This window comes from Snodgrassella sp. W8158 (assembly GCF_016100435.1).
Taxonomy (GTDB): domain Bacteria; phylum Pseudomonadota; class Gammaproteobacteria; order Burkholderiales; family Neisseriaceae; genus Snodgrassella; species Snodgrassella alvi.
In genome coordinates this window covers 115159-155988 of record NZ_JACFSM010000004.1, presented here as the reverse complement: position 1 = coordinate 155988, position 40830 = coordinate 115159, and the positions used below count along the sequence as shown (strand labels likewise).

Sequence of the window (40830 nt, the reverse complement as noted above, 5' to 3'; positions counted from 1 at the left end):
CCCATCCCGAACAGGACCGTGAAACGACCTAGCGCCGATGATAGTATGGATTGCCCATGTGAAAGTAGGACACCGCCAGACTCCCTATAGAAGAACCCGGTTGATTAGTCAGCCGGGTTTCTTACTTTAAGTACTGAGAAGAGAACAATACCGCAGCAGCCTAATGGCTGCTGTTGCTGTATCTAGGCCAGAGATGGGAAGGACTGCTGACGCAGCGCTTCGTAGAGAACGATGGCGGCGGCATTGGACAGGTTCAGTGAGCGGATGTGCTCTGACTGCGGGATTCGCAGACACTGCTCGGCGCGTGCCTGTGCGAATGCCTGGGGCAGTCCGGTAGTTTCGCGACCGAAGAGGAAGTAGATTTGCTGATTGCGATCGCTGTAGTCGAACTGAGTGTAGTTGCGAGTGCCGTAGGTTTCTATCAGGTAGACTTGTGCATTAATTTGAGTTTCGGTTATGCATGATGAATGCTTTAGGTAACTGTATTGATGATGAGTAAACATCTATGTAAAATTATTGCATTATTTTATCGATATGCAGGGGAAAATAGTGACAGAATCAAGTCTTCCGTTAGTTGTGGATTTAGATGGAACATTAATTCTGACTGATTCATTACATGAAACCCTGATCAGTATGCTTAAATTATATCCGTTTAAGCTTTTCAAATTAATAAAAATATATTTCCAAGGTAAAGCAGAATTTAAAAAATTTGTCTATGAACATAGTAATTTTAATGCTGATAAAATACCTTATCGTCATGAATTAGTTAACTACATACAAAAGCAACGACAACAAGGAAGAAAAGTCATACTTGCTACTGCTGCCTATAAAGATATTGCATATAAAGTAGCGGATTTTTTGAATTGCTTTGATGATGTTATTGCTACGGATTCACAAAAAAATTTAAAAGGAATAAACAAATTTAATGCGATAGAACAGAAAATCGGACGAAAATTTATATATGCAGGAGATGATAGTGCTGATTTGCCAATTTGGAAAGAGGCTAGCGGAGCTATTGTTACAGGAAATAAAACTGATAAACTTATAAAAATAATAAAGCAAAGCGGAACGCCGGTATTAAAACAGTTCAGCAATAAAGATGAAAAAATGGTGTCATGGCTGAAAGCCATACGTTTACATCAATGTTTGAAAAATCTACTTCTCTTTGTTCCACTCCTTACTTCTTTTCAGTTTTATGATTTCCAAAAATTTTTAATAGTATCTACTGCTTTTATCGCTTTTTCTTTAGGTGCATCAGCAACATATATTTTAAATGATTTATGGGATCTGGAAAATGACCGTCAGCATTTGAATAAAAGACATCGACCGTTTGCTTCTGGAAATTTATCGATTGCTCAGGGTCTCAGGGTAAGTTTATTGCTTTTAATGAGTGCAGGATTAATTTCTATTTTGATATCAAGATATTTTTTTGGTATATTTTTATTATATTTATTAATAACAACATTATATAGTTTAAGATTAAAACAGATTATATTATTAGATATAATAGTTTTATCCGTTTTATATACCGTCAGAATATTAGCAGGCGGAGTAGTTGCTAATATAGAATTAAGTTACTCTTTACTGGCATTTTCTGTCTTAATATTTTTAAGTTTGGCTACTGTGAAAAGGTGTGCCGAGTTAGTTTCAAAGTCTGATGAGAATAATTCGATTGCCGGTAGAGGGTATATAAAATCCGATTTAGATATTCTCTGGCCATTAGGTATCAGTACATATATTGGTGCCATTATTGTTTTTGGTCTTTATATTAATGCTCCGGAAACCATTGTTTATTATAGAACTCCTGCTTTATTATGGTTGGCACAATTATTGATGGTCTATCTGATTGGTAATTTATGGATGATGACTAAAAGAGGTTTAATGCACGATGATCCAATCGTATTTTTTATTCAAGATAAAAAAAGTCTGATTTTACTGACTTTAATAATATATATTATATTGTTAGCCAGATATATTTAGTTTTCTGATTTGGAAGAGTTAGAGTGAATCTATTAACATTTATGCTTGCAGTTATCAGCGTTACACTAAATGCTATGGCGCAAATTGCATTACGTAAAACTATGCAGACACTTGGGACGTTTCCCCAAAGTGCTTCTGATTATTTTTACTTTGGATATCACCTAATATTGAATGCATGGTTTATTACTGGTATGTGCCTTTATGCAATTAGTATTGGCTTATGGATGGCTGTATTGGGCAAAACTGAAGTGAGTCTGGCTTATCCGCTTTTATCAATTGGTTATATCATTACTGCTTTTATCGGGTATTTCTTCTTACATGAAAATGTTAATCTGCTTCGTATTATAGGTTTGATTACTATTTGTATAGGAATCATAATTATTTCCAGGAGTGCGTAAATTGCGTCATATTATTACCGGAGGTAGTGGGTTCACAGGACAGATTCTCATAAGAAAATTATTACAGAATGGCAATGAAGTAGTTAATTTTGACATAAAAAACTATACTGATTGCACTCTGGAAAAACAGAGTCAGTTTGTTTATGGTGATATACGTTCAGTTCAGGATATAAGAAAATTAAATCTTCAACCGGATGATATTGTTTATCATTTGGCTGCACGACAGTTTGCTGATAATGTACCCAGATCAAATCGTCAGGCTTGGTTTTTTGAGGTGAATGTTGTTGGTACTCAAAATATTTTGCAGGTAATGTCAGCAGCAGGTACAACCAGAATGGTATTCTTTTCTACTGATATGACCTATGGTATGGTGAATTCATGTCCGGTATCAGAGGATCATCCCCAAAATCCTTTGGGGCCATATGGAAGCAGTAAAGTTGAAGCAGAAAAATTAATTCGAAGTTATGAAAAATTAAATGCTACTATTTTTCGTCCAAGACTGATTACTGGTGCCGGGCGTTTAGGTATATTAGGTAAATTATTCAGGCTGATATCTTTAAATTTACCTGTGCCGATGATAGGAAATGGTACTAATCGTTATCAAATGGTAAGTGTTGATGATTGTGTTACTGCCGCTTTGCAGGCCTGTAAAAATAACTTTCCCAGAGAAAATTTTAATTTGGGTTCATTAAATCCTCCGACAACCAGAGAGCTGTTAGAGGCAATCATCAAACACGCTAATTCAAAATCTTTTTTAATACCGGTTCCTGCAAGATTGATTAAACCGGTACTGTCCGGACTGGATAAAATAGGTATGACATTATTATATCCTGAGCAGTATGCCATTGCTGATCAGAATACTTTGCTTGATATTACAAAAGTTAATCAGTTGCTAGACTGGTCACCTTCATGTTCAGATATAACTGCTATGTGTGCTGCATATGATAATTATATTAATATAAAGAAAACCCAATAATGAGTAATGAAAACGTAAATGTTAAAGAGGCATTGTTATTCTCAATATTTTATGCAATTTCAATAATTATTATATGTAGTCTGTTTCAGAGTGATTTTTTTTGTATTGATGATGCTTCTTATGAAATGCTTGGTTTTTTCAGACAGATTGGCCATATTTGGTCAGAAGGGAGAATACCTTTTATAGTTGACTCTATGTATATCGGTGGTAATGAGATGATTGATTTAGGTAAAGGTATATTTTTACCTCAGAATATTCTGGTTTCTCTTATTACTTCTCGTTTTCATCATATTCTGTTATCTGGCTGGATACTGGCCTTTATTAATATCGTATTGGTTTCGCTATCTTCATTGGTTATTGCCAGATTATTCAGATTATATAGATGTTATGCTTATACACTGGCCGCATTTACAGTTATTCAGCCGGTCTTTCTTTATCAGTATCTGGGTGCCTGGTGGAATGCGGCAAACGGACAGGCTTGGGCAATGGTGTCTATTGCCACATTTTTATTACTTAAAAAAAATTACTCTAAAATCAATATTATTCTAAACTTTATATCAGTTATTTTTTTGCTTTCTTCCGGCTGGCCACATGGAGTAATAGGTTATGCTGTGTTTGTCGGAATAACTCTGGTTTTTGAATTTAAACAATCAGGTAAATTAAATAAAGTTGTTTACTTGAGTATTCCGGCTATTCTGGCACTTATTTTTTCTTTCCCAATTTATTCCGAATATATTTTTTCGCATGATTTAACTAATCGCGTAAATGGATTTGATAGTTCACTCAGAACTTTTATTCCTTCATGGTCTACTATTATTCTGGGGTTTTTTCCCACTTTTTATGATTATATGACTTATATCAGCTATAGGCTGGTGTTAGTACCTTTGGGTTTTTCTACTTTATTTTTACCTATGGTATTTTTTTACCGCAATATCAAAGAACTTTGGCAACGAGATAATATTCTGAAATGGTTTTCCACATTAATTATAATATTTTTTCTTTTATCACAAATGCCATCCCAGTTTGGCCCTTTGCGCTGGCCATTTCGATTTTTACCCTTTATTTCTTTTTTTATCTGTCTGGCTGTATTCTATATTTTACAGTATGCACATATTATCCAAGGTAAAAAGATAATATTAAATAAAAAAATTTATATTTCTTTATATATTATCTTAGGTGGATTTTTTTTATTTTTACCAGCTTATGCGGGCTTTGATACATTAACATTGATTCTGAGTTTAGTGTTGATGCTGTTTTTACTTGAACATGATTTATTTAATTTTAAAAAAAGTATATTAGTTAATTTTAATAAAAAATATTTTTTAGTTATTCTATTTGTATTTTGTCTGGTGTTTTTTAATTCTTGGAATCTTCATCCGTTTTATATTGTATTGCAAATTTTTTCTGTCTGGCTGCTTATATTGAGCCCGAAAATAATAGAGAGAAAAAGTTCATACGGGATGATAGGCTTAACTTTATTAATTTTATTATTGTTCCTTAACGGATTACCTACATTAGGCGGTTCTTATCAGCGTCAGACTGAATTAGCTGAACGTATTCAGTTACCAGATAATGTTAATTTACAAGGTTATGTTTTGTCTCTTCCATTAAATATTTATTTAAAACAAACCCGGCAATTAAATGATATTGCTTCAGCTCAGTTCGGTTTTTATGATATTAAATCAATAAATGGTTATTCTCCTGTAGGTAGTAAAAGACTCGAGAAAATATTACCGGTTAATCAGTCTGCACATGGTATTTTTACATCTAAACAGGCATTGGAGAATATTTTACAGAGTGCAAAAGGATTCAATGTTTGTCAGGCAGTGTTGATGCGGATTAGCACTATTATCGTTAATAAGGATGATTATGCTGCCTTTAGTCATCAGTTTAAGCAGTGCGGATATAGTGAAGTTCAATCAGCAGATAGCCGTAGTGATTTGTATGTATCGTTACCATTTACTCTGACAAAAGGGTGGGAAAATAATTCTCCCTTTGTATATCCTGATATAGCTGGTGTCAGAATTGTGAAACACGAAAATAATACAGATTGGGTTCAGATTCCAGAGCATAAAGATAATATTACTCTGATATTCCCGCGTTTATGGTGGTATGGTTATTCTGCTAATATTAATGATCATATATTATCTGTTACTGCAGATAGTTCAGGTTCATTGGTACAGGTTTCCGTACCGTCTGATTTTAATGGAGTGTTACGTCTGAGTTATTTTCCGGTAACTTGGCGATATTTATGGTTTTTGCCCATATTGGCAATGGTAGGATTGATAACTGTATTGTTTTTTAATGTAAAAATTAAAGAATGATTAAAACTTGTGTTAAAAATATTTTAAATCACGGTTTAATTTAAATATCTTTTCTCAATATAAAAATGCACTTTAAATTTTAAAAAGTGCATTTTTTGTTCTGTCATCAGACGGGTATTTAGATTTTTTAATGTAAAAGAGACAAAACAGATTAATATTGAAAACTATTCTTTTGGGTTATATAAATAACTGGTTTTTATTATTCATATTTTGTTTTAAATATACTTAAAAAATTAATCTTATAAGACAATGTATTAAATTATTTTGTTTTGTCAATAATAATTTTGTTTGTTAAGCTATAGTCTTCTTAATTCATTAAAAATGTAAAGGTATGTTTATGAAAGAAATTCATGAGCTGATTGAAGCTGAGTTAAGTACTTTTGTTCAGCTGCGTCATGATATTCATCAACACCCTGAATTGGCTTTTGCAGAAAATCGAACCAGCGATAAAGTTGCCGGTTTGCTGGAGCAATGGGGATATAAAGTTGAACGGTGTATTGGTGGTACAGGTCTGGTAGCGCAACTTCAAGCTGGAAATGGTGACAGACGGATTGGTATTCGGGCTGATATGGATGCATTGCCGATTACTGAAGAAAGCGGTGTTGCGCATACAAGCCAGCATACAGGCAAAATGCATGCATGTGGTCATGATGGACATACTGTAATGCTACTGGCTGCGGCTAAGGTATTAGCCAGCAGAAAATCGTTTAATGGTACATTGAATCTGATTTTTCAGCCGGCGGAGGAATATGGCAAATCTGGTAGTGGTGCTATGCGGATGATTGCTGATGGTCTGTTTGAAAAATATCCGTGTGATGCCGTATATGGTATGCATAATATGCCGGGTTATCCGCAGGGACAGTTACATTTTTATGATGGCTGGATGATGGCTTCATCTGATGTGGCCACTATTACAGTAAAAGGTGTGGGCGGGCATGGCGCGAAACCGCACAATACGCATGATCCGATTGTGGCTGCTTCTTCTATCGTAATGGCTTTACAGACAATTGTGTCACGTAATGTCAGTCCGCTGGATTCGGCTGTGGTTACAGTGGGTATGTTTCATGCCGGTGTGGCGAATAATGTAATTCCTGAACAGGCTGAACTAAAGCTGACTGTGCGTTGCTTCAAGCCTGAAGTACGTAAGCTGTTACAGCAACGTATTGTGGCCATCGCTCAGGCTCAGGCACAAAGCTTTAATGTTGTGGCTGAAGTGGATTATCAGCATGGATATGCTCCTGTATTTAATACCAGTAAAGAAACTCAGTTTGCGCGTCAAGTAGCACGTGAAGTGGTAGCGGAAGAAAATATTGTCGATCAGACTGAACCAATGGCCGGAAGTGAAGATTTTGCATTTATGCTGGAAAAATGTCCGGGAAGTTATTTGTTTATTGGTAATGGTCTGAAAGAAGTGGATGCTGCTTCGGGTTTTGATTTGCATAATCCTTATTATGATTTCAATGATAAAAATATAGCTATTGGTGCGACATACTGGGTAGCACTGGCTGAGCGCTTTTTAAAATAAATCAGATTTGAATATTTAATAAAATAATTGGAGTAATGATATGAATACAGGACAAGTAGCTATAGAGCATAATAAGCCACCGGCGAAAGCGATTGCGGCGGCGGTGGCAGGGAATGCACTGGAATTTTATGATTTTATTATTTATTCATTTTTTGCAGTGTATATTGCGCAATCATTTTTTCCCTCAACCAATAATGATAAATACACCAGTTTGCTTGCTGCAGTAGCTGTATATGGTGTCGGTTTTTTTACGCGACCGTTGGGTGGTTTACTTATTGGTGCCTATGCAGACAAGAAAGGTCGTCGGGCAGCGATGATGCTGACTGTGGCATTAATCACGCTGGGAACACTGGGACTGGCTGTTACACCCAGCTATGAGGTGATCGGGATTGCAGCTCCTGTTATTGTGGTTATTGCACGTATGGTTCAGGGGCTGGCTTTAGGTGGAGAAGTAGGTCCGGCTTCAGCAATGCTGATTGAATCTGCTCCGCCAGATAAACGTGCTTTTTATGCCAGCTGGCAAATGGCCAGTCAGGGAATTGCGGTAGTGGTTGGTGGTTTGGTTGGTTTTACTGTTTCCAGTATTCTGACTCTGGAACAGTTGAATGCATGGGGCTGGCGCATCCCTTTTCTGATAAGTCTGGTATTAATTCCGATTGCTCTGTATATTCGCCGAGCCTTACCGGAAACACTGGAAGAACCGACTCATCACAGTGGTACTCAGATGATAAAAATCATATTTTCCCGTTATAGGAACGAGGTGATACTGGGAGTTATGGTGCTGATGTCGACGGCTATTACCGCTCAGGTAGGTAATTATATGACTACTTTTGCTATCGATACATTTAAACTTAAGCCAAATATTGCGCAAATCTGCACTACTTCGGGTGGGTTAATGATGTTTGTGTTTTCATTACTGGCAGGTATGCTGGCTGATAAATATGGTCGTAAAAGTATTATATTATGGCCACGGGTGGCTTTAATGTTGCTGATTGTGCCGATGTTTTATCTGTTGGTAAAAACTGAAAGTGTGGCGATGCTGTTGCTGGTAACAATGATGGTAACGTTGTTAACAGGGATGAGCGGTGCCAGTAGTTTAGTGGCTATTCCGGAAATGATACCGTTTAAACTACGCGCAACCGCTGTATCACTAATTTATGCTATTAGTATAACTTTGTTTGGTGGTACGGCACAATTTGTGATTACCTGGCTGATCAAGCATTTTGGTGCAGTATCGCCGGCTTATTATGTAGCAGGTACCAGTTTATTATCTGTAATAGCTATTCTGATGATGCCGGAAACACGTCATATAAATGTAAAAGATTAAATCTATCATAATGATATAAAAAATGCCGGCAAACAATGCCGGCGTTTTTTTATATGCTCATTTAAATGATATTTTTCACTACTTCAACAACCTGTTCGATAGTGAAACCAAATTCCTGAAAGAGTTTCTCAGCTGGTGCGGATTCACCAAAACGATTAATACCAATAATGGCACCATTCGTACCCACGTATTTGTACCATGAATCACTGACACCGGCTTCAATGGCAATACGAGGCAGATGAGCAGGTAAGACGCTGTCACGGTAGGCTTGATCCTGCTGATCAAAGATATGGGTATTAGGCATAGATACAACTGTTGTGGCAATACCTTGTTCAGCTAATTTGCTCTGAGCATTGATAGCCAGCTCCACTTCAGATCCTGTGGCAATAAGTACTGCCTGTGCAGCCTTTGTATCGGGTGCTTTCAGTACATAGCCGCCACGACGGATATTGGCTAGCTGCTGGTTATCTCGGGGCATAAATGGTAACCCCTGACGGCTGAATATCAGGCAACTGGGGTGATTGGTTGCAGCGGCGGCATCTGCCCACGCTATCAGTGATTCGGCACTGTCACACGGTCGCCATACACTCATGTTCGGAATCAGACGCAGGGTGGCAATTTGTTCAACCGGCTGGTGTGTCGGACCATCTTCTCCCAAGCCGATAGAATCGTGTGTGAATACAAATATTGGGTTGATTTTCATTAGTGCAGCCATGCGCAAAGCATTACGGGCGTATTCACTGAACATCAGGAAAGTAGCTCCGAATGGTTTGATACCACCGTGCAGGCTCAAACCATTCATAATGGCTGCCATACCAAATTCTCGCACGCCATAATGGATGTAATTGCCGCCACTGGTGGCTGTCACGGCAGTACTGCCAGACCAGTTAGTCAGGTTTGAGGGGGTAAGATCTGCAGATCCGCCTACAAATTCAGGTAGAATTTGTGCCAGAATTTCGATGCTATTCTGACTGGCTTTGCGGGTGGCCACTTTTTCAGCTTTGCTGCATATTTCATTTAATGCATTTTGAACGTGTTCTGCAAAATTTTCCGGCAGTTTACCGTCCATGCGGCGAATAAATTCAGCTGCTTCAGCAGGGTATTGTTGCTGATACCGGTTAAATAGATTTTGCCACTGCTGTTCCAGTTGAGTACCGGCTTTAACCGCACTCCAGTCGTCATAGATTTCCTGCGGAATGGTAAATGGTCCATGTGTCCAGTTCAGAGCAGCGCGGGTAGCGGCAATTTCTTCGGCACCTAATGGTGCGCCATGGGTTTTATGGCTGCCTTCTTTGTTAGCGGCACCTTTGCCGATTCTGGTTTTGCAGCAGATAATTGATGGTTTCTCGGTTTCGGCTTTTGCTGCGGTAATGGCTGCACGGATAGCAGCTTCATCATGGCCGTCTACATTGGCAACTGTGTGCCAGCCGTAAGAGGTAAAGCGTTCAGGAATGTTTTCGCTGAACCAATTGTCTACTTTGCCATCAATTGAGATGTTGTTGTCATCATACAGAACAATGAGTTTGCCCAGTTTAAGCGTGCCGGCCAGTGAACATACTTCATGGGATATTCCTTCCATCAGACAGCCATCGCCGACAAATACGTAAGTATGGTGATCAACAATATTCAAGCCCGGTTTATTAAATCGGGCAGCCAGAATTTTTTCTGCTAGTGCCATACCAACGGCATTACCAATTCCTTGTCCAAGTGGTCCGGTTGTGGTTTCTACACCATCAGTGTAGCCATATTCCGGATGTCCCGGGGTCTTACTGTGCAGCTGGCGAAAGTTTTTCAGATCTTCAATACTGAGATTGTAACCGCTCAGATGCAGCAGACTATACAGCAGCATGGATGCGTGTCCGTTCGAAAGGATGAAACGGTCGCGGTTGTAAAACTTGGGGTTAGCTGGATTGTGTTGCAGGAATTCGCGCCACACTACAGTAGCCATTTCGGCCATACCCATTGGTGCGCCCGGATGCCCTGAGTTAGCCTGTTCAATTGCGTCCATTGCCAGGAAGCGAATAGCATTAGCGAGATGTGAAGCCATGAAGTTGCCTTTTGATGAGGGAATTGCTGGTTGCGATAGCGATGTGAGTTAATGGACTGTACTCCGCCGCAAGAGACAAAGGTTATCCAGTGCGAATTATCCTGAATCTGCACAAACCTTTCAAGGAAAGACTGTTTTTATCTGATTTTGATGGTTTGAAAAAGGGATAGTTAAGTTGGGATATTCATAATAGTATCGTACTTTTATTAATTAAAATAATGATTGCATAATTTGAGTCTATATTTTATGCTATTGTCAATTTATAAGTATGATTTGATCAGCACATCTTATCAATCAAAGGAGAATACAGAGTGCAAAAGATTTGTATGATTCTGGTACTGTTGTTTGCTATGGTTTCAGTGTGGGCTGCTGTTAATATTAATACTGCTTCTTCACAGCAGTTACAATCTTTACCGAATATTGGTGCAGTTAAAGCGCAGGCAATTATTGATTATCGTAATGCGCATGGTCCTTTTCATTCCACGGAAGATATTATGCGAGTAAAAGGCATTGGTAAGGCAACTTATGAAAAATTGCAAAATGATATTAGTGTCAGTGGTGTAACGATTAATTCGAACCCAGCTTCTAAATATCGTCGTGCTGTACCGGCTACCGCTGCATCCAGATAGTATTAGCTATCTGCATATACTTTTTAGTCTCTGAATATATTGGCTTTAATGTGATGATAAAAATTCTCAGCCTGCGGTGATAGTTTGCGTTCTTTATGTTTAATCAGATAAATGGACCGTTCCAGATTCATGTCTCTGACATCTCTGACTACGAGATTTTTATGTTCAAATTGAAATAATGTTAATCTCGGCACTATGCCAATGCCGTAATTAGCCGCTACCAGTCCCATCATGGTGGTGAGCTGGCTAACTTCTACTACATAATTTATTCCGAATAAATCTACAATTTTATCAACAAAATGGCGAATGCTGGTGCCTTTAGTAAATCCAATCATGCCATATTCTAGTAAATCTTTTAATTCAATATCTGCTTTGCTGGCCAGTGGATGATTGATATGACATATGAGATGGAACTTGTCAGAAAAAAGGAACTCAGCAGAAATTTCAGTTAAAGAGGGAGATTTTGCGGTTAACGCCAGTTCTGCATGTCCTTGTAACAGGGCTTGCAGGCACAAATCCCATTGTGTATCGAGTAATTCAACTTGGACATTGGCATGCTGATGATGAAAAGTAGCCAGCAGCTGTGAAACCCATTGTACGACGATAGACGGCATAACTGCCAGTACCAGTTTTTCCTTATGATTATTGGCATGTGAGCGGATTTCTTTGGTAGTGCGCTCATAGGCAAACATGAGTTCACGTGCCAGTTTGATGAAGTGGATTCCGTCTTCATTAAGCTGAACTTTACGGGTATCCCTGTCAAACAGGCGGTAGCCGATTTCCTGTTCCAGATTGGCAATCAGGCTACTGAATGCAGGCTGAGACAAATGGATCTTCTGGGCTGCACGAGTGAAGTTATCTTCTTCTACCAGCGCCAGAAAGGCTTTTATCTGCTTGATTGATATATTCATATAGCATTATTTGCCGTATTTTAATCCATATTGCTATCTACAATAGCATATTTAGCGTTAATACATATTGAGTTTTATCAAATTTTTCATATGCTGCCGGATTTATCGAATTTGTTTATTAATCGATTTTTATTATCGATTAGACAGGGTGTGTCGTTATGGTGAGAATGCAAAGGCTTTCTTAAATATTTATTCATTTATTCTTTTTTAATAATAACCCAAAAAGGGGATTCTTATGCTGGCTTTAGTAGGCATATTAACTATTGCAACTTTGCTATTTTGCATTATGAGCAAGCGGTTATCGCCAATAGTCGCTTTGATTATTATTCCTATTCTAGGGGCTGTAATCGCACTATATATCGTACCGTTGTTTCAGGGTAGTCTGGATGTAGTACCTCATTACACCGTTATACCAAAAATGGTGGTAACAGGAATATCCAAACTGGCACCTATGGCAGCGATGTTTGTGTTTGCCATTATTTTCTTCGGTGTGGTAAGTGATGCCGGGATGTTTGATCCGATTATTGCCAAGATTCTGAAGGTGGTAGGTACTAATCCCAAGAGAATTATTATTGGTACTGGTGTTCTGGCACTGATTGCGCATCTGGATGGTAACGGAGCAGTGACATTTCTGATTACAGTACCGGCCATGCTACCTTTATATAACAAACTTGGTATTGATAAGCGAATTCTTGCCGGGATTACAGCACTGAGTGCCGGTGTAAATTTCCTGCCATGGACCGGACCGATGATTCGTGCTTCCGCAGCACTGGAGGTATCTACACATGATCTGTTTACGCCACTGATTCCGGCGCAGATTTGCGGGCTGGCATTTATGGTGTTTATGGGCTGGTACTGGGGACGCAAAGAAGAAAAACGCTTAGGTCTGGCCGGAGCCGGTGCTGGTGCAGTAATCGGTGGTGAAAATGAAGAAACAGCAACACATTTTGCGCCAAAAGAATTAACCGAAGAAGAGCAAAAGCTGCGTCGGCCGCATTTATTCTGGGCGAATATTACTCTGGTGATTCTGGTAATTACGGGTATGGTAGCCACAAAAATATCACCAGTGGTTATTTTTATGGTGGCCTGCTGTATTGCGCTGACATTAAATTACCGCAAGCCTGCTGAACAATCTGCACGGATTAATGCTCATGCTAAGGGCGCGCTGATGATGGCATCCATTTTGTTTGCTGCCGGTGTGTTCACAGGCATTATGGGTGAATCCGGTATGCTCAAAGCTATGGCAAATTCAGCCGGTCATTTTGTACCTGATAGTTTGTCTTCTCATATTCCGTTTATTGTCAGTCTGGTAGCAATGCCGCTGAGTCTGGTGTTTGACCCTGATTCCTATTATTTCGGCATTATGCCGGTGGTGGCCAATATTGGTGGTTTCCCGCCTATTCAGGTAGCTCAGGCTTCTTTACTTGGACAGATGACTACTGGTTTCCCGGTTAGTCCGCTGACTCCGGCTACCTTCCTGTTGTGCAGTCTGTCCGGCGTGGATTTGGCTGACCATCAGAAATTCTCTATTCCGATACTTTGGCTGGCTTCTATCGTGATGGCTGTAGGTGCGATGTTATTCGGAGTATTCCCGATATAAACAGGTTGTTTTTAAGTTGTTGAATGTAAAAAGGATATGACATATGAAAAAAATCAGAATTGGTTGTGGTGCCGGATATGGTGGCGACCGGATTGAACCGGCTGTAGAGCTGGCGGAAAAAGGGGATATTCAGTATCTGGTATTTGAATGTCTGGCTGAACGCACGATTGCTATCGGTCAGCGCCAGAAAAAGCATAATCCGGAAACCGGTTTTAATGAATTACTGGCAGCGCGTATGCAGGCAGTATTACCGGCCTGTCTGGAAAAGGGAATCAAGATTGTTACTAATATGGGTTCTGCCAATCCGCGTGCAGCAGCCAAAGTAACTGCCGAAATCGCACGTTCTCTGGGCGCAAAAAATCTGAAAATTGCCATTATTGAAGGCGATGATGTTTACGAACAGGTTATGCAGCAGGATCTGCCACTGGATGAGTTACAAAAACCGGTTTCACAATGCGGTAAGAAAATTGTTTCAGCCAATGCTTATATCGGCGCTGAACCAATGGTACAGGCGCTGGACAATGGTGCTGATATTGTTATTGCCGGCCGTGTTTCTGACCCGTCTCTGTTCCTGTCAATCATGATGCATGAGTTTAAATGGGGTGCAGAAGATTGGGAGCATCTGGGTAAGGGCACTATTCTGGGACACTTGCTTGAGTGTGCCGGCCAGATTACTGGTGGTTATTTTGCTGATCCGGGTTACCGCGATGTACCTGATCTGGCACGTCTGGGCTTTCCGATTGCCGAAATCAGTGCCGATGGTGATGCAGTAATTACTAAAGTTGAGGGCTCTGGCGGCATGGTTACTCCTGATACCTGTAAGGAACAGATGCTGTATGAAATTCATCGCCCGGATGAATATAAAACACCGGATGTCACCGCAGATTTCACGCAGGTAACCTTTACACAAGTAGGTAAAGACCGTGTTGCTGTTACTGGCGGTACAGGTCGTGCCCGTCCTGAGACGCTGAAGGTATCTGTAGGTTATGAAGATGGTTTTATTGGTGAGGGTGAGATGAGCTATGCCGGTCCGGGAGCGGTAGAGCGCGGTCGTCTGGCACTGGCCATCGTAAAAGAGCGGTTTGAAATCGCACATGCAGAACCACAAGAGGTGCGTTTTGATCTGATTGGTATTGATTCTCTGCACGGTGCAACTTTGTCACAGAGCAGCCAGCCGTATGAAGTTCGTGTGCGTGTAGCCGGACGTTTCGCAACTAAAGCTGCGGCAGCAGTTGTGGGTAATGAAGTTGAAGCTTTATATACCAATGGTCCGGCCGGCGGCGGCGGTGCTATGAAATCTGTAAAAGAAATTGTGGCTATGGATTCAACATTTATTCCCCGTAATCTGGTGACAACCAGTATTGACTATCTGGAGGTTTGATAATGAAGTTACGTGAAATTGCACACTCTCGTACTGGTGATAAAGGTAATACTTCAAATATTTCGGTAATTGCTTATCGACCTGAAGATTATGAACGTATTAAAGCAGCAGTGACTGCGGAAAAGGTTAAAGCGTTTTTTGCAGACATCGTGACTGGTGATGTCGTGCGCTATGAATTACCGAATATTGGTGCACTGAATTTTGTTATGTATGGTGCTTTGGGTGGCGGTGTTACCCGTACGCTGGCACATGATATGCATGGTAAAGGTTTGAGTGCAGCAATTCTGGATATGGACATTGAGTAATTAATCACTTGCCGGCGGTGCTTTTCAGGGTATCGCCGGCAAATCAAATATTGTCATAGATCTATAACAAAATCAGTTGTTATGTATTTGTCCGGTCTTTGGTTTATCTCAGGTTAGAAGAGTATGAAAACAAAACAGCTCAGTTTAGCGGATGTAAAAAATCATCTGTGGGATGGAATGACCATTATGTTTGGCGGTTTTATGGGAATCGGTACCCCCGCCAGATTGGTACAGGCTATTCTGGATTCAGGGGTTAAGAATTTAACTATTATTGGAAATGATACTGCGTTTGTAGAAACCGGTGTCGGCCCGCTGATTACGAATAATCGTGTCAAAAAAGTTATTACTTCGCATATCGGTACTAATCCGGAAACCGGTAAGAAAATGATTGCCGGTGAGATTGAAGTTGAACTGGTACCGCAGGGTACGCTGGCAGAGCGGATTCGTGCTGCCGGCGCAGGTTTGGGTGGTGTGCTGACACCTACTGGATTGGGAACAATTGTCGAAGAAGGCAAACAGAAAATCGCGGTAAATGGACAGGAATACCTGCTTGAATTGCCATTACAGGCTGATCTGGCCATTGTGGAAGCAAAAACGGCAGATAAGTTGGGTAATCTGGTGTATGAACTGTCTGCTCAGAATTTTAATCCGCTGGTTGCTCTGGCTGCGAAAAAGGTAATTGTTGAAGCAGGCAATGTGGTTGAAGTGGGTGAGATTTCACCTGATGCGGCGACTACACCGGCAGCGCTGGTTGATTATATTGTTTATCCGGAATAAAGGAAGAGTCACCATGAATGCAAAAGAATTAATTGCACGCAGAATTGCATTGGAATTCAATGACGGGGATGTGGTGAATCTGGGTATTGGTCTGCCGACTCAGGTAGCCAATTATGTACCGGAAGATATTCATATTACTTTGCAGTCTGAAAACGGTTTTCTCGGTCTGGCTGCACTGGACCCTGAAAAAGCCAATCCTAATCTGGTGAATGCAGGTGGTCAGCCATGTGGTATTGCTGCCGGCGGTTGTACTTTTGACAGTGCATTTTCATTTGCACTGATTCGCGGCGGCCATGTTGATGCTTGTGTACTGGGTGGTCTGGAAGTCGATCAGCAGGCAAATCTGGCAAACTGGATGGTGCCGGGAAAAATGGTACCGGGCATGGGTGGTGCAATGGATCTGGTAACTGGTTCGCGCCGGGTTATTATTGGTATGGAGCATTGTACTAAAAATGGTGAATCCAAAATTCTGAAAGAATGTACTTTACCGCTAACAGCAAAAAACAAAGTTAATCTGATTGTTACTGAATTAGCTGTGTTTGGTTTTAAAGACGGACAACTGGTTTTACTGGAACATGCCCCAGGCGTTGATCTGGAAACAATTAAGGCTAAAACTCAGGCTGAATTTACTGTGGCTGAAGATTTCCGTGAAATGGCAATCAGCCAGCGTGGTTTATAGGCTGGTAACAGTCAGATTTAGGAGTTGAATATGGAAAATGCAGTTATTGTCAGTGCAGCGCGTACGCCTGTAGGCAGCTTTAATGGTTCGCTGGCCAGTGTAGGTACGGTAGATTTGGGTAAGCTGGTTATTGCTGAAGCTTTAAACCGTGCCGGTGTTGAAAGCGGGCTGGTTGATGAAGTAGTGATGGGTAATGTGCTGCAGGCCGGGCTGGGACAGAATCCGGCACGACAGGCAGCCCTGGCAGCCGGACTGGCTGATAGTGTACCAGCATATACTGTTAATAAAGTATGCGGTTCGGGATTAAAAACGGTAGCACTGGCCGCTCAGTCTATTGCTGCGCAGAATGCAGAGGTAGTGATAGCCGGCGGTATGGAAAATATGACGCGGGCACCATATCTGCTGGATAGCCGTGCACGCTGGGGCTATCGTATGGGTAATCAGCAGGTAATTGATACTATGGTACACGACGGGCTGACCTGCGCTACCAATCATTATCATATGGGGATTACTGCTGAAAATATTGCACAGAAATATCAGATCAGCCGGCAGGAACAGGATGAGCTGGCTTTACGTTCTCAGCAGCTGGCTGCGCAGGCGGTTGCAGCCGGTGTATTTGATGCAGAAATTGTGCCCGTAACAATTAAGTCACGTAAAGGTGAGACTGTATTTGCGCGTGATGAATATCCGCGGGCAGAGGCAACTGCTGAAGCACTGGCTAAATTGAAACCGGCATTCAGTGCCGATGGAACGGTGACTGCCGGCAACTCATCAGGAATTAATGATGGTGCTGCTGCTGTGTTGGTGATGGCGGAAAGCAAAGCAAAAGAACTCGGATTACAGCCTCTGGCACGTATTCGCAGTTATGCCAGTGCTGGTATCAGTCCTGCACTGATGGGACTGGGACCTGTACCTGCGACACAGAAAGCTTTGCAGAAGGCCGGTCTGGCACTGACAGATATTGATTTGGTAGAGGCAAATGAAGCTTTTGCTGCACAATTCCTCGGAGTAGGTCGCGAATTGCATTTTGATATGGATAAGACCAATATCCATGGTGGTGCGATCGCGATTGGTCATCCGATTGGAGCCAGTGGTACCCGCATTCTGGTAAGTCTGTTATATGGTATGCAGGCAAAAGATGTTCAGTTCGGGCTGGCTACGCTGTGTATCGGCGGCGGTCAGGGTATTGCAATGATTGTTGAGCGTATGTAATACAGTTTAATTTCACTGAATATCCAATTGAAAACAGACTATATATTAAACATATATAGTCTGTTTTTGCTTGAACGAAGAAAGCGCCGTTAAGGCGCTTATAAGTTGTCGGATTAATCATTAAAACATCGTATTATTATTTTCTGCCTGCTCTGGTACATTTTGAATCACATCCCAATGCTCAACTATTTTTCCATCTTTAACTCGGAATATATCAACTACTGCTTTACCAAGATCATCTTTATTGATTTTAGAATGGACATGTAACCATACTATATCGCCCTCCACAGATGAACGAATTATGATGGCACTTGATTGCGGATTTTGTTTAAAGAAATCTTCGAAATAAGTAATCGCAGGTGTTCTACCATTAGCGACATAAGGATTATGTTGTTTATAATCTTCAGCCAGTGTTTTTGTTGCCTCGGCAAGTTTATGTTTATTAAAGAAGTTATTATAAAAATTGATAACTAGTGTACGATTTTTTTCTTCTTGAGCGATATTTCTTTGCTTTAGATCTTTTGCTGCGACAACACCTGTGAAACTCAACAAACAAATACCAATTAAAAAGCTTTTTTTAATTACATTCATACCAACTCCAATTCCTATTTTTATTTTAATTTAGATAAATTCTATCTATAATGCGTTATTAATCTATAATGCATACCGCTTGAATGGTCGCAATTAAACTAAATAAAACAATATAGTTATTTATTCGGATAAGAGCTGTTGGATAGACTAATCCGGTCGTGATTATTTCTGCTGCTCTGCTATCATTTGCTGAATATCAGCTTCGGTCAGGTTATGTGTCTGATTGGCGAAAGAATAGCATTCCGGTTTGTTATCTATATAAACCTGAAGATTGAAATCCAGGGCATCAGGCTGGTTAAGTGTCCATGCGGCTATGTAGTATTGGTTGCTATTTTTTAAGTGATAATACAGATGAGTACCGCACTCTGAGCAAAATCCGCGTTCCGCCCATTCTGATGAATTGTAATTTTTGATGAATTCTGTATTTTCAAACTGAATCTTACCATTATGCATAATCGTCATCAGCGGACCTGCACTCCATTTGCGGCAGGTGCTGCAATGGCAGGCACTCAGTGAGTGGTTATCTGTTTCCAGAGAAAATTTAACTTTGCCGCAAAGACATGAACCTGATTGTTTGCTCATATACTCCCCCTTTATTGCAGATTGAATTATCAAAATTACTTGCCAGTATTGTATTCAGATTGCAGCTATGTAAAGCGCAATGATACAGATAACGCCCACTCCCCAGATACATGAACGGGCAAAAGATTTATCTTTAATGTAAAAATAAAAATAACCTAGGCGACTGAGAATAAACAATACGCTCCAGAAGTTAATGGTGAACTGGGCAGCGTTATCAGTTGCATGGGCAATAATGACCGCAGCAGCGAAAGGTGCAAATATTTCGTAACCATTTTGCTGTGCAGCATTAGCACGTGCAGCTTTACCCTGTACTTTAGCCATAAATTCACGGGGCTGATGATTATCATCAGCTTTAAAACCACCACTTTTTTTAGCATAAGATGCTGCAATCCATGGCAGAAGCATGGCTATTAAAACACACCAGTAAGCAAGAGTCATAATGTTGTACCTCGGTAGTATGTGTGTACTGCAATTAAATAAATTATGTAATGAGGCTGGTTAAGTACGGGCAGTTTTATCCTGTCTGTGACTTTACCCTATGGGTAAATTATAAGATAATTTAAAGTTTTTCAAGCTTTTTGTGATTTATAACTATTTTATCTGTTTGTGATGCGCTGATGTTGTCATTCTTTGGGAGGTACGGAGTGATATAGCAAATTTATCAGCGTTTTTTATTGCGGGAACTCAACCATGTTGTTTAAAAAGTTAGCTGATCAGGATGTGTCTGGCAAGACCGTTGTGATTCGGGTAGACATGAATGTGCCTATTAAAGATGGTGTTATTGTTGATGATACGCGTATTCGTGCTTCTTTAGCTTCGATTCGTTTTTGTTTGCAGCAGGGTGCAGCTGTTGTGGTGCTGACACATCTGGGACGGCCGAAAGCCGGCGCTCCAAAACCGGAAGACAGTGTTGCTCCGGTGGCGCAGCGATTAGGAGAATTATTAGGTCAGAATGTCAGTGTGGCAGAAGACTGGCGTGAACACAAACCACAGTTGCAGGCCGGATATGTAATCATGCTGCCTAATGTTCGTCTGAATATCGGCGAGAAGGAAAATGACCAAGCTCTGGCTGCAGCTTATGCTGCGCTTGGTGATATCTATGTTAATGATGCTTTTGGTACTGCACATCGTGCAGAAGCATCTACAGCCGCAGTCGCAGAATTTGCACCGCTGGCCTGTGCCGGTATGCTGCTGACAGCTGAACTGGAAGCGTTAACTCATGCAGTACAGAATCCGCAGGCTCCGGTAGTGGCTATTGTGGGCGGAAGTAAAGTATCAACTAAACTGACGATTCTGGAAAGTCTGGCCGATAAGGTGGATCATTTAATTGTAGGTGGCGGAATTGCCAATACATTTTTACTGGCAAAGGGACTGCCTGTAGGGCAATCGCTGGCTGAAGCTGATCTGGTTGATAGTGCACGGCAGATTATGGCTAAGATAGCTGCTAAGGGCGGTGATATTCCTTTGCCTGTTGATGTGGTGGTAGCCAAACGTTTTGCTGCTGATGCAGCAGCTGAAATTAAAAACGTAGCCGATGTGGCCGAAGACGATATGATTCTGGATATTGGTCCGCAATCAGCACAGAGACTGGCTGAGATGATGAAAGAGGCAAAAACGATTGTCTGGAATGGTCCTGTAGGTGTATTCGAATTTGCTGCATTTGCTCATGGTACTAAGGTGCTGGCAAAGGCAATTGCTGATAGTGATGCTTATTCAATTGCCGGTGGCGGTGATACGCTGGCTGCAATTGCTCAGTTTGGTATTACTGATGATATCAGTTATATCAGTACCGGTGGCGGGGCATTTCTGGAGTTTCTTGAAGGTAAGACTTTACCGGCCGTTGCCGCGCTGATTGCACGAGCCTGATTGCTAATTTTATTTATCGGCATCGTTACAGATGCTTTTTTAGGCGAAATTGCTTAATACCGCAATTTCGCTTTTTTCATGTCTGTTGTTTTTATGATGATTCAATAGCATAAGAAGTTACCTCCTTTTCGGCAGAAACATATTTTGTTGTATGTAAATAAAACTCGGATTGTGCTGAGATAAGTACATTATTCGGACATCCATCCTGTATTAAAAAACCGAATGTTAATTTTTTGACAATTGATTATTTAAAAATTAATAATTTAATTTATTTGTAAACTTTAATATATTTGTGTTTATTTAAGGTATTTTTTGTATTTGTTAATTTGTAAATAACTAATTTTAAATAATTTAAAAGTATGGCTGCCTGATAAGTAAAGCTTTATGTACTTTGCATGTTGGTTGGCAATATTTATTCACACATTCAGGTTAGGAGTAGTTGATGTCTGGTTCTTCAGGAAGTTGCTGGCGTAATCTGCCACGCTGGCTGCTTGTATTGATATTGCTGGCTGGCGGTCTGGCGCTAGGCTATGGCGGAATTAAGCTATTGATACTGGGTGGTTCGGGCTATTATTTACTGGCTGGTATTGCTTATCTGGTACTTGCGATAATGGTTGGTTTGCGTAAGTCTTATACTGCCTTGTTTTCGCTGGCAGTGTTTGTGGCAACGCTAATCTGGGCATTAACAGATGCAACGGAGTTAACTTATTGGGCTCTGATGCCGCGTCTGGTTATACCTGCACTGTTTCTTATGATGACTTTGTGGTCGGGCAGTGGCTATCAGGGTGTTTCAGCTTCCGGCCGCCGTTTTTATAATTTTAGCGGTGTTGTTATATTTCTGGCTTTACTGGCCACGCTGATTGCGTCGTTTTATCCGCATGGTCAGATTCGTAATCAGGTTAATATCAGTGAGAATGCTGATGCGGCACATGAAAATGCTCAAAATCCGTCTGACTGGGCATTTTTTGGCAGAAATCAGCACGGTACCCGCTTTGCGCCGTATACCCAGATAAATCCGGATAATGTGCGTAATCTGCAGGTAGCATGGACATTTCATACTGGTCGCCGTACTTCCGGTAAAGCAATCGGTGTAGACGAAAATACACCATTGCAGATTGGTGACAAGCTGTATTCATGCACACCGGAAAATTTGGTATCTGCAATTGATGCGGATACTGGTAAGCTAATCTGGCGCTTTGATCCTAAAGCACGTACTGCGGAGCATGTAACCTGCCGCGGGGTAGGCTATTATGATATGGATAAGGATGATAGCCTGACCAATGCTGAAAAAGCCGCTTATACTCAGTCTTTATGCCGGCGCAGAATTGTTGTATCTACAGTGGATGCACGTCTGTTTACCCTGGATGCAGATAAAGGGACGTTATGTCCGGGTTTTGGTGACAATGGTTATGTGAATCTCAAGGCTTATATGGGGCCGACTGAAAACAGTAAGCGCTATCATCCGACTTCTCTGCCGGTAATGATGGGACATTTAACTGTTGTAGGCGGCTGGGTTCGCGATATTGTTCATGGTGAACCATCTGGTGCGGTACGGGCATTTGATGTACGTGACGGTAAGCTGGTGTGGACATGGGATATTGGTAAACCTGAGGGGCTGGCTAAGCCTGGTCAGAATTACACACTTGAAACACCTAATGTCTGGACTATTCCTACTTATGATAAAGAACTGAATCTGGTTTATTTACCAACCGGCAATGGACCGCCGGATTACTGGGGTGGTGACCGCAATCATATTAAGGAAAAATTCGGGGCAGCAGTGGTTGCTCTGGATGCCAGCACCGGTAAATTACGCTGGGTACGTCAGCTGGTTCACCATGATGTATGGGATTATGATTTGCCTTCTCAACCTGTACTGTATGATGTTACCAATGATAAAGGCCAGAAAATTCCTGCTCTGATTCAAACTACTAAAACCGGGCAGATTTTTGTAATTGACCGGCGAAACGGGGAATTTGTCACTAAAGTTGTGGAAAGCCCTGTACCTACAGCTCCGGCAGCCGAAGGTGAACATTTGTCTGCTACGCAGCCTGATTCTGTGGGTATGCCCAATATTGGTAATGAGCCGCTGACTGAACGCAGTATGTGGGGTATCACACCGTTTGACCAGTTATATTGCCGTATTCTGTTTAAGAATTCTGTATACAAAGGCCGGTTTACGCCACCGGGTGCACAGCCGTATATTGAATGGCCAAGTCTGCTTGGCGGCATGAACTGGGGTGGTATCTCAATTGATGAATCACGGAATCTGATGTTTGTGAACGATATGCGCATGGCACTGCGTATGCAGTTGGTTACCCGTGAGGAGGCAAAACAGTTCAAGGTTTCTACTGATGAAGTACCGGGATTTATGGGTACGATTCGGCCGCAGGTTGCCGGTATTTATGGCGGTGTGAAAATCGATATTCTGCAATCTCCGCTGGGTGTACCATGTCAGCAGCCGCCATTTGGTACGCTGAGTGCCATTGATTTGAACACCAAGCAGCTAGTATGGCAGGTGCCAATGGGCACAGTTCAGGATACCGGACCTCTGAATATTAAGACAAAACAGCCAATGCCGATTGGTATGCCTACGCTGGGCGGTCCGACAGCCACTGCCTCCGGTCTGGTATTTTTTGCCGGTACGCAGGATTATTATCTGCGTGCAATAGATGCCAAAACCGGTAAGGAAGTTTGGAAAGCACGCCTGCCAGTGGGTTCGGTTGCTGCTCCGCTGATTTATGTCTCTCCGAAAACTGGTAAGGAGTATGTGGTTATTTCAGCCGGCGGTACCAGCCATTCAAATGATGTTGGTGACTATGTAATTGCTTATGCGTTGCCGGATAAAAAGTAAATCTGACCGGCACTAAAAAACAGCACCTGGGACGGGTGCTGTTTTTTAAAGAATTAATAAAATTGTTTACTAATTAATTTCAATTATATTCATGATTTTACATACTACTATGAAATACTGTTTGTTAAATATGAATGTATTCTTAACTCAAATAACAAGGAGTTGTGTTATGAAAACTTTTATCCGTGTAGTAACGCTTGCTGCTTTGTCTTCAATGAGTATGGGTGCTTTTGCTGCTGCCGGAACAGAACAGCCGCCGACAGCAGTAGTCACTGAAACTGAAACAGTGGTTGTGCATGAGCAGAAACCGGTTTTGGGTCCGGTAAATCCACATTCAATTTTGCCTCAGTTGAATTTAAGTAATCAGCAAAGGGCACTGGTACAGAAAATTGATCATCAGTATGCTAGCCAGCGTCCGCTTATGAGCAATGAAAATCGTCAGATTCTGGCTAATTTGCAACAGGAGCGTAAAAATCTGGTAGTAAATAAGCAATTTGATGATGTTAAAGCTAAAAATATGATTGCACAGGAACAGCGTCTTTGGGCTGAACAGCAACAGGCACGTGCTGATTATGATTTTTTACAGTTAAAACGCGAACATGATATCTATCAGATTCTGACTCCGAAACAGCAACAGCAATATTGGCGTTTGCGTCAGCAACAGAAGTTGCTGCACTCCAAAGCGCGATAATTTATTGTTACTGTAGTTCGGTTTTGTGATTTAAAACCCCGCATAGCGGGGTTTTTATTTTTCTCTGGTAAGAAATCTTTATCAGAATTTAATCTGTGCCCGTGCCCACAGTGTACGTCCTGGCTCGTTAACACGGTATTGTTGTACGGAATAGGTGTCGAAATCATAAGCAGATTTATTTACTGCTTCGGCATAGGTTTTGTTAAAAACATTGTCGATACCGATTTGTACCAGCATATTTTTACCGGGTTTCCAGCCGGCATTTAATGCCAGTGTCCCAAAGCCGCTGCTCTGACCTAAGTCCATGCCAACAATGTTGCCCTGATTTTTGGCATAGCGGTGCTGACTGGTCGCAACACGCCACAAGGCACCGGCGCTGAAATGCTCGTTTTCCCAGTTGAGGTAAGTACGCCATTCCAGTGGCGGGGTTTGTGCCAGTGGTTGTTTATCACTGCGGTTACTGGCATAGGTATAGGCGAGGCTGCCGCCAAGATTCCAGTGTGGTGCGAACTGCCAGTTGGTTCTGGCTTCGAAGCCATAGCGGCGTGCATCTATCTGGCGGGCTGAATTTTTGCTGTTAATGCTTTCAATCAGAATAAAATCATTGATTTGTCCTGCAAAAATATCAATTGAACTGCTGATGCTGTTACCTTGATAACTTAAACCGGCATCGATTTCATGGTTGGTTTCTTTACGCAATTTTTCGCCGTTGGCTTTACTGCGTTCCCAGTAATCAGGAGCACGCTCGGCAATACCATAGCCGAGATAGCTGGTTAGTTTATTGTTGCGGTGTTCCAGACGGATAAAACCGGCATTCAGTCCCTGATGCTGGCGTAAATACTTTGAGGCAATGGCATTTTTCTGCGGATTAAATAGGGTACTGGTCCAGTCATGACGAAAACCGCCAAAGAGACTGTTATTATCATTTATATTCCATTCACTCTGAATATAGGCACCGTGACGTTTATAAGTCTGGTTCCAGATAAAGGGCAGTTTGTAATAATTTTCTGCCTGCTGTTTATTGGTACTCATTACCATAGGCCGGGTGCTGACTTCATCATTCTGCCAGTCTGCACCGATTTCACTGTGTGTATTTCCCAGCTCTATCTGTGCTGACAATTTAGCTGATTTAATTTCACGCGAAGGATTCATTACTGAATACATGCGGCGTACCGGCATGGTGGTATGCATACCATTCATATTGGGCATATCCGATGCCATTTTGCTCATACCGGAAGCCATTTTCATCGGTGCAGGAGTACGCAGACTGAAATTATCCATCACATGGTCGATTTTGCTGCGACCATATTCAAACTGTAGCTGACTCAGCCAGTTGGTGATATTTTGCTGGCGCAATTTCATTGACCAGCCATGGCGGTCGAACTGGGTGCCGTCCATACTGCGGTCGGCATAGCGGGCATGGCCGGTGCTGTGTTCATATTGTACAGCCAGCAGGGTGTCAGTAAATGGGGTAAGAGCTGCCTGAGCCATCTGATTATTGCGTTTGAATGCAGAATGAATGGTGTCTCCATTACCGTCTTTGTAATCTTTAGACTCATTGTGACTGGCATTAAGCCGCAGCCAGCCGTACTGATTACCTAGTGTACCGTCGATATAAGCATCACTGCGCCCGAATGATCCTTTTGTAAAGGCACTGTCTAATTTGGCAGTGGGCTGCGATAGTGGTTTTTCATCACGGATAAAACGTACAGAACCGCTAATCATTCCCGGCCCCTGATTAACTGCTTGTGGTCCCTTGGTAATAATGACTCTGTCGTAGCTGGCCGGAAACAGATAGGAGGTGGGCGGGTCCATGCGTCCGGGACAGCCGCCCAGTACAAACTGGTCGTCAGCACTGATCAGCAGGCGTGAACCGCCCAGACCGCGTAGCAGGGGATCACCGGAGCTGCCGCCTTTACGCGTGACACTCATTCCTGCAACTGATTTAAGTAAATCAGCACCGTCCTGTGCGGGTAAAGGCTGAAGGGCTGTTTTGGGGTTGATTACTTCAACTCCCGAGGTACTTTGTTTGGAAGCGACCACCACTACCGGACTTAATTCTGCTGTATGCGCTTCTGTATTTTCTGGTTGTGGCTGGGCACGAACTGTAGAAATAAGACAGGACAGAGCTAAGAAGAAAAGAGATTTGTCACGATAATGCATGGGAGTGCCTGAATGGCTGAAATAATTTAATTTATTATATCTTAAAAAATATAAATGAATCTTTGAATAAATTTAATTTTTTAACTCAATGTAATTTTATGTATGTTCAGGCGGCTATCCATTGAGATGCAATATAAATAAGCAGACCGATGCAACCGCCAACAAGCGTGCCATTGATACGAATGAACTGTAAATCACGCCCGACACTCAATTCGAGTTTATCAACCATTTGTTTACTGTCCCAGCTTTTGACTTTATCGGCAATGAACTGACTGACGCGATTTTTATACTGGCGAGTGATGAGTTTTGCACACAATGTAATTCGGGTATCCAGACGCTGCATAAATCGCGGGTTTTGCATGGCTTGTTGCTGTATATGGGTAGATAACCGGCCAAGCTGCTGCTGCCACCATGAATTACTCTGGCTGGTATCGTGTTCACTCCATGCCACAAAACTATCCCATAAATCCATTATGCTTTGTTGCAATGCTGTAGAGCGCAGCAGTTGCTGCCGTCCGGCCGCAAGCCATCTGTGCCAGCTCCGGCTGCGACGTAATTTGCGTTCGGTAACGAGAAGCTGTTTTCGGCAGGCGCGCCAGAAAGAATGCTTTGGGTTCGCCAATACCGCATCTATATAGGAGTCTGCCCAATCGAGTGCTTTGCCGGCGACCCAGTCATCAATACGTGCAGTCAGTGTCGTTTTCAGCGAAGCCTTAAATTTATCCCAAGTACTGGGATCGCTTTTTTCAATTTTACTTACCCAAGATAACAGACTTTTTTCAAGTTGTGCCCGTGTCTGTTCGTTTTGCAGCCATTGGCGTATTTGTTGCAGTAAAGATCGTATCAGCAGTGTATCAATACCTTGTTTATGGATTAAATGAAGAAAGTTAGCCAGTGTTTTGCCCAGACGGGCACCGCTGTACTGGGTGTTTAGTAGCTGACTACAAAATCCGGCTACTTCACGGGCACTGGCGGTATTTAACAGCAGCGGAATCTGGCTGGTCAGAACAGGCAGCCATTTTTGCTGATTTTGCGGAGCACATAGCCATTGCAGGGTTCTTCTGGCCGGATGCATATGATAGATGCGTCCGGCAATTGCTTTATCCTGTAAAAAATTATTTTCAATAAAATGTCCGAATTCATTGGCAATTCTTTCCTGTTTCTGAGGCAGAATTGCGGTATGAGGAATAGGCAGACCAAGGGGATGGCGAAACAGGGCAGTAACTGCGAACCAGTCTGCCAGTGCACCTACCATGGCGGCTTCGGTAAATGCTTTAAGATAGACCAGAGCCGGATATTGTTTTTGCAGCAGGCAGCTTAAAACAAATAAAACACAGGCAATAATCAGCAAACTGGTAGCCAGTATTCGCATGCGTCGCAGACGCTGGCGCTGTATCAGACTGGTAATAGTGGCTGTGTTCATAATATCGGTGTGTTTCAGATATCCGGATAAAATTTTTCAGTATATAAGCTTACTGGTTAATTGGTCTTGTTGCCGGTGTGATTTCCTGAATTTACTCAACTGAATAAAAGTATCAATCTTAATAAGGGAGAAATAGCCGGTAGTTAAAGGTTGGTATCGTTAGCTGGATTTGATTTTATAATAAATTTTTTACTCGGACCCTATATTAAATAATACATATTATTTAATATTCCATGAATATTTCATTGATATAACATTGTGCTTTTTAGCTGGTATAAATCATTACTGGAAACTGATTATTCGGGTAATGGTTTTTGGAATGCTTTTACCGACAAAATAATGAGTACGCCAATATAATTTAAAATTATATAGAGCGAATAGTTAATCAGCCATATATTTTCGAATTGCTCTTCGGCTATTGCGCCAGATAATTCGCCTGTTAGTGGATATAAAATAGTGAGTGCCAGTAAATAATAGACCGAGCTGTAAGTTAAATAATTGAATAAATCAGACCATGCAACTTGATTTTTTGGGGTAACACTATCTTTGATAGCGAGAGCAAAGGCCAGTAATATATCAATCCAGTAAAGTATAAAGCACAGAAACATTACTACAGAGAGGATATTAAGTATGTCGCCTTCAAAGTAAGGAATCATTAATCCTCTGCCAATTAAGCTGTTACTGCAAGTCAGCACAAATAAATAAACTGCCGCAAAAATGAGCAACTTTTTAATACTGAATTTACCCGTACTGGCTTTTTGGTCAGTGTTAGTTTTTTTGATGGCTAATGAATTATCGGAAGCAGAAACTGTTCTACGACGTTTAAATGATAAAACCTGACAGATAAGTTTAAATATTAAAATAATAAAAGCACCAATGCTGTTAACAAAGGCATAAATAAAAACAAGGAAATTATTGAAATAAATGAAAACTTGATATGTGATTGATTGTAAATAAATAAAGAAAACACAAATCAGAAAATTACTGATTGAATAACACAATAGTGTAACGGTTGATGGTGTCTTATTCGGACTGTGTTTATCATTAAAGTATGCAGAAAAAATCTGTTTTATTGTTAACCCGAATATCCATATTAATAAAAGACCAAAGAGATATAAGCAGCCATAAATTAAGAGAAATTCAATGTCAGTGTTAAAATAGGGATACCAGAAAGGTGGTCGCAAAAGCGTCCCGAAAAGATAAAGGATAGTTAAATAAATTAACGAAAGCTTCAGGGAGTTTTGTGGGTTAAAAAATTCAATAAATCGATTTTTTTTCAATTTATTCAGCCCCTAGCGATAATCTTAATTTGATTACCTATAATCTCATTAATCCGAATTTTTGTATTAATTGTATTTTTAACAATATGTATCAGACTATCTCAGTAAACTGCAACCTCAAGCCGTTACTTGTGGTTTACGGCGTTTATATTGCCACCACTTGAATCCGTAACCGGCAATGACCGGAATCAGCGCATAAATAATCAGAGCTGTCCAGCTGCCGTACCAGTGTACCAGTGTGGAGGTACTGTTATCATTGTTAAGAATAATCTCGGTAGATGAGTAACAAATAGCGCGCCACCAGCACATAACCAGAAGCCCCAGAAAAACCGGCCAGATTTTGCATGTACGCCCGCGCTGCCATAACAGGAAAAATACCAGCGCCCATATCAATGTCAGGGTAGTAACTAATAAACCCGTATCAGTTGGCAGATGCAGATAGCGACAGATAATAAAGGTGATAACGACCCATATGCCGGCAAGTATGGCCATGATAAATTCTTCGGGCTTGTTGAGCATGTTGTTGCTTCCTTAGCGAAAAATACGGCTGGAATGGTTAATATACCGCAGCTGCTATACTTTGTCATGTTCTACTAGCCATGGTCTGAGACTGGCTGTGTCTATATCCCATTTCCATATGCCATTCTGGTTGTGCGGATTAAGTCCGCGCAGGAAGAGATAACGTACGCTGATACTGGGCGGAAGCTGCCGGCGACTGTGCAGAAATCGTGCACAGGCAATGCTGTAAATGAGTGCCTGAAGGTAGTAATGATGTTTGGCAATAGCCTCGTCCATGTTTTCCCGGGTATAGTCTGACAGACGATTTCCCAAATGGTTGGATTTGTAATCAATAACATATACCTGACCATGCCGGTCTTCGCCTAGAAGATCGATAGCCCCGTTGATAAATCCGTTTACCGTAGCAAAATCCAGCTCCTGTGCCGCCTGAACACAGCATTGCGGTAATCCGGATGCGTGGTTAAACCACTGTTGTAAATCTGCGATACTGAAATCGGCAACCCGCAGCATGAAATTCATTTCAGCCACTCGTTGTGCTTTAGGTATGTTTGCAATAATGGTTTGTGGTGACAACTGGCATTGGCGTACAGTATCAGTAAGCGTCTGCATGGTGGTGCTGTGCCGGCTGTCGAAACCATAACGCGCCAGACAGTCGAGAATATGCTCCTGTTCCGTTGCAGTAGCCGGCAGGCTGAATTCGGTCTGTTCCAGTATGGCATGCAGACAAAGTCCGGCGTTGATACCGCGCTCGAATGCGAGCACAGGTGTTTCCGCTTCTTCTGTATCGGGGCTCAGCGGCTGAGTCTGTACTTCAGCCTGATCCAGCGCAGGTGCTATTTTTTCTTCTTCCGGAGCAGATTCGCGGTGACTGTAATCATGCCGGCTCAGACTGGTGAAGCTGGTATAGCGTATGGATTGAAAAGTTCTTACTGTCGGTGTTAGTGCACGATAAGGTTGTTCGGGTTTTTTACTGATATCAATACAGACAGGGTCTACATTACCTTCACACCATTGAAACAGCTCAGGGTTGCCAGTAGCCAGACATTGATGCCATGCAGCACGTAAAGTACTGGGCAGATTGGGTTTATGAGTTTCCTGCCAGAATTGGCGGGATTCTTTCAGGGTATTGTCCGGCTGTCCGTCCAGTAGCCATGCCATGGGGTTACTGGCGGTATTGTTGCAGGCGGCAGTGTACAGTATCAGTTGTTCGCGTGCCCGGGTAAAGGCCACATAATACAGACGCAAACGTTCGGCCATACTTTCGCATTCCAGTTCCTCCCGGTCGCTGTCACTGAGCAAACTATTGGCAATCAGTTCCACTTTATCCTGCTGATGCAGACGTTGCCAGTGTTCCTGATTATTAATGGCCTCTTTACCATCCCATGCAAACGGACAGAATACCACCGGATATTCCAGCCCTTTGGAAGCATGCATGGTCACAATTTTAACCAGTGCTTCATCACTTTCCAGTCGCAGCAGACTGCTTTCACCTGCTGAACGCTCGTTGCTGATGGCACTGGTCAGCCAGTTCAGCAGGGCGTTAGCCGTTGGCAGGGTTTGTTCAGCAGCAGCCAGTAATTCGGCCAGTTGCCACAGATTGGTCAGGCTGCGCTCATTGCGCTGCGTAAGTAGTCTGATTTCCATGCCGGTCTGGCCGGCAAACCACTGTATGGCAGGATAAATACCATACTGCTGCCATTGTTCGCGGGTTTGCAGTGCCAGCTGTATCCATTCGCTCAGTGTATTTTCATTCCGGTTCAGTTCTGCCAGCTGTGCTGCTGTCCAGCCGAACAGTACACCGCCAAGGATAAAGCGTAATGTTTCGGTGCGCTGCGGTTGCAGCCAGAAACGTAACAGAGCCTCGACAGCTTGTGCCTCAGTGCTGGAAAAAACTGAATGGTTACCAAGAGAGACGCTCATGATGCCGCAGCGTTTCAATGCGCCGGCAATCATGCGACCTTCATTATGTGAATGCACCAATACGGCAATATCGCCAGCCTGTAACGGCCGGTTACTCAGTAGCAGTTCTCCGCGCATACCCTGATTAATCATGCCGGCAATTTCATAGGCACAATATTCGGCCGCACGTGTCCGCAAACTGTCTTTATTCGGGATAATTTCCGCTCCCTTATCGCTGACATCTATTTTTTCATGCAGCCAGCGCACCACTACCGCCGGTATAACAGTATTGCTGTGACTGTAATGCAGACGGTTATTTTCTGCCTGTGCCTGTACCTGCGGATAGCTGATACCCTCAAGAATAAAAGGCAGCTTTTTGCCGCTGAACAGGTGGCCAATGGCTTGTACCAGTGCCTGATGGCTGCGGTAATTGGTGGTCAGGGTATAGCGCTGCTGTGGCGGGGTATCGGCAGCGGCGCGCAGATAGGCGTGAATATCAGCACCACGGAAACGGTAAATAGCCTGTTTCGGATCACCCACCATAATAAGCGGACGGTTTTGTTCGGCAAACGCGGTTTTGAAAATTCGGTACTGCAACGGATCAGTATCCTGACATTCGTCTACCAGTGCAATCTGCCATGTTTGCGCCAGTACTGCGGCCAGTGTTTCAGACATGGGATTATCCGCAGACAGTGCCAACCCCAGATCTGCCAGTAAATCGTCAAAGCTGCGCTGGTGGCTGTTGCGCCGGTGCTGATTCAGACACTGGCGCACGTAGTTAAAACAGTCCAGCTGTAATTGCAGTGATATGCTGTCTTCTGCAGTCAGCATGGCAGCAACAGCTTCTGCCAGTTCGACCAGTGGGGCAATGTTAGCTATCAGCTCATTATTGAGTGTTTGATTTTTTTTGGTGTTTTCCTGTAGCTGGGATGAAGCCAGTTTGGCACATTTTTCCAGTACAGAAGAAGAAAAAGAATGACAGTTTACTTCGCTTTCCATTACCTGCTGCAGGTCGGTGAAAAGCTGCTGATAACTTTTCTGGCGGTAAATATTACCATTTAGTTGCTGATGTAACTGCCAGAATGAATCCTGAATAAGGCTGAAATGTGTACATACGCTCTGCCAGGACTGTTGCCAGCAGTTATTTATGCCGGCTATATCCGCAACCGGCGGCTGGCGTACCTGTAAATCTACCATGCCGCAGTGCCGTCCCATTTCCTGCATAAGCCGGGCAGGGGTAAGTTTGTAAGCGACGGCCAGAATGGCCATGCTGCTGTTATTGCTTACCTGCTGCCGCCAGAAGTCTTCGGCAAACCGGCACAGCATTTCCGGATCAGTTTCAATAGTTTCCGTATCAAATGGTGTCTGGCATAAAAAGGCATAATCAGTGAGTACGCGCTGGCAGAATCCGTGAATGGTGTAAACGGCTGCACGGTCAAACTGGGTAATGGCCGCCTGCAGACGGAGAATCAGGCTGGCATCATCATCCTGACTGCGGGCACAGTCAATCAGCTGTTGCAGTACCGGGTCATTCTGTTCCGCAGGCAGATTATTTTGTAACAGAGCCAGAGCCTGATTAAGGCGGGTACGCAGACGGGTTTTCAGCTCCGCTGTAGCTGCTTTGGTAAAAGTGACCACCAGAATAGCGTCAACCGGCATGCGTTCCAGTAACACCAGCCGTGCAAACAGGGCGGCAATGTTAAAGGTTTTCCCGGTACCGGCAGAAGCTTCAATCAGGCTGCTGCCGTTTAAGGGCATGGTAATTGGATTTAATGCTTGGCTCATTATAATTTATCAGCGGTTTCCAACGCTGCTGTCATGGGCAGCAGTAATTCTTCAATCAGTTGCCAGAACAGAGGGGTGTCAATCGGCAGTTCTTCATCGCGGCCAAATACCTGAGCTACTTCAGGATAGTCGGCCTGCGGTTTTCCGTTATGGCTGTCTGCATAGACTTTAAACGCGGTACTGCGTTCTTCAGCACCATATTCAGGTGCACGGTTTTTCTTTTGCCGGTTACGATACCACTTAAGGGCAGTGGTAAGGCTGGTTTTCGGAAAAAAGGGCAGTGGCCGGCTTTGTCCTAGCCGGTAATACTCAAGCCATAAAGCCAGTTGTGCTTGCGCATCAATCAGGCTCATTGCTGCCAGCATGCGCGGTTTGGCCGGATAAAGCTCATATGTGTCCTGTGCACCTTCGCTTTCAGTAGCGCAGAGAAGTAAATGGCGCAGATATAACTCAATATTATCCGGTGCTGTCGGGGCGTGATTCCGTTCAATCAGCTGCCCGCATTGATGTAAACGGCTGATGTTGCCACTTAGCTGTAACTGTTCGTGTTCAAAAATAAAGGCAATATCGGCGACAGCGGGACTGAACAGTATGCTGCTGTCCAGAGCCAGTGTCTGATTGCGTAAAACCTGGCTGACAATCACGCCCAGCTCGCCTTCAGGCACCAGTCCGCTTACTGCCAGTGCTGCATCTACCTCAGCAAAATCCAGATGCTGCCGGCGTGCACGGGTATAGGCAGTATAAATCGATGCACTGTTTTCAATTGCAAACGGTTCTGCTGCACTGATTGGTGTTTCCTGATAGGGTGCCTGCCATTGTAACTGCTGCTGAAGCCAGTGACGTACCGGATTACGCCAGAACCGGATAAAGGATTCAATATTAACTTCCTGATTTTGTTTTTCCGGTTCAGTTATTTTTGCATAAAATGGCGCAGGCTTATCTGTATTCTGATTCAGTGCCGTGGCGTAATCACTGCGGCAGCTGACTAAATCGCCGTTAAAATAGCGATAGGAAAAGGGTTGTAACGGGTGTCTGATGATATGCTGCTGATTAAATACCAGCGGATTACAGCCGGTCATGGCAGCCAGAACATCGGTCAGCTCATAAAGCAGAGCAGAGGGGGCCAGTTCTTCGTTTTTACGAATATCTTTACCGATATACGACAAATACAGTTTTTCGCGCGCACTTAAAATAGATTCAAGAAACAGATAACGGTCATCGTTACGACGGGCACGATCGCCGCGGCGCGGATGCTGTGCAATCAGGTCGAAAGCAGCAGATTTAGTAGTACGGGGAAATTCGCCGTCATTCAGACCGAGCAGACAGATACAGCGAAAGGGCAGGCTGCGCATCGGTACCATACTGCAAAAGGTAATTCCGCCGCGCAAAAATCCGGCCTGACGGGTAGTGGATAAATAATTCTGCAAATGCTCGATTGCAATAGCCGGTTCAATAGTCAGATTAAATTGTGCCAGTGCTGCCTGCGCCTGCCATTCAGCCAGACTGGTTTCCAGTTGCTGCATGGCATGTCCGGACAAGGAATCGGTATCGGCTAAATCCCGCAGAAGTTGTCGTGTACGCGCAATCCATTCGGGAATGGTAGCTGCTTTTTGCCAGCAGCTATGATGTTTAATCAGACAGTCTATTAACTGTTGTGCGCGTGCCAGAATTTCAGTCTGGCCGATATCACCGAACCATGGAAGCTGTTGCTGCCACAGTGCCGTATATTTATTTTCCGGCAGCAGCCAGCCGAGTATCGTACGTTCACGCGCCTGCTGCCAGGTAAAGTGCTTACCCTGTCCGCCATATTCATGACGCATATCTGCATCCACGCCCCAGCGTACCCCTTGTTCGCTCCAGACACGGTGAATCAGTTCTGCATCGCTGTCGTTTAAGTCAAAACGTGCGCGCAGAGCAGATTCATCCAGCAAAGGCAGCACAGTTTCAATATCAAACCGGCTCTGCATCAGTTGCAGCAGTTTTTCGAATAATTGCAGTAGGGGTTCATGCAGGCTGATTTTAACGTCGGCGATGTTGTAATGCAGAGCAGGCGTGTCGCCCTGCGTTTGTCCGAATACTGCGTGGATAAAAGGCAGATAAGGCCCAATATGTGGTGTAAGTACCGCAATATCCTGCGGCTGCCAGTGCGGATGTGCGGCCAGGTCCTGAATCAGCTGCTCTTTGAGAATTTGCAGTTCACGCAGGCAGGAATGCGCCGCTACAATCTGAATGGAATTATCATATTCCTGCAGCCGGTAGGGTGGTTCAGACTGTTTCGGATGTTGCAGGCACTGGATATCGTTTTGCAGACGGTGTAACAGAGTATCTGCCACTTCATCACACTGAGCATAGACAGAAGGCATATACACTACTTCGCCCAGATCATTGAGCGCATCAAAAAAATCCCGCCCCTGTTTGCCCAGACTGGCCAGTAAAGGATGGCCAACCACACTCAGGTCAGTTTCCTGACTATTGAGCAGCATATCTGCTGAGAGAACATTGCCCCAGTACTCAGCACACGGGTTTACCGCAAATATATGCACATCAGTATATTGTGCTATTACCTGTAATGCATGCAGATAAACCGGTGCCAGTGTGGCAATACCGAATACGAATATCCGCTCGGGTAAATGTTCAGAACCAAGTTTGCTCAGAAATTCCTGCATTAAGCCGGCACGGTGTGGTAAATCTGATTCATTATTCAGCCAGCGCCATAGCTCTGCCTGCCATTGCTCATCTTCACCCAGATTCGCAGATTTGTTTTCCTGCCAATTATTTATCCAATCATTGCGATAGATTAAATATTGGTCAAACATATCAGCAAGTTTTCCGGCCAGATGGTAAGGTGCCTGTGTGCTGCTATCAAGATAAGAATGTAGTGCGGTAGCAGTTTGGCATAATTGGGGTTGTCTGAACGCCGGGCTATGAAACAATCCCAGTAAGCGCCAGCGCAATACTTCTGACTGAAACGGGTTAAGCGCTGGTGTTTGCGGTAATACCCGATGGGTTAATTGCCAGATGTAGCTGGCCGGCAGACTGAAATGCAGATTGGCGGCAATACCGTGCTCCTGAGCCAGATAGTGATTCAGATAGCGGCGCATACCCTGACTCTGTACCACGATTTCTGTTGCAGCCCATGCTGACTGTGGTGAGGTATGCTGATATACGCTGGCAAATAAAGCAGCTAAATCAGATAATTGATTGGATTGATAAACATACAGCATAACAGCATCCGGCACCAGTTAAGGTTGTTATTATAGCTGTACCGGAGCTGCCTGAGCGATTAGTCAAAATGATTTTGTGCCTTTAGCTGTTTTTATTGCGTTGACATAAAAGTATATTTACAGAATTTAAACTAAAAAATTTTAATAAAAATTAGTTAATACTGGTCAAAAGCTGGAAAAAATTGGAAAATAGGTAATTAAATACTCTGCCATATTAAAATACTGGCAATATAAAGAAGGATATCACAGTGAGATTTGATGGCGTCATTGGTGAGTTAGCGGCAACTAAAGGTGTCATGGCGTGTGCTGTCGTGGATTATGAAAGCGGAATGTTTATAGACGGGGTTAGTCCGTCAGGTATGGATCTTGACATTCTGTCCGCCGGCAATACCGAAATTGTACGTTCAGAAATAAAAGCTATTGAGCGCCTTTATGGTCAGGACAACAATGAAGATGCTATAGACGATATTCTTATCAGCCTGCATAAACAATATTATTTATTACGGCCGATGAAGAATGTTCAAGGTGTGTTTATGTTTATGGTACTCGACCGCAAAACAGCCAATCTGGCACTGGCACGGCGCGCTTTGAAAGTGGCTGATCGTCATTATCAGGATTGAAACACACTCAAACAGAAAAAGTATGCACTGTTAATTCTCTGTGCAACAGCCTCTTTGCAAGCAAAGAGGCTGTGAATTTATTGTGCTTTCTGTACTTGTTTGTCATACCAGCTTAACAATTCTGATGCCGGTACATAGCCAATCAGTGGCTGGCTGCGATAGCCGTTTCTGTGTACAACAAATAATCCCGGAGGTCCGTACAGACCATAGCGTTGCATCATTCTGCGTTGTGCCGGCGTATTATTGGTTACATCAATCTGCAAAAAACGCTTTTCTTCAATTACCCGTCTGACTGAAGCTTTACTTAAAGTAAATGCGGTCATTTCCTTGCAGGATATACACCAGTCTGCATAAAAATCTACCAGTACCGGCTTATTCGGATCTTCATCAAACAACTCTTGCATAGCCTGACGCAATTGTTCCGGCTTATCGAAATAACGACCAAAATGCTGACCGTTTGGCGGTGTTAAAGTAAGAAAACGATGTAAAGGCGTCACACAGTTCATTATGCTGGCAGAAACAAAACCAATCCCGCAAGCCAGAAACAGTATACCGATAATCGCATTAAACCAGCGCTGACGTGCTGATGAATGATACCACTGCCAGCCTAAATAGATTGCCGGTATCAGCATCAGCAAAGTATAAATAGTGACTACCAGATAGTAATTCAGAAACGGAGTGGCAATATAGGTAGCTGCACCCAGCAGCATCAGACCGAACAGATATTTGACACCAATCATCCACTTACCGGCACGGGGCAGAATATGCACACCGAATACAGAAATCAGAATCAGCGGAATGCCCGTACCCAGCGCCATAACATACAGAGCCATGCCGCCCAGAGCAGCATCCCCGCTCTGCGCAATATAACCCAGTGCAAAAGCCAGAGGTGGTGCGACACAGGGACCGACAATCAGCGCTGACAATGCCCCCATTATCAGCACAGAGAGCAAATGTCCGCCATGAAAGCGGCCGCTGACCCGCTGAAAAAACGTCTGCCAGCGTGCCGGCAACTGAATACTGTATAAATCAAACATTGATAAAGCCAGTATCACCAGTATGGCTGCGGCAGCCAGCACTACCGCAGGCTGTTGCAGCCATCCGGTCAGAAACGCACCGGTACGGGCAGTAACAATACCAACAATAGTGTAGGTAAAAGCAAGCCCCTGTACATAAACAAATGACAGAATAAATGCCCGCAATTTAGTGGTTTTCCGGCGGGTACCCATAACGATGGCTGATACTATCGGCAGCAGCGGATACATGCATGCTGTCAGACTCAATCCCATCCCGGCAATAAAAAAAGTCATTAAATTGGTAATCAGTGTTGCGCGGGAAAGCTGAAACAGACTGTCTCCGCCTGAGCTGCCTGACCACTCCGGTGGCGGAGCTTTAACCGGAGGGTCAGTAAAAGTATCCGGCGGGACTGGCTGAATATGTGTTGATTGTGGCGTAATACGATATTTGCCGGTACGGCTGATGGTAAATGTATTTTCTACCGGCGGATAACAGATTCCTGCATCTGCACAGCCCTGATAAGATAAAGTTAACTGATACGGAACAGTCTGTGCATCTGCCTTATAGTGCCAGACTGCATCTGCTTGATTGTAGTAAACCTGCTGGGTACCAAAAAACTCATCGTGCTTTTGCTGCCCCTGCCGGATAAATTGTCCTTCACCAAATATACCCGCCGGCTCAGTAGTAATCTGAATTTTATTCCGGTACAAGTAATAGCCGTCGGCAATAACAAAATGTACACGAATATCCTGATTATGAACAATCAGTTCCGGTACAAAAGCCTGTTCCGGCGGTAATAAATTTTTATTGTCCGCAGCCAGTACCGCACTATTCAGCCCCGGCAGCAATACCAGCAGCATAAACAGCAGTTTTAACAGGGAAGCCATACAGACACGAGAACGGGTAGGATTGTGATACATAAAAAATGGTCACTGTAACCAGTGTAATTTCAACCTGAACAATCAACAAAGAAAATGACTACCGGCAGAACCGAAGGGTAGTCATTATCTCCCCTTAAGTGCTTTCTGATTTCGTTTACCAGATAAAGCTAAGTCTGCAAACAATCAGTTTACGGGTATTGTATCAGTGCATAGGCAGAATGGTTATGAATAGATTCAAAATTTTCACTTTCTACAGTAAAAGACTGAATACGTGTATCAGTTTTTAGCGCGGTAGCAACATCACGAACCATATCTTCAACAAATTTGGGGTTATCATAAGCATATTCAGTAACATACTTTTCATCCGGCCGTTTCAGCAAACCGTATAACTGACATGAACCCTGTTGTTCTACCAGATCAATAATTTCTTCAACAGCAATTGATTCAGTGCATACCAGCGTAACAGTGACATGTGAACGCTGATTATGCGCCCCGTAAGCAGAAATTTCCTTACTGCACGGACACAGGCTGGTAACCGGAATAATGATCTGTAATGTTTGCTGATAAATACCAGCCTGAATTTCGCCACTGAGTACCACTTCATAATCCAGTAGGCTGGAAATGCCGCTTACCGGAGCCTGCTTTTGCCGGAAAAAAGGAAAGCGCATACTGATTTTACCAGCCGTTGCCTGAAGTTTTTCTAACATGGCGGCAGTCAGCTGCCGCAGTACAGCAAAATCAATACTGTCATGCTGTGTCTGCATTAACTCAATAAAGCGTGACATATGTGTGCCTTTCTGTTCGGCCGGCAGTGACACAGTCATGGTTAAATCAGCAACAGTATGTTGTTTACCTGCAGCACAAATAATACTCAGCGGCAGGCGTAAGCCTTTCACACCAACCTGATTGATTGGCATATTGCGTTTATCAACACTGCTTTGCACGTCGGCAATAGTGTCCATTCTGATACTTTTCCTTGCAAAACAAATCTGAATCCAGCCGGCGCAGTATAGTGAAACCACAGAAACCGCCGGCATATAAGGCATAAAATTATACTGTATGCCTTAATTCCGAGCAAATCAGTCGGGATTAGTGTAAAAGAAACAGCATGCTGCCTGATAACCAGAGTGCGTGCTAAACTAGCAGCCTCAGTATTAATGCCGTTACCCGTATAAACAGCTGTCTGAACAGCAAAACCAGTAATCAAACGGAGAAAATATGAAATTTGCCACACAGACCATCCATTCCAGTTATCAGCCGGAAGAGCATAACCGTGCCCTAATGCCGCCTATTTATCAGAACAGCATGTTCGCCATGAATGAAATCGGCGAAAATATTCCGTTCCGTTATGCGCGTATTTCCAATCC

32 protein-coding genes (1 of these 32 only partly in view) are annotated in these 40830 nt (G+C 43.0%); 18 read left to right on the top strand and 14 right to left on the bottom strand.

What is annotated here, in order from left to right; all coding sequences use genetic code 11:
• Positions 1-182: 182 nt before the first annotated feature.
• Positions 183-503 (bottom strand): tRNA (cytidine(34)-2'-O)-methyltransferase, encoded by a 321-nt coding sequence (locus tag H3V11_RS09810; protein WP_198224711.1) that lies wholly within the window; start codon positions 501-503, stop codon positions 183-185.
• Positions 504-549: 46 nt separating this feature from the next.
• On the opposite strand from H3V11_RS09810, the gene H3V11_RS09805 reads away from it, so the two are divergent.
• The 6 genes from H3V11_RS09805 to H3V11_RS09780 all read left to right on the top strand — a co-directional run bounded on the left by H3V11_RS09805 (position 550) and on the right by H3V11_RS09780 (position 8530).
• The gene (locus H3V11_RS09805) at positions 550-1980 is read left to right on the top strand and encodes a UbiA family prenyltransferase (protein ID WP_198224709.1); all 1431 of its coding nucleotides are present in this window, start codon (positions 550-552) and stop codon (positions 1978-1980) included.
• Between the two features lie 23 nt (positions 1981-2003).
• Positions 2004-2378, top strand: a complete 375-nt coding sequence (locus H3V11_RS12090) for an EamA family transporter (protein WP_144235716.1) — start codon at positions 2004-2006, stop codon at positions 2376-2378.
• 1 nt (position 2379) lies between these two features.
• Positions 2380-3354 carry an NAD(P)-dependent oxidoreductase gene (locus H3V11_RS09795; protein WP_084584871.1) on the top strand — a complete coding sequence of 325 codons (975 nt, stop codon included), beginning with the start codon at positions 2380-2382 and terminating at the stop codon, positions 3352-3354.
• A gap of 485 nt (positions 3355-3839) precedes the next feature.
• Positions 3840-5678, top strand: coding sequence for a hypothetical protein (locus H3V11_RS09790; RefSeq protein WP_198224707.1), 1839 nt, complete (start codon positions 3840-3842; stop codon positions 5676-5678).
• Between the two features lie 337 nt (positions 5679-6015).
• On the top strand, positions 6016-7203 hold the full coding sequence (locus tag H3V11_RS09785) for a M20 aminoacylase family protein (protein WP_198224705.1): 1188 nt from the start codon (positions 6016-6018) through the stop codon (positions 7201-7203).
• Between the two features lie 40 nt (positions 7204-7243).
• On the top strand, positions 7244-8530 hold the full coding sequence (locus tag H3V11_RS09780) for an MFS transporter (RefSeq protein WP_078474608.1): 1287 nt from the start codon (positions 7244-7246) through the stop codon (positions 8528-8530).
• Positions 8531-8591: 61 nt separating this feature from the next.
• Here the strand turns inward: H3V11_RS09780 and tkt are convergent, their stop codons facing one another.
• Positions 8592-10577 (bottom strand): transketolase, encoded by a 1986-nt coding sequence (gene tkt / locus H3V11_RS09775; protein WP_198224703.1) that lies wholly within the window; start codon positions 10575-10577, stop codon positions 8592-8594.
• A 311-nt stretch (positions 10578-10888) separates the two neighbouring features.
• Between tkt and H3V11_RS09770 the strand changes: the two genes are divergently transcribed.
• Positions 10889-11206 carry a ComEA family DNA-binding protein gene (locus H3V11_RS09770; RefSeq protein WP_244912838.1) on the top strand — a complete coding sequence of 106 codons (318 nt, stop codon included), beginning with the start codon at positions 10889-10891 and terminating at the stop codon, positions 11204-11206.
• Between the two features lie 23 nt (positions 11207-11229).
• Here the strand turns inward: H3V11_RS09770 and H3V11_RS09765 are convergent, their stop codons facing one another.
• Complete coding sequence (locus tag H3V11_RS09765) at positions 11230-12117, bottom strand: LysR family transcriptional regulator (protein WP_025329971.1); 888 nt, start codon at positions 12115-12117, stop codon at positions 11230-11232.
• Positions 12118-12352: 235 nt separating this feature from the next.
• Between H3V11_RS09765 and H3V11_RS09760 the strand changes: the two genes are divergently transcribed.
• The 6 genes from H3V11_RS09760 to H3V11_RS09735 all read left to right on the top strand — a co-directional run bounded on the left by H3V11_RS09760 (position 12353) and on the right by H3V11_RS09735 (position 18071).
• Positions 12353-13717 carry a CitMHS family transporter gene (locus tag H3V11_RS09760; protein WP_025329972.1) on the top strand — a complete coding sequence of 455 codons (1365 nt, stop codon included), beginning with the start codon at positions 12353-12355 and terminating at the stop codon, positions 13715-13717.
• Between the two features lie 43 nt (positions 13718-13760).
• A complete protein-coding gene (locus tag H3V11_RS09755) occupies positions 13761-15098 on the top strand; it encodes an acyclic terpene utilization AtuA family protein (protein WP_037392080.1) in 1338 nt (445 codons plus the stop codon).
• A gap of 2 nt (positions 15099-15100) precedes the next feature.
• Complete coding sequence (locus H3V11_RS09750; RefSeq protein ID WP_025329974.1) at positions 15101-15403, top strand: hypothetical protein; 303 nt, start codon at positions 15101-15103, stop codon at positions 15401-15403.
• Positions 15404-15526: 123 nt separating this feature from the next.
• Positions 15527-16180, top strand: a complete 654-nt coding sequence (gene atoD, locus H3V11_RS09745; RefSeq protein WP_198224701.1) for an acetate CoA-transferase subunit alpha — start codon at positions 15527-15529, stop codon at positions 16178-16180.
• A 13-nt stretch (positions 16181-16193) separates the two neighbouring features.
• A complete protein-coding gene (locus tag H3V11_RS09740) occupies positions 16194-16859 on the top strand; it encodes a 3-oxoacid CoA-transferase subunit B (protein WP_037392084.1) in 666 nt (221 codons plus the stop codon).
• A 30-nt stretch (positions 16860-16889) separates the two neighbouring features.
• On the top strand, positions 16890-18071 hold the full coding sequence (locus H3V11_RS09735) for an acetyl-CoA C-acetyltransferase (protein WP_198224699.1): 1182 nt from the start codon (positions 16890-16892) through the stop codon (positions 18069-18071).
• A gap of 120 nt (positions 18072-18191) precedes the next feature.
• Here the strand turns inward: H3V11_RS09735 and H3V11_RS09730 are convergent, their stop codons facing one another.
• The 3 genes from H3V11_RS09730 to H3V11_RS09720 form a co-directional block, all read right to left on the bottom strand.
• Positions 18192-18662: an ester cyclase gene (locus H3V11_RS09730; RefSeq protein WP_198224697.1), complete on the bottom strand. Its 471-nt coding sequence runs from the start codon at positions 18660-18662 to the stop codon at positions 18192-18194.
• Between the two features lie 162 nt (positions 18663-18824).
• The gene (locus H3V11_RS09725) at positions 18825-19244 is read right to left on the bottom strand and encodes a GFA family protein (protein WP_198207710.1); all 420 of its coding nucleotides are present in this window, start codon (positions 19242-19244) and stop codon (positions 18825-18827) included.
• Positions 19245-19298: 54 nt separating this feature from the next.
• The gene (locus H3V11_RS09720; RefSeq protein ID WP_198224695.1) at positions 19299-19682 is read right to left on the bottom strand and encodes an MAPEG family protein; all 384 of its coding nucleotides are present in this window, start codon (positions 19680-19682) and stop codon (positions 19299-19301) included.
• A 252-nt stretch (positions 19683-19934) separates the two neighbouring features.
• Between H3V11_RS09720 and H3V11_RS09715 the strand changes: the two genes are divergently transcribed.
• The 3 genes from H3V11_RS09715 (at position 19935) to H3V11_RS09705 (ending at position 24652) form a co-directional block, all read left to right on the top strand.
• Entirely contained in the window at positions 19935-21110 is a 1176-nt protein-coding gene (locus H3V11_RS09715; RefSeq protein WP_198224693.1) for a phosphoglycerate kinase, read from the top strand.
• Positions 21111-21552: 442 nt separating this feature from the next.
• Entirely contained in the window at positions 21553-23961 is a 2409-nt protein-coding gene (locus tag H3V11_RS09710) for a membrane-bound PQQ-dependent dehydrogenase, glucose/quinate/shikimate family (protein WP_198224691.1), read from the top strand.
• 169 nt (positions 23962-24130) lie between these two features.
• Positions 24131-24652 (top strand): Spy/CpxP family protein refolding chaperone, encoded by a 522-nt coding sequence (locus tag H3V11_RS09705; protein ID WP_084547751.1) that lies wholly within the window; start codon positions 24131-24133, stop codon positions 24650-24652.
• Between the two features lie 81 nt (positions 24653-24733).
• On the opposite strand, the gene H3V11_RS09700 is transcribed toward H3V11_RS09705, so the two are convergent.
• The 6 genes from H3V11_RS09700 to recC form a co-directional block, all read right to left on the bottom strand.
• Positions 24734-26815, bottom strand: coding sequence for a TonB-dependent receptor domain-containing protein (locus tag H3V11_RS09700; protein WP_198224689.1), 2082 nt, complete (start codon positions 26813-26815; stop codon positions 24734-24736).
• A 106-nt stretch (positions 26816-26921) separates the two neighbouring features.
• On the bottom strand, positions 26922-28238 hold the full coding sequence (locus H3V11_RS09695) for a DUF445 domain-containing protein (RefSeq protein WP_198224687.1): 1317 nt from the start codon (positions 28236-28238) through the stop codon (positions 26922-26924).
• 296 nt (positions 28239-28534) lie between these two features.
• Positions 28535-29518: a hypothetical protein gene (locus tag H3V11_RS09690; RefSeq protein ID WP_198224685.1), complete on the bottom strand. Its 984-nt coding sequence runs from the start codon at positions 29516-29518 to the stop codon at positions 28535-28537.
• Between the two features lie 117 nt (positions 29519-29635).
• Positions 29636-30037: a hypothetical protein gene (locus tag H3V11_RS09685; RefSeq protein WP_037393914.1), complete on the bottom strand. Its 402-nt coding sequence runs from the start codon at positions 30035-30037 to the stop codon at positions 29636-29638.
• Positions 30038-30091: 54 nt separating this feature from the next.
• Complete coding sequence (gene recB, locus H3V11_RS09680) at positions 30092-33721, bottom strand: exodeoxyribonuclease V subunit beta (protein WP_198224683.1); 3630 nt, start codon at positions 33719-33721, stop codon at positions 30092-30094.
• Positions 33721-36945, bottom strand: coding sequence for an exodeoxyribonuclease V subunit gamma (recC, locus tag H3V11_RS09675; protein ID WP_198224681.1), 3225 nt, complete (start codon positions 36943-36945; stop codon positions 33721-33723). The genes recB and recC overlap by 1 nt, the downstream gene beginning before the upstream one ends.
• 248 nt (positions 36946-37193) lie before the next feature.
• On the opposite strand from recC, the gene H3V11_RS09670 reads away from it, so the two are divergent.
• Positions 37194-37565 carry a hypothetical protein gene (locus H3V11_RS09670; RefSeq protein ID WP_078474622.1) on the top strand — a complete coding sequence of 124 codons (372 nt, stop codon included), beginning with the start codon at positions 37194-37196 and terminating at the stop codon, positions 37563-37565.
• 77 nt (positions 37566-37642) lie between these two features.
• On the opposite strand, the gene dsbD is transcribed toward H3V11_RS09670, so the two are convergent.
• Both dsbD and folE2 read right to left on the bottom strand, forming a co-directional pair.
• Complete coding sequence (gene dsbD, locus H3V11_RS09665; protein WP_232335808.1) at positions 37643-39502, bottom strand: protein-disulfide reductase DsbD; 1860 nt, start codon at positions 39500-39502, stop codon at positions 37643-37645.
• Positions 39503-39651: 149 nt separating this feature from the next.
• Entirely contained in the window at positions 39652-40425 is a 774-nt protein-coding gene (gene folE2, locus H3V11_RS09660) for a GTP cyclohydrolase FolE2 (protein WP_084550769.1), read from the bottom strand.
• A 256-nt stretch (positions 40426-40681) separates the two neighbouring features.
• On the opposite strand from folE2, the gene H3V11_RS09655 reads away from it, so the two are divergent.
• A protein-coding gene (locus H3V11_RS09655; RefSeq protein WP_025329993.1) for a PLP-dependent aspartate aminotransferase family protein crosses the window boundary here: on the top strand, positions 40682-40830 show its 5' end (the start). 1009 nt of this gene lie beyond the right edge of the window; the window shows 149 of its 1158 coding nt (coding positions 1-149); its start codon is at positions 40682-40684; its stop codon lies beyond the right edge, outside the window.

What these genes read in the sequence shown, in the direction of transcription:
- H3V11_RS09810 (WP_198224711.1), bottom strand. Translation starts at nt 503, where the DNA reads ATGTTTACTCATCATCAATACAGTTACCTAAAGCATTCATCATGCATA.
- H3V11_RS09790 (WP_198224707.1), top strand. Translation starts at nt 3,840, where the DNA reads ATGGTGTCTATTGCCACATTTTTATTACTTAAAAAAAATTACTCTAAA.
- H3V11_RS09785 (WP_198224705.1), top strand. Translation starts at nt 6,016, where the DNA reads ATGAAAGAAATTCATGAGCTGATTGAAGCTGAGTTAAGTACTTTTGTT.
- H3V11_RS09780 (WP_078474608.1), top strand. Translation starts at nt 7,244, where the DNA reads ATGAATACAGGACAAGTAGCTATAGAGCATAATAAGCCACCGGCGAAA.
- tkt (WP_198224703.1), bottom strand. Translation starts at nt 10,577, where the DNA reads ATGGCTTCACATCTCGCTAATGCTATTCGCTTCCTGGCAATGGACGCA.
- H3V11_RS09765 (WP_025329971.1), bottom strand. Translation starts at nt 12,117, where the DNA reads ATGAATATATCAATCAAGCAGATAAAAGCCTTTCTGGCGCTGGTAGAA.
- H3V11_RS09760 (WP_025329972.1), top strand. Translation starts at nt 12,353, where the DNA reads ATGCTGGCTTTAGTAGGCATATTAACTATTGCAACTTTGCTATTTTGC.
- H3V11_RS09755 (WP_037392080.1), top strand. Translation starts at nt 13,761, where the DNA reads ATGAAAAAAATCAGAATTGGTTGTGGTGCCGGATATGGTGGCGACCGG.
- H3V11_RS09750 (WP_025329974.1), top strand. Translation starts at nt 15,101, where the DNA reads ATGAAGTTACGTGAAATTGCACACTCTCGTACTGGTGATAAAGGTAAT.
- atoD (WP_198224701.1), top strand. Translation starts at nt 15,527, where the DNA reads ATGAAAACAAAACAGCTCAGTTTAGCGGATGTAAAAAATCATCTGTGG.
- H3V11_RS09740 (WP_037392084.1), top strand. Translation starts at nt 16,194, where the DNA reads ATGAATGCAAAAGAATTAATTGCACGCAGAATTGCATTGGAATTCAAT.
- H3V11_RS09735 (WP_198224699.1), top strand. Translation starts at nt 16,890, where the DNA reads ATGGAAAATGCAGTTATTGTCAGTGCAGCGCGTACGCCTGTAGGCAGC.
- H3V11_RS09730 (WP_198224697.1), bottom strand. Translation starts at nt 18,662, where the DNA reads ATGAATGTAATTAAAAAAAGCTTTTTAATTGGTATTTGTTTGTTGAGT.
- H3V11_RS09725 (WP_198207710.1), bottom strand. Translation starts at nt 19,244, where the DNA reads ATGAGCAAACAATCAGGTTCATGTCTTTGCGGCAAAGTTAAATTTTCT.
- H3V11_RS09720 (WP_198224695.1), bottom strand. Translation starts at nt 19,682, where the DNA reads ATGACTCTTGCTTACTGGTGTGTTTTAATAGCCATGCTTCTGCCATGG.
- H3V11_RS09715 (WP_198224693.1), top strand. Translation starts at nt 19,935, where the DNA reads ATGTTGTTTAAAAAGTTAGCTGATCAGGATGTGTCTGGCAAGACCGTT.
- H3V11_RS09710 (WP_198224691.1), top strand. Translation starts at nt 21,553, where the DNA reads ATGTCTGGTTCTTCAGGAAGTTGCTGGCGTAATCTGCCACGCTGGCTG.
- H3V11_RS09705 (WP_084547751.1), top strand. Translation starts at nt 24,131, where the DNA reads ATGAAAACTTTTATCCGTGTAGTAACGCTTGCTGCTTTGTCTTCAATG.
- H3V11_RS09700 (WP_198224689.1), bottom strand. Translation starts at nt 26,815, where the DNA reads ATGCATTATCGTGACAAATCTCTTTTCTTCTTAGCTCTGTCCTGTCTT.
- H3V11_RS09695 (WP_198224687.1), bottom strand. Translation starts at nt 28,238, where the DNA reads ATGAACACAGCCACTATTACCAGTCTGATACAGCGCCAGCGTCTGCGA.
- H3V11_RS09685 (WP_037393914.1), bottom strand. Translation starts at nt 30,037, where the DNA reads ATGCTCAACAAGCCCGAAGAATTTATCATGGCCATACTTGCCGGCATA.
- recB (WP_198224683.1), bottom strand. Translation starts at nt 33,721, where the DNA reads ATGAGCCAAGCATTAAATCCAATTACCATGCCCTTAAACGGCAGCAGC.
- recC (WP_198224681.1), bottom strand. Translation starts at nt 36,945, where the DNA reads ATGCTGTATGTTTATCAATCCAATCAATTATCTGATTTAGCTGCTTTA.
- dsbD (WP_232335808.1), bottom strand. Translation starts at nt 39,502, where the DNA reads ATGTATCACAATCCTACCCGTTCTCGTGTCTGTATGGCTTCCCTGTTA.
- folE2 (WP_084550769.1), bottom strand. Translation starts at nt 40,425, where the DNA reads ATGGACACTATTGCCGACGTGCAAAGCAGTGTTGATAAACGCAATATG.